Source organism: Eubacterium sp. AF16-48 (genome assembly GCF_003479405.1).
GTDB lineage: Bacteria > Bacillota > Clostridia > Lachnospirales > Lachnospiraceae > Eubacterium_G > Eubacterium_G segne.
In genome coordinates this window covers 28,470-69,930 of the sequence record NZ_QUHB01000012.1, presented here as the reverse complement: position 1 = coordinate 69,930, position 41,461 = coordinate 28,470, and the positions used below count along the sequence as shown (strand labels likewise).

Sequence of the window (41,461 nt, the reverse complement as noted above, 5' to 3'; positions counted from 1 at the left end):
CGCGACAGCCATATTACTATATCATAGTTATTTGGCTTTGTCAACAACTTTTTCTTTTATTTTTAAAAGTTTTTTGTTGACCGTTGTCGTTTTCTTGCGACAGCTTGCATATCATATCATACGTTTTGATGTTTGTCAACAACTTTTTTAAATTTTTTTAAAAAAGCTTTTTTGAGAAGTTTCTCAAACGGAGAAGGAGGGATTTGAACCCTCGCGCCGCTATTAACGACCTACTCCCTTTCCAGGGGAGCCCCTTCAGCCACTTGGGTACTTCTCCAAGCAGTTGACTTTTATCTTACGTGTTGTTACAGATTTCTCTGTAGCGGAGAAGGTGGGATTCGAACCCACGGTGGTACTACCCACACCGGTTTTCAAGACCGGCACCATAAACCACTCGGACACCTCTCCGTGTTGCACGCTCTCGTGACGTGCTTGATTATACTAACACTATTTTCTCAAAGTGTCAACACCAATTTTAAACTTTTTTCAATTTTTTTCTGCCTATTTTTTGCTCCTTAATTAGTTAGAACAACATATAAGCTTTTCTAATAGCTTCTATACTATATTTTGTGTCTGTTTCAAGAACATTTCTGCAATATAAATATCTTCCGGAGTAGTAATTTTTATATTTTTGTAATCTCCTTCTACTATTTTAACTTTAAAATTAGAATATTCTTCTACTACCATGGCATCATCTGTTATGTTTTTCTCCTGATCCTGCATCATTTTTTCGTATGCTTCCTTTACTAACGATGTAGAAAATGCCTGAGGTGTTTGTATACTCCATAATGTGTTTCTGTCAGGTGTACCGTCAATTATATTGTCTTTTGTACTTATCTTTATGGTATCTTTCACCCTGACTGCTGCAACACAGGCTTTATAGCTTTCTGCCCCCGCAATACATTCTTCAATAATTTTTCGATTAACCATTGGTCTTGCCCCATCATGAATCAAAACTATATCTCCTGTCGCCTCTTTTAATCCATTGTACACGGAATTATATCTTTCGGCTCCTCCCTCTACGATTTTCTTTACCTTTTTCAGATTGTATTTATCTACTATTTCATTTTGGCAATATTCAATATCATCTTTAGATGTTACTAATATAACTTCATCTGTTTTACTTTGTTCAAATGCAAAAAGGGAATACCACAAAACCGGTTTTCCCTTTATCATTATATATTGCTTTTTGGTTTTGCTGTTCATTCTCCGTCCATTTCCGGCAGCTAACACTATAGCAGAAATCTTACCAGACATAATAATTCCTCCACTAACTTTATCTTTCCCCTAGTTTAAGATTAGGTATTGCATTCAAATCCCATCCGTGACGTGTTCCGTTTATGTATTCATAATATGCAGCTGAGCCAATCATAACCGCATTATCTGTACACAAAACAGGCGATGGTCTGTAAAAGTCAATATTTCTTTTGCTGCATTCTTCCTGAAAGGCTTTTCTGACTGCTGTGTTAGAAGCCACTCCGCCCGCTATGGCAAACTTCTTCATTCCTGTCTCTTCTAATGCGTGCATAGCCCTTGTAACTAATGAGTCCACCACCGAATTTTGAAATGATGCAGCAATGTCTGCCTGATTGATTGTTTCTTTCTTCATTGTTGCAAGATTTATCTGATTAAGAACAGCCGACTTTAGTCCACTAAAGCTGAAATCGTACTCACTTCCTGTTATTTTAGCCCTAGGAAACTCATATGCATGAGGGTTTCCATTTTTGGATACTTTGTCAATTTTAGGGCCGCCGGGATATCCTAAGCCTATGGCTCTTGCTACCTTATCAAAAGCTTCTCCTGCTGCATCATCTCTTGTTTTTCCTAAAATCCTATATTTTCCGTAATCCTCAACTACCACAAGATGAGTATGTCCTCCTGATACTACAAGACATACAAATGGTGGTTTTAAATCTTTATTGTCTACATAATTTGCACAAATGTGTCCCTCAATATGATGCACTCCCACTAATGGAATATTTTTAGCAAAAGCAATGGCTTTAGCTTCAGCCACACCTACTAAAAGTGCCCCTACAAGTCCGGGGCCGTAAGTTACACCTATAGCGTCAATATCATCTAATGTACATTTAGAGTCCCTTAAAGCTTTTTCTATAACATAATTGATATTCTCTATGTGCTTTCTGGAGGCTATTTCAGGCACTACTCCACCATATAGTGTATGCAAATCTATCTGGGAAGATATAACATTAGACAAAGCCTCTCTGCCATTTACAACCACAGCAGTTGCTGTTTCATCGCACGAACTTTCTATTGCAAGTATTTTTATATCCTTCAATATTGTCACCTCTACTCTTCTTCAAATATTAAATCAACAGACATCCCATCTTTTCCTGGTTTTGCATTTTCAAATATTTCCGTTACCGTATCCATATACAATGCCGGTTTCACTAAAGACGGACTATAATGAGTAAGCCACATTTCTTTTGGATTGGCTTCTCTTGCAATTTCTGCAGCTTCCTTAAATGTCATATGCTTATACTCTTTTGCTTTTGCTCCCTTATCCGGTTCCCCATACATACCTTCACATATAAACAAATCTGCTCCAGTAGCTGCCTGAACAATATTAGGAACCGGTCTTGTATCTGTGGAATAAGTAACTTTAAGGCCTTTTCTAGGTTCACCCATAACCATATCAGGGGTATATTTACCCCCATTTATTTCTACACTTTCACCTTTTTGCAACACTCCCCACTTTTGAAGGGGAATGCCTAATTTTTTTGCCTTTTCAGGATTAAATTTTCCACTTCTGTCTATTTCTATGGAATATCCGTAACATGTGACCTTATGATTAACTTTAAACGCTTTTATCCTGTATTCTTCCATTTGTATTGTCTGAAGGTTTTCCGTTAATTCTATAAATTCAATATCAAAAGGAAGTTCCGGTGCTATTATTCTAAGAGAATTAACCACCTTTTCCAACCCTTTTGGCCCAATCATAAGAAGAGGTTCTGTTCGTTCTGCATTGCCCATAGTAAGTAAAAGTCCCGGTAGCCCGCTTATGTGATCTGCATGGTAATGAGTTATGCATAAAACATCTATAGGCTTAAAGCTCCAGCCTTTCTGTTTTATGGCAACCTGGGTTCCCTCCCCGCAATCTATTAAAATATTACTTCCGTTGTAGCGGCACATAAGCGAAGTAAGATAACGCCTTGGTAATGGCATCATCCCTCCGGTACCTAACAAACATACATCTAACATTATTTCACCTTTACCTTTTATACCAGTTCAGTATACCCCTCTTCTTCAACAGGATATATGAACTCTTCTGTAATTTCGTCATAGCATTTTTCACACAAATCAAAGGAATGTTTTTTTCCGTCTTTATCAGAAAAATATCCCCACTTATACTCTAATTCAAAGGCACCTTCCACAATAACGTGATTTTGAACCTTAATTTTCTTTCCACATTTATTGCAAAACACTGATTCTAACTGATTTTCTTTGTACACTCTCATATTCTTTTCTCCTATGATTTAAAATTCATAATTATTTTATTATTTTGTGTATAAAAATCATAGTGGAAAGTTATTCCGTTTATAGATTATGTTTCCACATTATAAGTGCGTTTTCCCTAGGTTTATCGTAAAAGTTTTTTCTTATTCCTTCTTCCTTAAAACCAATCTTTTCATATAATGCAATGGCAACACTGTTAGTCTCCCTTACTTCCAGAAAAACATCCCTGACACCTTTTTCGTATGCCCTATTTAAGATATCTCTTACAATCTTCTCTCCAATTCCCTTTCGCCTGCTTAATGGATTTACTGCAACATTAGTTATATTACCTTCTTCAAAGGATAAGTACATACCTGCGTACCCTGCCACATTGTTATTTTCCTTTGCCACAATATAAATGGTATTGTCACTCTCCATAGAATTCCTAAATGCCTTTTCTGACCAGGGAATAGAAAAAATCTGCCTTTCTATTTCTGCCACCTGAGAAATGTCATCTACAGTCATTGATTCAATTGTCACTTTTTGCCTCTTTCATTTTTGCCTTTAATTCTCTTTCTGCCTGGGATAGACGGAGATATTCAGGCTTATGCTCCTTAGCTGTTTCTGTTTTTCCATTTTTGTAATATATTTCTGCAATAGTGCCTAACGTTGAGGCTTTATGTCTGTTCATGGAAGCCGGAGCGTAATAGTGTTTAGTATCCATCATGTCATCTATAAGTTGCTTATGAACATCTACTCCATCCCCTAAAAACATAACCGATTCTTTTATTGTATCCAGTTCTTTTATCAACTCATCTATCATCATAATGCACTGAGGTTTAATGGTTTTCATTTCTGTTTCCTCAAACTTATATATTCCTGTGTATACCTGACCCCTTCTTGCATCCATTATAGGACATATTACATACTGGGATGAATATAAATTATATGCCAGTGCATCCATGGTTGGCACATTTATAATCGGCTTATTAAGGGCAAGCCCTATGCCTTTTGCAGTGGCACTGCCTATCCTTAAGCCTGTATATGAACCCGGACCACCTGTAATTGCTACTGCATCTATACTATCCATATCTATTTCTATCATTTTCACTATTTCCGCAATCATTGGTAACAGTGTCTGGGAATGAGTTTTCTTATGATTAATGGTATATTCTGCGTTTAAAATTCCATCTGTTGTTATGGCTACGGTAGCCACCATGGATGAACTGTCTATTGCTAAAATCCTCATTTTTTCTCCTAATCACTTACAGTTATTTTTCTATAATCAAGACCATTTTCAAGGTCTTTTTCAATCAAAACAATTTTTGCTTCATCAGGTATTAATTCCTCTATTAATTTTGCCCATTCTATAAGGCATACTCCCTGACCATAAAAATAGTCTTCATAACCTATTTCATACATTTCTTCAGGATCACCAATTCTATATACGTCAAAATGATATAACGGCAAACGCCCCTCATCATATTCCTGGATAATGGTAAATGTGGGACTGTTTACAGCCTCGTCAATTCCAAGTCCCTTGGCAAATCCCTGGGTAAACACCGTCTTTCCTACACCTAAGTCTCCGTCAAGACAGATTATCTCCCCAGCTTTTGCTTCGAGTCCTATTTTTTTACCTAATTCAAAAGTCTCCTTTGGAGACATTGTCTCATAAATCATATTTGCTCCTAAAAAAATATTGTTTACAATCATAAGGCTATATTATAAACCCAAATATGATTATAAACAATATTCTTATTATTTTCAAATTATATATTTATTTGTGTCCAATGCTTTTAATAAAAGTGCTTATGCGTTTATACAGCAAAAATGTAATTATACTGTCAATTACACCTTTTATAATATTAAATGGTGCCACACACACAATTGTAAATGAAAGCTTGCTTCCTACTAAAGGGTTAATGCTTTTCCCTGCGGCAAGTATTCCATCAAGAGGTGTTCCAAAGGCTTTTACATAAAATGGTATCATAATGAAGTAGTTAAGCACTACGCCGGCTACTGCCATAAATACGGTTCCTGCACATACGCCTATCAATGCGCCCTTCTTTGTTTTGATTTTCTTATAAATAATACTTGCAGGTACTATGAAACAGCATCCTATACAGAAATTTGCGAAATCACCAACATATGCCGTAGATGTGCCTTTAATCATTATCTTAATGATAATTTTGACCGCTTCCATTATAACTCCTGCCACAGGGCCGGCAATAAAGGAGCCTATAAGTACAGGCACTTCGCTTAAGTCCATTTCATAAAATCCCGGTGCTATAAATGGTATTGGAAATTCCCATAACATAAGAACTCCTCCTAATGCTGCAAACACCGCCATTAATACAAGATTTTTTGTGTTGAATAATTCTTTCATAAATATAATCTCCTTTCTTTTTCTCAGGAAATTCTTCTTTTTAATTCTGCATTAGTTGATTATTTCTACTAATATCAGAAAAGCCCTGAGTATAACTCAGGGCTTAAAAATTTCATAACACAATAACATTTAGTACAAAATTGCGTACTAAAAATCATATTACTAAATCTTCTACCATCCAGACTATACTGTCGGTTATGGATTTTCACCATATCCTGACTTGAACCAAATCAAGTCCTGCGTAAAACGCTCGCGGACTGTAACCGCCGATCGGGAATTGCACCCTGCCCCGAAGAATTTTCTGTATTAAATTATTCAATAGTTATGATAATACTATGTTATTTTTTTGTCAATGTTATTTTTTTACTTTAATAAATGCGTTATAAATTGCGCGCATTGCAACCTCAAAATCCTGATCATCAACACCGATTATTATATTAAGTTCCGATGAACCCTGATCAATCATTTTGATATTTACACGGGCTTCAGCTAATGCTGTAAATAATATTGCTGCTGTTCCCCTGGCACTCTTCATTCCACGACCTACAACTGCAATAAGAGCCAGATCATTTTCTATAAACAACTGATCAGGATGAACTCTTGAACGGATTTCATCTAAAATAGTTGTCTCTTTTCCTGTTAGGGCATCTGTCTGAATAACCACACTCATGGTATCTACACCTGATGGCATATGTTCAAAGCTTACATTGCTCTTTTCAAGGGCACGAAGTACGTTTCTTCCAAATCCCACTTCGCTATTCATCTTATCCTTTTCAATATTGATTACGGACATTCCCTTCTTTCCTGCAATACCTGTAATAATATGCTCACAAGGCTCTGCCGTTTCAGATACAATCATTGTTCCCTTATCCTGTGGGCAGTTGGTGTTCTTAATATTTACAGGTATACCTGCTGCACGTACAGGGAAAATTGCATCTTCATGTAATACAGTAGCACCCATGTATGCCAATTCTCTAAGTTCAGCATAGGTTATTGTGTTAATAGGTTCCGGATTATTAATGATTCTAGGATCACAAATAAGGAATCCACTAACATCTGTCCAGTTTTCATATATCTTAGCAGAAGCTGCTCTTGCAACAATTGAACCTGTTACATCTGAGCCACCTCTTGAAAATGTCTTTATGGTACCATTAGGCATTGAGCCATAAAATCCCGGTATAACTGCATATTCTGTTGAAGCAAGCTTTGGCACAAGCTTTTCAGCTGTTTTTTCCCAGTCAAAGCTTCCTGACTCATCAAAGAACACATATTTTGCAGCATCTATGAAATCAAAATCAAGATATTTTGCCAAAACCATGCTGTTTAAATATTCTCCACGGCTTGCAGCATAATCCCTACCTGCCATATGAGAAAAAGCACCTTTAATTGCCTCGAATTCTTTCTCTAAGGAGAAATCTTCTATACCTAACTCACTTATAATTCCGTTAAATCTGTCTTTTATTGCCTGAAATTCTTCATCAAAGTTTTCACCTTCTGATGCCAACTCATAGCATTTATACAACATATCTGTTACTTTTATATCTTCAACAAAACGTTTTCCTGGTGCAGATGCTACAACAAAACGTCTGGTAGGGTCTGCAAGAATGATATCTGCTACCTTCTTAAACTGCTTTGCATCAGCTAATGAGCTTCCACCAAATTTAACAACTTTTGTTTCTTTCATGATTTTTGTTTCCCTTCGCTTATATATTTTAGTATATGAATTTTTATTATTATTTTGACAAAAGATAATCCATCATTTCATAACCATTTGCCATAAAAAGTCCGCTTTCTTTTCCACACTTTTCATTGTAGTCATGCTTTTCATCCTTTAAATCCGTGCTATCATAAAGCATATATGGAACCGGATCACTTGTATGGGTTCTAACGCAAATAGGTGTAGGATGATCAGGCATAACTAACAATCTGTAATCCTCTCCTGACTTATCCATAGCTTCAGTTATAACCTTAATCACCCTTTTATCAAGATTTTCAATAGCCTTTACTTTTCTTTCAACGCTACCCTGATGTCCCATTTCATCCGGTGCTTCTACGTGAACATATGCCAAATCATAGCCTTCATTTAAAAGTACATCTACTGCTGCTGAAGCCTTTCCCTCATAGTTAGTTTCAAGTCCTCCTGTGGCACCTTCAACTTCTATAACTTTCATGCCTGCACCAACAGCAATTCCCTTTAACAAATCCACTGCTGATATCATAGCTCCTTTTTTATTATTCTTTTCTTCAAAAGAAGTTACACAAGGTCTTGTTCCTGCTCCCCAAAACCATAATGAGTTAGCAGGGTTAAGTCCTTTCTTCATTCTATCAATGTTTATTGGATGATTAGCTAAAATATCATAGCTCTTCTTCTGCATTTCCTTTAAAACTTCGTCTTTTGGTAAATACTGACCAATTTTTTGTCCTAAAACATCATGAGGTGGTGTTAAGTCAACTACCTCTCCATTATCCCATATTGTGAGATGTCTGTAACTTGTTCCCACATAAAATTTATAAGTATCCGTTTCAAGTTCTTTTCTAACAGCCTCTAACAAAACAGCTGCATCTTCTGTGCTTATTTCACTGGCGCTGTGATCTATTATAGTCTTTTCTTCGTATGGCAGGTCGTCTGTGGAAACTGTAACAATATTGCATCTTAAAGCAACATCCGTAGTTTTCATATCAACACCTATACTTAATGCTTCAAGAGGTGAACGCCCTGTGTAATACTTTTTAGGGTCATATCCTAATACTGAAAGGTTCGCGGTATCACTCCCCGGTTTCATCCCCTTAGGTATGGTATGTACCAATCCCACCTCTGATACCTTTGACAATCTGTCCATGGTAGGTGTGTCAGCATACTCTAATGGTGTTTTGTTTCCCAACTCTTCAATAGGCTTGTCAGCCATCCCATCTCCTAATACAACTATATACTTCATCGCTTCTCCTCACATATAGAATAAGTCTATTATATTTATGATTTATAGGTCTTATCCCTCAATTCTTATTCTTGAGATAATGCCTAATTTATCTGCCTTTTCACTAAACTTTTCTTCGCTTATTTTCTCCGTAATAAAGCCTGTTTCTCCTGATATTCCCGCATCAACGTACTCTACATTTCCAAATATGCTTTCAATATCCTTTTTATCTGCCTTTGTTCTTACAAAGAAATGTTTCTTTGATTTAGAAAAATCTTCTAATTCCAATTTTTCCTCATCCCACATAACTGTTGTTGACACATTTAAGTGTCTTACAGCGTCTACCACATCAGATACAACTGCGCTGGCTGTAGGGAGTTTTCCTGCTCCGCTTCCAATAAACACTAAATCTCCAACCATGTTTCCACGTACCAATATACCATTTACAACACCATTAACATTGTAAAGAGGATGCTCCTGGGATAATAACCTAGGTGCCACTGAAGCTACGACACCATCATCTTCATTCTTGCATTTTCCAAGAAGCTTTATTGATTTGTTCATTGTTTTTGCATATTTAAAGTCTATATCTGTTATATTTGAAATTCCCTCTGTGTAAATTTCTTCAAAATCAACAGTCTTACCTTTAGCTAATGATGCTAAAATAGCAATTTTTCTTACAGCATCAAAACCTTCTATATCTGCCTCAGGATTTCTTTCAGCGTATCCTAAATTCTGTGCCTGTTTAAGTGTACTTGCAAAATCTGCTCCTTCTTTATCCATCTTTGTAAGGATATAGTTAGTTGTTCCATTTAATATTCCTGTTATTTCGCAGATTTTGTCAGCTGTAATGTGCATGTTAATCGGTCTGATAATAGGGATTCCGCCACCTACAGATGCCTCAAAAAGGAAATTTCTGTTATGGCTCTTTGCAATTCTTATTAATTCAGCTCCATGCTTTGCCACCAGTTCCTTATTTGATGTACATACACTCTTTCCTGCGTCAAGGGCTGCCTTTACAAAATCATATGCCGGCTTTAATCCACCCATTACTTCGATTACGATTTCAACCTCAGGGTCTTCTAAAATAATATTATAATCATGAACTAAAACATTTTCACAAGGGTCTCCCGGAAAATCTCTTAAGTCTAATACATATTTTACTTCAATTTCTTCACCTGCATTTGCAGCAATTAAATCTTTATTTTCTCTAATAATTTCAAAAACTCCGGAACCTACTGTTCCATATCCTAAGATTGCAACTTTAATCATATTTACTCCTCGCTTGTCATTATAATTTTGGATATTTGCAACTGCAGATGTTGCCACGTGCCATAACTACAGGATTCTAAAGAAACTTTAGTAATCACACACTCGTAGATTTTAGCACGGATATAAACAATTATCAATATTATTGTTTATCTTTGTCTATATTAAGCCATTTTAAGTAGGAATTTATGAATGGATCAATGTATCCGTCCATTACCTTACCTACATCTGTAACTTCTTCGCCGGTTCTATGATCTTTTACCATAGTATAAGGTTGCATTACATAGGAGCGGATTTGATTTCCCCATCCTATTTCTTTAACTTCGCCTCTTATGCCTGAGCGCTTTTCCTCTTCTTCCTGCTTTTTAAGTATATATAGTTTTGCCTTTAACATTTTCATTGCCTTGTCTTTATTTTGAAGCTGGGAACGTTCATTCTGACACTGTACAACTATTCCTGTTGGAAGGTGGGTTATTCTTATTGCCGATGATGTTTTATTAATATGCTGTCCTCCTGCTCCGCTTGAACGATATGTATCAATTCTTATATCGTCATCATTTATTTCCACATCCAGATCTTCTTCAATATCAGGCATTACATCACAGGAAGCAAAAGATGTCTGTCTTTTTCCTGCTGCATTAAAAGGCGAAATCCTAACCAGTCTGTGTACTCCTTTTTCTGATTTTAAATAACCAAAAGCATTTTCACCTTTTACCTGAAAGGTTATTGATTTTATGCCGGCTTCATCTCCATCTAAATAATCAATAACTTCTGTCTCAAAGCCCTTGCTCTCCGCCCATCTGGTGTACATTCTATAAAGCATTCCTGCCCAGTCGCAGGATTCCGTGCCACCTGCACCTGCGTTAATTTTTAATATTGCATCGTATTTGTCATAATCTCCTGAAAGCAGGGTCTGAATCTTCACTTTTTCAAAATTTTCAATAAAATCTTTTAATTCATTTTCAACTTCATCTACTATACTTAAATCTTCCTCTTCTTCCCCCATTTCAATTAAAACTCCTATTTCGTTATACTGCTCCACAAGACCATTAATTGTATCAAGGCTGTTTTTTAACTGCTTCATTTCTTTTGTAAGTTTTTGGGATTTTTCCACATTCTCCCAAAAATCCTGTTCCTCCATTGAAGCCTCTATTTCTTCTAACCGTTCTTTTTTTACCTCAATGTTAAAGGATGCCTCTAATTCCTTAACACTGTCTTTATACTGGTTCCACTGATATTTATACTGATCTAATTCAACCACGAAAACTCCTTAACTTCACCGCCCATATTTAAGGCTGATTAATTACATTGATATAATATTGCAAAAGACGGGCATTGCCCGTCTCTTTTACAATAAATCATAGATTTCTATGCTTTTCTTCCGCAACAGTTCTTATATTTCTTTCCACTTCCACAAGGGCAAGGATCATTAGGATATATCTTTGCTTCTGCTCTCTGCTTTGGTTTCTTAACGCCTCCGTTGTCATCCTTGTTAGTTCCTGTAACTTCAGCAACCTCTTCACGTTCAACTTTCTGTTCAACCTGAATATGATATAAGGTTTTAACAGTATCTATCTTGATATTGTCAATCATTATATTAAACATTTCAAAGCCCTGTATCTTGTACTCTACAGCCGGATCTCTCTGTCCGTATGCCATAAGACCGATACCCTGTTTTAACTGTTCTAAGTCATCTAAGTGATCCATCCACTTTCTGTCAATAACCTTAAGAAGAACAATTCTTTCTAATTCTCTGATATGCTCAGGTTCAGGGAACTCAGCTTCCTTCATTTCATATAATTTAACGGCTTCTTCCTTTAACATCTGCTTAAATTCTGATTTTGATAACTTTTCAATATCTGCCTCAGTAAGGTTAAGCTTAAACGGAATGATTCCCAGCATTGACTGTGAAAGTCCTGCCATATCCCAATCCTTTGGTGCCTGATCATCTCTAATAAACATATCAACCTGAGATTCAATAATATCATAAATCATCTTTATGATGGCATCTCTCATGTTTTCACCATTTAACACTCTTGCTCTTTCTGCGTAAATGATTTCTCTCTGATCGTTATTAACCTTATCGTATTCCATAAGGTTCTTTCTAATACCAAAGTTGTTTCCTTCAATCTTCTTCTGTGCTTTTTCAATTGTCTTCGTAAGAGCCTTGTGATGTAACTCTTCATCTTCAGGAACTCCCAATGCATTAAACACTGACATAAGTTTCTCAGATGCAAACAATCTCATAATATCATCTTCAAGAGAAATGAAGAATTTAGACTCACCTACATCTCCCTGACGACCGGAACGTCCACGTAACTGATTATCGATACGACGTGATTCATGTCTTTCTGTTCCTACTATCTTAAGTCCACCGGCAGCTCTTGCATCATCATCAAGTTTAATATCGGTACCACGACCTGCCATGTTAGTGGCAATAGTTACAGCTCCATGCTGTCCTGCCTGAGCAACAATTTCAGCCTCTAACTCATGATATTTAGCATTCAATACTTTATGAGGTATTCCTCTTTTCTTAAGTAATGAACTGATTTCTTCTGATGAATCAATATTAATGGTACCAACCAAAACAGGCTGTCCCTTCTTATATGATTCTTCTATTTCATTTATAACTGCATGTAATTTCCCACGCTTTGTTTTAAATACAGCATCTTCATGGTCAATTCTTGCAATCGGCCTGTTAGTTGGAATTTCAACTACGTCCATGCTGTAAATATCTCTAAATTCCTTTTCTTCAGTAAGGGCAGTACCTGTCATACCTGCCTTCTTTTCATACTTGTTAAAGAAGTTCTGGAAGGTGATAGTTGCAAGAGTCTTACTTTCTCTGTTTACCTTTACATGTTCCTTTGCTTCAATTGCCTGATGAAGTCCGTCGGAATATCTTCTACCCGGCATAATACGTCCTGTAAATTCATCAACGATTAAAACTTCGTCATCCTTTACTACATAATCCTGATCTCTATGCATAAGATTATGAGCTCTAAGGGCAAGTATTACGTTATGCTGAAGTTCAAGGTTTTCAGCATCTGCATAGTTGTCAATATGGAAGAACTTTTCAACCTTTGCAATACCGTCTGCAGTAAGGGTAACTATCTTGTCCTTCTCATTTACGAGGAAATCACCATCTTCTTCAATATCAACTCCCATAATGGCATCCATCTTGCTAAGTTCAGGATTAGCTGTTCCTCTTTCCATCTGTCTTGCAAGAATATCACACATTTCATATAACTTAGTTGATTTGCCACTTTGTCCTGAAATAATAAGAGGTGTTCTTGCCTCATCAATAAGAACAGAGTCAACCTCATCGATAATACAGTATGAAAGACCACGCTGTACCAACTGTTCCTTATATACAACCATGTTATCTCTAAGATAATCAAAGCCTAATTCATTGTTAGTAATATATGTTATATCGCACTCATATGCTGCCTTCTTAGCATCATGATCCATATCTGCTAATACGCAACCTACCGTAAGTCCTAAAAATCTGTGAACCTGACCCATCCATTCAGCATCTCGGGTTGCCAGATATTCGTTTACTGTAACAATATGAACGCCTTTTCCTGTAAGTGCATTAAGATATGCCGGAAGTAAGCAGGTCTGTGTTTTTCCTTCACCTGTCTTCATTTCAGCAATACGTCCTTCATGGAGAATAATACCGCCTAAAATCTGGCAAGGATAATGTTCTGTTCCAAGAGTTCTTTTAGTTGCTTCACGAACTAATGCATATGCCTCCGGAAGTATGTCATCTAAAGTTTCTCCTGCACTAAGTCTTTCCTTAAATTCAGAAGTCTTTGCTCTCATTTCCTCATCGCTTAACTTCTGCATCTCCGGTCTCAATTCCAATATTTTATTTAATGTTGGCTTATGTCTTTTTAATTCACGCTCGCTATACGTTCCTATTATTTTGCTAAGTACGCCCATAATAATCTCCTCTACTTTTTTACCGATATATTCGGCACACTAGTGAATATATTACCATTTTAATATGTTTAATTCAATATGTCATATTTTATTTTATTGTAAACATTGTAAAATATCTGTTAAATTTCCATCTCACGGACAGTTTTAATCAATAATTTTTCCAGCAGATTTTATGGGCAAATATGCCCTATCAATAAGGTATTGTGGCAATTTGTCATTACGTTTTCGTTTATCTCACACAAAAAAGCAGTGACAAAACCTGCCACTGCTTTTTTAGTCATTTCTTAGTCAAACATCGGTTCAATAAGACCGTATGTATTTCCTTTTCTCTTGTAAACAACGTTTACTTCATCAGTATCTGCATTAAGGAATACAAAGAAATTATGTCCTAACAGTTCCATCTGAACGCAAGCTTCTTCCGGATCCATAGGTTTAATTCCAAAACTCTTTGTTCTGACAATCTTTACAGCAGCCTCTTCGTCATCATCGTAGTCTGCTTCCAAATAATCAGCTGAAAAATCCTCCCTAAATGCTTTTTTCTTATCAACAAGTTTATTTTTATACTTTACAAGCTGACGCTCTATAGTTTCTTCAACCATATCTATAGATGCGTACATATCCTCGCTGACTTCTTCCGCTCTGATAATGTTTCCTTTTACAGGAATTGTTACCTCCACTTTCTGATCGTTTCGATTAACACTAAGGGTAACATCTGCTCTAGTCTCCTCTGCAAAGTACTTGTCTAACTTTCCGAGCTTCTCCTGGACTGCACTTTTGATGCCATCTGTTACCTCAATATTCTTTCCGAAAATATTAATTTTCATGGTACCACTTCCTTTCATTAACTAGTAATTAAATTATACCATAATATGCCGATATTTCAAAAGGATTTTTATTGTTTTTTGCTATTTTTTCCCGGTAATTTTTTCCTAAAGACCATTTTGTATATTTTGCACAATAAAACCATCATTTTGGTACTTTCGACCTTTTTTGACCTGAAAGTTATTAACATTAGTTATTAACATATTTTTTGCCATCTTTTTATCGACAAAATAGGTTATCAACCGAGTTATTAACATTATTAACCTTTTTTGTGGTCTTTTTATGTAAATCTTTGTCGAATTATAAAAGAACGAACGTTTTGTTAACATGTAATAAACTTGTGCATTTTCCACATAACCTCTTGACTTTTCAAAGATTTTCATTACACAATCATTTATCCTTGTTTTTTCATGAGATTTGGTGCCATACATCATTTAGAAATACAACACAAAATTAATTTCAGGCAAAAAAATAACCATGCGGACAACAATCTGTCTGCATGGTTATTTTTAATATTAATTAATAATTCTCCTTGCTGCACAAGGTGAACCCATTCCGCTAATTATAATACCTGTGCTTTCTGTTGATGCATGGATAATCTGTCCACCACCTATGTAGATAGCCACATGGCTAATAGTTGAGCCGCCGTACTTATAGAATAATAAATCTCCCGGCTGTAATGCTCCTAATGAAACTGCTGTTCCGTTGTATACCTGAGTATATGATGAACGGTTAAGTGAATAACCAAAGTGTGCATATACTGACATTGTAAATCCCGAGCAGTCTGTTCCGTTAGTTAAACTTGAACCACCCCATACATATGGATTTCCAAGGAACTGCTTAGCGTATGCAACTACTGCTGAAGCTCCGCCTCCTGATGCCTCTCCATATGAAGGCTGTGTGTTTGTACTCTGTGAAGGAGTACTATTGTTATTGCTACTATTATTACTCTTGTTACTGTTATTATTTGATGTATTGTTGCCAGCTGTGTTAGAAGAGTTGTCTGACTGTAAATTATTGTTGCTTTCAGCCTTCTTCTGAGCATCTAACTGTGCCTGACGCTCTCTTGCCTCTTCTTCTTTCTGCTTTCTAATCTGTTCCTTTTCTTCCTTGATGGTAATGGCTGTATCCATATCAATACTTATCTTAACAAAGTCTGATGATACCCAGCCACTAACTCCGGCTTTAATTTTGATTTTAACCCAATTGCCATCATTGCTGAACTTCTTTATAACGTATGTTTCCTTATTGTAAACGTTAGTTACTACATCTGACTTAGTAGTAGGGGACTGTCTTACGTGGATACCTGTATCCTTAATGTTAGCAAATACATATCCGTCATCTAATGCGTAATCCTGTGCCTTATTTCCTGTTACGAAATATTCTGCTTTTATATAGCCTGTACAATTTCCGGATACAATCTTGTACCATCCGTTGTTTGTCTTTTCAAGAATTCTTGCACCACAGTTGTTGTAAATCTTACCAACCATTTTTCCCCTTGTGCTTGGTATTCTTCTGACTCTTACGTAACCTTCTGCACCACCGTTAACTCTGGCGATTGCTATATCACTAAATAATTCTTCTTCGCTTGATGTTTTCTTCTTTGTAGTCTTCGTAGTAGTTTTGTTTGTTTCTACTGATGAATCCTTTTCCGGAAGTAATGATGCCAAATCGTTTTCACTACCTGTACTTGCAATATAGTTTTCTATGGCAAGTGCAGCTCCTGCGCTAGGTTCTTCGATATTTAATTCCTCACCAAACATCGGCTGAACTAGCGTAACAGCCATAACAGCTGCTAAAACACTTCCGGCAAATCTTTTTGAATAATTATATCTCATTTAAAATCAGACCTCCAATATTTTGCCTTATTTAAAATTTTACATATTAAAATATTACATTTTTGTTACAATTATAGCATTAGTCTCACAACTTGTCAACAAATTGCTCTTTATGCCATACATTTTATAACAAAAATGTACCATCCTCTAATATGTCTGTTAAGATTATTTTTCTTCCTATAGATTATAAGATATGTTATACTTAAAATCAACATTAATTTGTAAAAAGAGGTTTGCAATATGAAAAAAACAGTATTACTAACCGGTGCTTCCGGTGGAATCGGTGTTGAAATTACACGTTTTCTCATTAATAAAGGATTTAAGGTTATAGGAACTTATTATTCTAATGAAGATGCACTATCTTTCATTGCCCAAGAAGCAAATGGGAGTTTCTTCTATTATAAATGTGATTTATCGGATTTTAATAATATAAATAAATTAATGAAACAATTAGAACTAGACGGCCATTATCCTGATATTCTAATTAACAATGCAGGGATTTCCGTTATTGGACTTCTTCAGGATTTAACAGAAAAAGATTGGAATAATTTATGGAACTCCAACGTAACATCAGCAGTTGGCATGTCAAAGGAAATCATTCCTGTTTTTCTAAAAAAAGGAGCCGGAAAAATTATAAACATATCCTCTGTGTGGGGTAACTGTGGTGCCTCCTGTGAAGTAGCCTACTCTGCCACAAAAGGTGCAATAAATTCCTTTACTAAGGCTTTAGCTAAGGAGCTTGCTCCTTCAAGCATCCAGGTTAATGCCATTTCCTGTGGCATAATCGATACTAAAATGAACGCTCACTTAACTAAAGAAGATATAAATGCCCTATGTGATGAAATTCCCTGTGGAAGAATCGGAACCCCTTATGACGTGGCAAAAGCCGTATTTTCACTAATAAAAACAAGTGATTACCTGACTGGACAGATAATCACTCTTGATGGAGGATGGACTGTTTAGCAATCCATCCTTTTATTTTTCTATTTCACCATTTTCATACGATTTAATATGAGCTGTATTTCCTCCCTCTGTTACAGAATCCCCCTGATTATTAATAACATGGGTTATCTGACCTTTTCCCGTTAGTTTTACGGTAACTACATTATGAAGGCTGACGCCTTCCTTATCCGGAACCTCAGCCCCTGATAATATTTCAATATCTGCATCCCTGTTATAACAATATATGCCAATACCATATCCTTCAAAATTTTCTGCATCATCACTTATTTTAAGGGATGCGTAACCTTTAACCGTTCCATTATGACTCATGTATGCCTTTTGTTTTGGTACATCATAAGGCATTTCGCTTTGATAGAAATAAAGTCTTCCATTATTTCCATTCCATATAGTCTGATACTTTTGAAAATGCTCTACAAACAGTCCATACATAGTTACATCATCACCATTAATAATAATTCCATTAGGTGCCGTATTAACATTCCATCCCACATTATCACTGTGGTCGGCACGCCAAACCCAAAGATTATCTCCTAAAACGTTATTGCTGTTTATTGTGATACAGTTGTCTGTTTTTCCTGCATATTTTCCGCCACCTACCCTGAAATACACGTCACTTAGGCATATAGGGTCATCTTCATGAAACACATCACTTTTTTCACTTCCTACCTTAAGCATAGTTTCTGATTTTTTCTCTCCTGCATCAAACAAAAGTCCACAAATTTTTATGCCTGAAACATCCTTTGTTTCCATACATATATTTCCGTCAACTGCTTCTAACGTGGCAAGCCCCATTCCATAAATAATAGTATTTTCTTTTGTTACATTTATGGTTTTATCAATTTTATACACACCAGGTGTAAATAAGATATTTTTACCCTGTGCTAATGCCTTATTAATAGTATCTGCGTTATCCTTATCAGGGCTAGCTATGTAAAAAGTATTAAGGCTATAGCATATACCTTCCACTCCATTTTTCCACGAAATACCGTCACAATCTTTTCGCATTTTAGGTACCATTACCCCAAAGCCCTCTTCATCATCGTAACATAAATATGGCTTTTCCTGAATTTCAGGCGTTTTTTCCACCCTTGTGTATGGAACATAAGGCCATGGTCCCTGAGGAATTATAGATGTTCTAACCCCTGTAAACACCATGTTCCAAACACCGCCTTCCCAGTAATTCCATTCATCATTTCTACATAAATATTGCTGCTGGGAGCCTGAAGACACGTTGCCATTAAATTTAGAATCTGCCATGAAGCCGCCACTGGACCATCCTTCTCCGTCGCTTAAAACTATACCATCTTCAGAATTAATTCTTCTAAGAGACACTGCCTGGGAGTTAGCCCACATACAGTATTCATTGATGCTGAAATTTTCTGCTCCCCGCCAAAAATTACAGGTAGCATTATGATTCATCCATGAAGCATCCACCCACAATTTGTTTATGTTAGTATCTGTAGGTAATACTCCCAAACCTAACACCTGAGTATAATATCCCACATTTACCTGGAGAGATTTCCCGTAGTCTCCCGGCATAAAAGCTATGGCATATCTTTCGTCTCCAAATTGATTTCTTTCCTGAATATTGTATATTTCGTCTAGCTTCTTTTGAATATCCGATGCATCATCCTTTGGAGAAAATATAAGCACATTATCACCTAACACAGATTTATCCTTTACCGCCTTGCCGTTGCTTTTGTATTCAATAACATTTTGGATTCCTGTCTTTAGCTGTTTCTCAGTACTTTTCTCTTTTTGATTATTTGTAGTACATCCCACTAAAATAATGGTTGTAGCTGCAACTAATAATGTAAGCAGATACTTTTTCATTTCTGTCTCCTTATTTTAAACTTCCCTCACAATATAAACCGAATGCCTTGTGGTTACAAAAAGTGTTTTCCTTTTTTCTCCACCAAAATCAAAAGTCGTCGGCCTCTCCTGTATTCTTATTGTATATACGTGTTTTCCTTTATCATATATTTTTATGTTGTCATCACCAACATAAATTTTGTCATCAAATTTCTTTACCTTAAAATCCCCCTCCTCAATTATAGGAACAGGATTTTCCAAAAGTCCTTCCTTGGTTATGTCACACTGCCATACTCTCTTGTATAACTCGTCCACGGAATAAAGCTTCCTGCCCGGCTTTGACCTTGCCAAATTATTAGCCCTTATTAAATCATAATGACACGGAACAATTGTAGCACCGTCAAGACCTAAAAACGCTGTTTTAGGATTATAGGTAACTGCTTCTGCGAAATCCGTGCTGTCTCTCCAACGGTTTCCCGGGTACAATACCCTTTCTGGTTCTATATCTCCTATGTTAATTTTGTGAAGTTTAACAATTTCCCGGTTAGCATCAACAGAGAAAGCCACAACCTGTGCCCTTCTGTCATACCAGAAGCCATAGGAAGTTCCATTAGCATCCTTAGGCAGTGTATTTACAATTTCTTTTCCATTAATGGTTGCCTCCATAGGAATGCTATATTCGCCTACCACAATAATGTTATCCCTTGTGTCAAAACCAATGGAATTAATTTTATATGGTGATTCAAAGAATAGGGAAAGTTTAAGAGTCTTTCCGTCAATTCTATATACTTTTTTATCTAAACTGTCTACAAAATAGAAGTTGCCCTTTCCGTCACAGCATCCTCCATCAGCGAATCTGAACCCGTCAAACAAACGGGTAGATATGTACTTTTCCTTTCTGTTTCTGTCATCCTTAATTATAGTTTCATTGTTGGTAATAACCTCTTTTTGTTCATTTCCCGTAACTTCAACAACTGCTGCCTGCCATGGTCTAAGTTCAATTCCCGTATTTACATCTAACAGAAAATTGTCAATTGTATATTTCATTTGAGAATAATTATGAACATTTAAAAACTTTATGTTTTTACAGTTCCAGGTTTTTACGCAATAAGGAAATGCCTTATTTACAAACACTGTTCTAAAGCAATATGTTGTTGCAAAGGTTATGTTGTTACAATTATGTAATTCTATAGGAATGGCAAACTCCCCTTCTGCCTTTTCCTCCTCGCTTTGGAATCCATATATTTTTATGTTTCCGGCATTTATCATTCTAAGCTCACATCTGCCATGATGCTCTAGGGACAGGCAGTAAAATCTAGATGGAGTATCTGTATTTTCAATGTGAAGTCCTGCCGTAACATATGGACTTGCAGACCATATATCCTTAAAAATACCGCCTCCACCATTACATATAAACAGGCTTGGATACTGATAATCCCACACTCTTTTAACATCCACATCTCTTGCTCTTCCCTCATCATATGGCATTTCAAATTCTCCGGTACCCTTTACAAGGTTTCCGTGACCTCCGAAGAATTTCACATCATTAATGTAAGAATCACCTTTTGCCTGCCATTTCACACCACAGGCTCTTGGATTTCTTGCACTGGTATTTATACCTATTCCAAACAATATATTTTTCTTATTTGAGCTTTCTATTAAAGGCTTCATTTTACCAAAGCCTGTAAATTTTTCCGTATTATCTCTTAAAATCAGCTGTGTAGATACCGGATTCATACCTATAAATACAGTATTTTCAGCTAATTTAATGGTATCGGATAAAATGTATTCTCCCTGAGGGAAATAAATAACCTGATATTTTTCTATTGCTTTTTTCAGGCTTTCCGTATCATCTGTTATGCCGTCCCCTGAAAGTCCCGCTTCCTTTGCATTAACCCACAAGTCCATATCCGGAAGCTTTGGAATATCAGTTTTTAAGTCATTGTAATTAATCTCCCTTGCATATCTGTATATCTCATCATGAAACTGCTTGTCGGGAAATACATCGGATACCACCACACCGTGAATATATTTTTTTAGTCTGCATTGATAATCTTCATTGGCAATATTTTTTTCCGTGTCCTTAAATCTGATTATATTTTCCACAGCCTTCAGCTGACAGTTATATACATTTATCTGGGTAAGTGAGTTTAACTCCTGGGCAGCACTGATAATACAACTCATATCCTCAAAAATACTATCCTCTATTATGATTTTTTCAAAATAGCCCTCATCAACATCAATAAACTTGGATGTATTTACACTATGAGTTCTTATAATATTAAATCCCGCCTCGTGAGTTTTTATTGCCGCAGATGTTTGCCCATAAAACCTTGTATCCACCATTACAAAAGGCCATCCCGGAGAGCATTTTGTGGTTATGATTCCGTACTTTCCACCACTAATAAACACATCCTCCATTTCATTTCCCACATCATATATACCTGCCATTCCTGATTCTACATGTATATCAATGTGATTAACAAAACAGTGCTGGGCGTAATGAGTCCTTAAGGCAATAGCATATCCATTTCCCTTTCCAAGATGTATGTTTACATTAGACATGGCACTGTAAAAGGTTCCCGGATTGGCATCAGCTATTTTGCTTTCATCCTCTGCCATCATATTTACAAACCAGAAAAGATACTTGTATCCTCCTTTTTGCTCAGGATGCGGTTCATTAAAGCCTTCTGCATTATCCTTTAATATAAACTCCGGTCTTTCTTCTCCATATCCTATAATTCTTACAGCCTTTGGTATATAAATTGTTTTACTTATAAGATATTTTCCCTCTGGCACAAAAAGGACGCCATACCCCTGCCTTTTTACAACAGAGTATACTGCGTCCTGTAACTGACTGCTAACATCCATGGTTCCGTCATTTCGGATGTCAAAATTTTCCTTTGTAAAATAAACTGCGTTGTGGTCATGCAGCATTTTTTTATAAAATGATTCGCCGTTCATATACATACCTCTTTACATATGTGATATGTTTCGATTTTATCAAATATGTGAATATTATGCAAATTAAAACTATTTCAAATATTCATATAAAAAACATACAAAATTTATTTTTCGTGATTTGGTACAACAGCAAAAATCACTAAATCTTCATCGCCTTTATTTTCCATTCCATGAGTATGTCCCATAGGGCAATAATGACACATTCCCGGCTTTAATATTTCCGTCTTTCCATCCATGATAATAGTAGCCTCTCCTGATATGCAATAAACTGTCTCGCTGTTTTTTTCATGGGTGTGAAGACCAATAGATGAGCCCGGCTCCAATGTCCCATAAAGTATCTTTACGTTTTCATCAATAAACATTTTTGCCTTTGTGTCATTCTTTCCACCATTAAAGTTGTGAAGAATTGTTTCTTCCATGTCATCAAAATTAAACAACATATTTACACCTGCTTTCTTATTTTATTTAGCTTTTGTTAAATTCTTGATACTTTCCATTTTATCGTCTAAGCTGGCACTTAATTCTGCACATTCCGTGAGTTTCTCAGATAATACTGTCAACAAATCCTCATCTACATCCTTTTTATATCTCATTTTATGTTCAAGACTTGCCCAAAAATCCATGGCTATGGTTCTAAACTGCACTTCAACTTTCATTGCTCTTTTTTCATCTTCCAGAAAAATAGGTACTTCCACAATTAAATGCAGACTTCTGTAACCGCTTTCCTTAGGATTTTTTATGTAATCCTTCTTTTCAATTAATGTTATATCATCCTGCTGAAGAAGGCATTTTGCCAGTTTATAAATATCCTCCTTAAAGGAACAGATAACCCTGATTCCTGCAATATCCGTAATATTTTTTTCAATATCATCGGTAGTCATTTTAAGACCTTTTTTCTGAACCTTTTTCATTATGCTTTCAGGGGATTTCAGCCTTGATTTTATGGTTTCTATAGGATTATCGTCGTATCTTAAAGAAAACTGTTCATCTAAAACCCTGAACTTTGTTTCTATTTCCATAATGGCACATTTATAATACGACATTAATTTCATATAGGATAACTGTCCCTCTTTAATTTTCTCCACCACGGGACTTTTTACCACTTCATTAATAATAATATTTCTTATTTGATCTTTTATCATCGTTTTATACCTCTCCCTCTTAATTCCGCGCACATAACTGTGATTATTATACCACACTAAATAAAAAAAAGAAATTGCCATCTGTCCGACAGCAATCTCCTTTATTTTTATAACTATTATTTTTTACAAATGAAGTACCCTATCCTTTATTTCCTGAGTTCTTCCCTGATTCCAGAACTGGGTTCCAATGTATCCGCATGTTCTTCTGGCAACACTCATTTTATCCTGATTTCTGTTTCCACAGCTTGGGCATTCCCAAATTAACTTTCCTGACTCTTCGTCTGATACAATCTGAATTTCTCCATTGTATCCGCAGCACTCACAATAATCAGATTTAGTATTTAATTCAGCATACATAATGTTGTCATAAATAAATTTCATTACTTCAATTACTGCTTCGATATTGTCCTGAAGATTAGGAACTTCTACGTAGCTTATGGCACCACCCGGTGAAAGTTTCTGAAATTCTGATTCAAACTTAAGCTTACTGAAAGCATCTATTTCTTCTGTCACATGAACATGATAACTGTTGGTAATGTAATTTTTATCTGTAACACCCTTTATAATGCCAAATCTCTTCTGGAGACACTTAGCAAACTTATAGGTAGTAGATTCCATAGGTGTTCCATATACGGAATAGCTGATGTTTTCAGCTGCCTTCCACTCAGCACATTTATCATTTAACTTCTGCATAACCTTAATGGCAAACTCTTTTCCTTCAGGAGTAGTGTGAGATTTACCTGTCATTCTTACACACATTTCATAAAGACCTGCATAGCCCAATGAAATGGTTGAATATCCGTTAAATAATAATTTATCAATAGTTTCACCCTTTTTAAGACGTGCCAAAGCACCGTTTTGCCATAAAATAGGTGCCACATCTGAAGGTGTTCCAAGAAGTCTCTCATGTCTGCATCTAAGTGCCCTGTGGCATAACTCCAGTCTTTCTTCCAAAATTTTCCAGAACAGTTCCATATCACCGTTAGATGAGCAAGCCACATCAACTAAGTTAATGGTTACAACACCCTGATTGAAACGTCCATAGAATTTGTGGGTTCCGTCTGCGTTTCTCTGGCTGTCCTCAACTGTAAGGAAGCTTCTGCAGCCCATACATGGATAAACGCATCCCTGCTTCATTTCTTTCATAACCTTAGCTGAAATATAATCAGGAACCATTCTCTTGGCAGTACATTTTGCTGCAAGCTCCGTAAGTGCCCAGTATTTTGAATCCGGTGTAACATTATCTTCATCTAAAACATATATAATTTTAGGAAATGCCGGTGTAATCCAGACACCTTTTTCATTTTTAACACCTTGAATACGCTGTTTTAAAACCTCTTCTATAAGGGTAGCCAAATCATCCCTGGTCTGACCTTCCGGTACCTCATCAAGATACATAAACATTGTTACAAAAGGTGCCTGCCCATTACATGTCATAAGAGTAATCAGCTGATACTGAATAGTCTGGATACCACGGTTTATCTCATCCTTTAATCTTCTCTCGGCAATTTGTTTTACCTGCTCATCACTGTAATTCAAGTTGAGTTCATTTCTTTCAGCTAAAACTTCTTTGGTAATTTTTTCTCTGCTCACCTGAACAAAAGGTGCCAAATGTCCTAATGAAAATGACTGACCGCCGTACTGATTGCTGGCAACCTGTGCCACAATCTGTGTAGTAACATTGCAGGCTGTATAAAAGCTGTGAGGTGTATCTATTTTAGTTTCGGATATGCATGTTCCATTTTGAAGCATATCCTCTAAATTAATTAAGTCACAGTTGTGCTCCTTCTGTGCAAAATAGTCGGAATCATGGAAATGTATAATTCCCTGCTCATGAGCCTGAACAATATCCTCCGGCAATAAAATACGTTTAGTTAAATCCTTGCTGACTTCACCTGCCATATAATCTCTCTGGGTGGAGTTAATTGTAGGATTCTTGTTGGAATTTTCCTGTTTAACTTCTTCATTAATCTGATCAATAAGAGACAAAATTCCATCATCTGTTGTGTTGGCTTTTCTGGCTAATTCACGTGTATATCTGTATCTTACGTACTTCTGGGCTACCTCATATCCACGCATCTCCATGATGCCTCTCTCTACCATGTCCTGAATATCTTCAACTGCTACTGCATGGTTTGATTTTTCAATCTGGTCAACAACAAGATTTCCCACTGCCGCAATCTGATACTCGTTTAACTTATGTATAGGGGCAATCTCGTTATTTGCCTTCCTTATAGCATTAAGAATCTTGTTAACGTCGAACGAAACTTCCTGACCGTTTCGTTTAATTACCTTTCTCAATAAAACTTCCATCTTTTCTCCCTCTCAAGCTCGAATACTATATCTTGTATATGCTTAAAGCATTATAGCACAACATATTCCATTTTGTACAGTGGCAATTGCAACATTTCTGAAATATTTCTTCTTTTTTTTACAAAATCTCCAATTATAGTTTTCCCTCATACAAAATGTTCTAAACTAACTTTTTAAACACCTTTTTAATTACAATTAACGACAGTACTGCTGCTAAAAAGTCGGATATCGGTGCAACATACATCATACCATCTATGCCTAAATAGCCAAAGTTGTGGAAAATATATGGTAACACAATCATAAGTGGTATAAAGCATATAACCTGTCTTGTAAGAGACAAAAATGTTCCCTTGTTTGGTTCCCCTATAACAGTACAAAATGTTGATGTTATTGGCTGTATTCCGTCTAAGAAAGTCATAAATAAAAATATTCTGAAAAAGTTAATGGAAAACCTAAAATATTCAGGGCTTCCTGAACCGAATATGCTTATTATCTGTCTTGGGAACAGTTGGAATATTATAAATGCAATAGTTGAAATAATTGTATTGCAGGAAACGGCAAGCTTATAGGTCTTTTTAACTCTGTCATTTTTACCTGCTCCCCTGTTAAAACTGGCAATAGGCTGTATTCCCTGTGCCACACCTATACATATGGAGAAATACACCTGATTAACCTTCATTACAATTCCCGTACAGGCAAGGGGAATGTCCGCACCATAAGGGCTAAGGGCACCGTAATATGTCAGTGATTTATTCATTACAACCTGAACAAACATAATTGCCAGCTGATTTAAGCACTGTGCCATTCCAAGATGTACAGTTCTTCCTACTATCTTAAGTTGTGGTACAAAATGCTTTCCGTGAAGCTTAATGGTTTTAAAATGAATCAAGTACCATATAACCATAATTGAAGCTAAAATTTGTCCTATTACAGTAGCTATTGCTGCTCCTGCCATTTTCCAGTTAAATACCATGACAAAAAGGTAATCTAAAATTACATTTACAATGGCGCCTACAAGGTTACAGGCCATGGAAAACTTCGGACTTCCGTCTGCTCTTACTAAATGTGAACCACCAGATGAAATAATGGCAAAAGGAAATCCCAATGCCAGATATTTTGTATATTCCATGGCATACGGTAATACCGTATCTGTTGAACCAAAGAATAAAAGTAGGGGTTTTAATGCCGTAAGTCCCACAACAGACAGAACAACACCGATAATAAACATCATTGAAGCACTTACGCCTATAAAATATGGTGCTTTTTCCTTTTCTCCTGCACCTAAGTTTAAATTAAATCCTGAAGCTCCACCTATTCCAAAAGCCAGTGCCGTAGCAATACATAAGGTGGTAAAGGGAAAGGCAACATTAGTGGCAGCATTTCCTAACTCTCCTACACACTGTCCTATAAAGATCTGATCTACTATATTGTACAAAGACATTACAAGCATTGATATAATACTTGGAACTGCAAATTTTCTAAGCAGCTTCCCCACTGGTTCCGTTCCTAAGGGATTTTCAATTTTCTCATTCATATTTGTCATTTCTTTTTTCCTTTATAATTTCATTTTCTTCTATTCTCATTATCGCCACAACATATAATACAACTCTATAAAGGAAAATTTCAACCACAAATTCGAAATTAAATATTTTTCTAAAAAAATACCCTAATGTTTCATAATTTGCACCGGCACCTTCCGATTTAGGTTTTATATTGTTAAAAAATTAACTATATTTTACTTGTGCTTATTTTGTATGCTATGTTATAATTAATAATAGTTTTTATGACTGTTTTTTATTTGAATTATATGAAATGGAGAAATACATGAGAGGAATTTATTCAAACAAGACGGAGATACGTCATAAGGTATTTACGGAAGTTGCAAGAATGGCGTTTGAAGGCGGAGATTTCACACGAATTGAAGAACTGCCTTACAAAATCATTCCCGGTGAAATTGGAAAATATTACAATAACATTTTTATTGAACGTGCCATTGTAGGAGAACGTCTTCGTGCTACCATTGGACTTCCTATTAGGAAAGTGTCTGAGCATGCACCACTTTCAGATGGAATAGATGCCAGTGCCATTGATGAAAAGTATTATGACCCTCCTCTTATTAACATTATAAAATTTGCATGTCATGCATGCCCTGAAAAAAAGATTTTCGTAACCAACGGATGTCAGGGATGTATTGAGCATCCATGCGTTGAGGTTTGTCCAAAGAAAGCTATCCATATGGAAAATGGTCATTCCGTTATTGACCAGGATAAATGTATAAAATGTGGCAAGTGTTTAAATGCATGCCCTTACAATGCAATTATTAAACAGGAACGTCCCTGTGCAGCTGCCTGTGGCATGAATGCCATTAAATCTGATGAATACGGCAGAGCTGACATCGATTATGACCAGTGTGTGTCCTGTGGTATGTGTCTTGTAAGTTGTCCTTTTAGTGCTATTGTGGATAAAAGCCAGATTTTCCAGACAGTGCTGGCACTGAAAAGTGATACTCCTATATATGCAGCCATTGCCCCTTCCTTTGTAAAGCAATTCGGTGACAAGGTTACTCCTGCCATGGTAAGGGCTGCCCTTAAAGCTGTAGGTTTTGAAGAAATGGAAGAGGTAGCAATCGGTGCCGACCTTTGTGCTATTCAGGAAGCAGCTGATTTCATAAAAGAGGTTCCTGAACATTTGTCATGGCTTGGTACTTCATGTTGTCCTGCATGGTCTGTTATGGCTAAAAAGACTTTACCTGAATATGCTAACCATATTTCCATGACCCTTACTCCTATGGTTTTAACAGGACGTATGATTAAGAAACGCCATCCTGACTGTAAGGTAGTATTCATTGGTCCATGTGCTGCGAAAAAGCTTGAAGCAAGCCGTCGCTCAGTACGAAGCGATATTGACTTTGTTTTAACCTTTGAGGAAATGATGGGGATTTTTGATGCTAAGGGAATTGATTTTAACAATCTTGAACTAGAAGAATTCAGACAAACTTCCAGCTCCTATGGTAAGGGATTTGCTGCCAGTGGCGGTGTTGCCAATGCCGTTGTAAATGTTTTAAACAGTATTGACCCTGACCGTGAGGTAAAAACAGTTAAGGCGGAGGGATTAGCGGAATGCAAAAAAATGCTTATGTTAGCCAAAGCCGGAAAATATGACGGATATCTGTTAGAGGGAATGGCATGTCCCGGCGGATGTCTTGGTGGTGCAGGAGTTTTGGCTGATGTCAGAAAAGCAGGCATTGCTCTTGAACAGGACAAATCAAAATCTGAATTAACAAAACCGTCTCAGTCAGAATACTTAAAATATCTTCATTTAATAACAAAGGAGGAATTGTATGAAAATGAGGACTAGAACCATTACCGTTACAGCAGTAATGATTGCACTTTGCATAGCAGTACAGTTTTTTAAAGTTCCAACCTTTGCATATTCAATTTATGTTATTGGTGGATTAATTAACCTGATACTTATTATTGATACATTATATTGCGGAATTGTTAGCGGTATTATAGTTTCAGCTGTTGCCCCTATTACATCTTTTATTATAACCGGGTCACCTGTTATTGCCGCTGTACCTATGATTCTTCCGTGTATTATGATAGGAAACATGGTTCTTGTGCTTTTTGCCTGGTTTGTCAGGTGCAAAAAGCTGGAACTTAATCTTTTGCCAATAAGCCTTATAGCAGGCTCTGTTGCCAAATGGGGTGTAATGACACTTCTTATTATCAGATGGGTTCTTCCATCCTTTGGAAAGGGATTAAGTCACGTAGCCTACAAGGCTGCAACAGTTACATATTCCACAACCCAGTTAATTGCGGCATTGTTTGGAACTGCATTAGCCTGTGTTATCTGGCCTATTGTGCGATTAAGTGTAAAACGTTCAAAATAAAAATTGTTTATGGATAGATATAAAATCAGTCTACAATTAATGCTTTCGGGTATACCCGGTTCATTAAATTGTCATCGTATTTTGTGTCTATCCATTTTTCTATGTTATTATTTGCATTCTTTCCCTTGCTTCTTTCCTGATATCTTGCAAGGGCAATACTTGATATGGAAACATTCACTAACATAAATGCCAGTAACATCCATGTAGCTATTATTCCCGGTTTCTTTGGGATTTTTTCAATAAGGGCAGACAGTAGCGGATATGCAACCTTAAACCAAACTATAGCCGCTATTCCCCAAAAAGAACAGTACAATAAATTAATTCGTCCTCCAAGGTTAAATGGCATATCGCTGTAATCCCAGAAAACAGTGCCAAAGGCTATTTCCGTAAAAACGCTGCATATGTACTCATATGCTCCCCCTAATATAGTTCCCGTAAAAAATAAAAACAAGACATTTTTATCTTTGTACTTATATAACAGTACCGTTATGGCAGCTACTCCTACCCCCCACACAATACTAAACTGTCCGTAAATAACACTGCTTCTGCTCATCCAGCTTCCCATAACTATACGACAGAAAACCGTCTCCACAATGTCTCCAAGGAACGCTCCTATGAAAAACAACATAACCACCTTATAGAAACTACATCCTGTGGCAAACTTTGTTTTATCCTTTTGTTCCCCTGTCCCCGGCTTGCTTCTTGTATATGCCTTTCCTAATCGGCTGTCAATAACACCATAAATTCTGTCACTTAAGTTTTTAGTTACAGTATCTAATATATCTTCTGCCTTTTTGCAATATTTTTCGCTTTTATGGTGTCCTGATAAAATAAGCATAGTGGCAAGGCCGTCAATAAATATAACCGCCAAAAGAATCCACACTATGATTTCAATTATATATACCGGGATAATTTTATAAATATTAATAAAGAGATCGTTGACCCATGTTTTTACAACAAAGCCCATTATCGCCCAGATAACCGAAGCACCAAGGCAGATATAACCGTCAAAGTTAAATTTGAAATTAGAATAGTCCCACCAGCGTTCATGGTACATCTTTTCAATAATATGTCCGCCGGTCCACTCAATAAGAGTGGCTACTATCATACTTCCAAATAGTAGCCAGAATCCGTTTAAGTCCCTAAGAATAACTGTAATGGCAACAGCTGAAATACCGTAAATCACACAGAAGGGTCCGTTAATGATTCCTCTGTTAACAAACCTTTTTCTTTTTATTGCAGCAATTGTTGTCTCAAATACCCATCCTAAAAATGAGTAAACTATAAATAAGTATATCAGTATATTCATTAGTACTTCCTTTGTTTTTTATTATAAATGTAATATGTTAATAAGGAAAACCCATGCAAGTCCGTAATATGTTACCGCAGCAACTAAATCGTTTACGGTAGAAATAAGAGGACCTGATGCAACTGCCGGGTCAAATCCGATTTTGTCAAGAATAATGGGAATAATAGCTCCTACAAAGCTTGATATTAACATAGCCAGTGCCAGTGCAATGCCGATACATCCTGAAATAGCAAAGGCATCCATAAACTGCTGTCCTCTGACAAGCCATATAAATATCCCTGTAAATATAAAGGAAATAGAACCTACTATAAGTCCGTTAAAGAAACCTACACGCATTTCCTTAAATACAAATCCCAGCATCTGCTTAAATTCCAGTTCTTCGTCCATTAAAACCCTGATAGTCACCGCAAGGGACTGGGTTCCAACATTACCGGACATACCAAGAATAACTGACTGGAATGTAACAATAATCGGAAGTCCCACTATAACCTTTTCAAACATACTTATAACTGTAGATACAATCATGCCAAGCATAAGCAATATAATAAGCCATGGAACTCTTTTTTTAAGGCTCTGGGATAATGGTTCTTCTAATTCCTCCTCTGCAGCAAGACCTGCTAACTTAGCATAGTCCTCACCCATTTCTTCATCTACCACTTCTACCAAATCCTGAGAAGTAATAACACCTAAAATGTGATTGTCTTTATCCAATACCGGAATGGAATCCTCTGAGTAATCCTTTAATTCTTCAATACAGTCATCTACTGTTTCATGGTCATACACAAAAGGATATGAAGTGATAACTAATGATTCTAGTTCTACATATTCCCTTGCAACAATTAAGTCTTTTAAATCAATGGCTCCATAAAAGGTTCCATCTTCTTTTTTAACATATAACGTAGAAATGTTGTCATTGTCAGCAGCCTGTTCTACTAAACGTTTCATTGCCTGCTTTATGGTAAGGTCTAAGGATAAGCTAACATAATTGGTAGTCATCTTACTACCGATTTCATCTTCGTCATAGGACTGAATAAGATCAATATCCTTTTGTGCCTCTTTATCCATTAACTGGAGAAGCTCCTCACTTTTTTCTTCCTCTAATTCATCTAAGATATCAACGGCATCATCCGGCTCCATGGCCTCAAGAATATCTGCCGCTGTTTCATTATCTAATTCTTCAATGAACTCTTCCGGATCATCTAAATAAGCAAAAATTTCAGATACCCTGTCAAGACCTAAAAGGGCATATAATCTTCTACGCTCATTTACATCTAAGTCTTCTAAAACCGATGCTATATCATTTTCATGATAATCGTTTAACTTCTCTTTCTTAACATAAGCCGGTTCGTTGCCTCGTATTATATCTATAATTTCAGCTTCATAATCGGCTTTTTCAGGAATTTCATATTCCTGTGTTTCTATATTATTCTCTGTGTTTGACTCTTCTGTATCCTGTGGCTTTTTTTCTTCAAATTCTTTATTTTCTTCCATCATATACCTCCTTTCACATAAACAGAAAGTAAAGAATCCGCTACATCAAAATATAGCGGACTGTATATGTAAGAAGCTTGTATATGAATTTATGCACTTTAAGGACGAAACAGATGATGTGCATCAGTTTCGTCTATAGTATATTCATTATGCAAACTTCGCCCACAACTGTCACAACTATCCATCTGGTTCTCCTTCCATTTTATTATAAAAAATCGAAATAAAAACTTATGGCCAAAATAACCATAAGTTCTTATTAATTTATATATTTACTTTATCATTTTTTTTAGACAAATTCAACTGAAATATAAAATTATTCCACAGTGTGAACCTTTATCATATTAGTGGTTCCTGACTTTCCAAGAGGCACTCCTGATGTAATAACCACAATGTCATCCTTTTCCACTAAATGCTTTTCCTTTGCCACTTCCACAGCATAGTCAAACAATTCCAGCACATCACCTTTTTCCTTAATAAGCACTGGTGTAACTCCCCAGGACATATTAAGCTGGCGGCATACTTTTTCACTTGTGCTTCCTGCGGTAATCATACAGTCCGGTCTGAATCTTGATAACATTCTTGCAGACCTTCCTGATTTAGTTACCGTAAGAATTGACTTTGCCCCAAGGTCATAAGCTGTAGTACATGTAGCATGACATACTGCCTGGGTAATATCACTTCCTTCACTTCTTTTCATATCAAAGAAACGCTGTTTATAGTTTATGTCCATTTCAGTACGTTCAGCGATTTTCGCCATGGTTTCAACGGCTTCCACCGGATATTTCCCTGCTGCTGTCTCTCCTGAAAGCATAATGGCACTGGTTCCATCGTAAATTGCATTTGCCACATCTGTGGTTTCTGCTCTTGTAGGACGAGGATTATTCATCATGGAATCCAGCATCTGAGTTGCAGTAATAACCTGTTTTCCTGCCTCATATACCTTTTTTATAATCATTTTCTGAATAATAGGAACTTCTTCCTCCGGAAGTTCAACTCCCATGTCTCCTCTGGCTACCATAATGGCATCTGCCTCATCTATAATGGAGTCTACATTTAAAATACCTTCACTATTTTCTATTTTTGCTATAATGTTGATGTTTTCCCCACCGTTTTCATCAAGAATTTTTCTTACGGCTTTTACATCTTCAGCTGTTCTTACAAAGGATGCGGCAATATAATCAACATCCTGCTGTATTCCAAATATAATGTCACTTTTATCCTGTTTACTCATGTACTCCATGTTAATATGAATATCAGGAACATTAACCCCTTTTCTGTTAGAAATTTTACCATCATTTTTTACTTCACAGACAATATCCGTTCCACTAATTTCCTTAACCTCTAACTTTACAAGACCATCATCAATAAGAATAATTGAGCCTATATTTACGTCTTTATATAAATCAGGAAATGTAATATTGACATGGTTTTCATCTCCCTTAACCTGTCTGTCTCCCACAAGGGTAAATTTCTGACCTGTATGAACAAAAATGGAATCATTTTCAAATATTCCTGTTCTTATTTCCGGTCCCTTTGTATCTAACAAAATGGCAACAGGCATATCACATTTCTTTCTGATTTCCTTTACCTTATCCATTCTTTTCTTATGTTCTTCGTGAGAACCATGGGAAAAGTTACATCTTGCCACATTCATTCCTACATTAATTAACTTTTCAAGTACACCATCAACGTCTGTTGACGGACCAAGAGTACATACTATCTTTGTCTTTCTCATTCTAATTTTCTCCTTTTACTTACCTACTACCATATTTCTATCAAACCACACTTATAATAACAATATATGAAATTATATACAAGTTAATTTTTGTTAAAGATTTTTAATATACATTTAACACTTTTAGGGGTATAATAACATTTAGATGTTTTGAAAGGATGTTACTAGTATAATGCAAAATTCAAATATTATTAGTACAGATAATTTAAGGGAGGATTTCACCTTGAAAATCACTCCCATAATAAAAAATGAAAAATTAAAACGAATGGATAAATATATACAACATGGCAACACCAGCACCCTAGAGCACTGTATTGCAGTTTCTTACATAAGTTACTGCATTGCAAGAAAATTCCATATCCGCTGTGATTACAACAGTCTTTTAAGAGGTTCTCTTTTACATGATTACTTTTTGTATGACTGGCATGACAAGGATGCTGCACACAAATGGCACGGTTTCCACCACGCAGCTGTAGCCCTGAAAAATGCCTCTAAGGATTTTGAACTCACTGACATTGAAATGGACATTATAGCAAAGCACATGTTTCCCCTTAATATTAAACTTCCAAGATATAAGGAAAGTTACATTGTAAGCCTTGCCGACAAAATATGTTCATCCTATGAGGTAATATGTAAGCGTGCATGCTACCGTTTTGAGTAAATTACTCATATTCCGTACCGCTATATATGCTGTGGGTAGGGTCTATGTTGCTGTTTATAAGGCTGTACATTAGATCTTCGTCTTCATCTGCATCAGATATGCTTGTTACATATCCACTTAAACCACTACACATATCTTCTAAATCCTCCTTTTCCCCTGTAAGGGCTAATGCATAGTATTTAGTTTCACCTTTATCCACCATATTTTTAATTTTTTTATAAAATTCCTCATATTCCGGATGTCCCAAAAAATTCAACACTTCAGGATGCTTTATCATAAAATCTAACCTTTCGGAAAAGCTGTCCTTTACGGTTTTCACATCTAATTCAGGACCTTCATCATAAACATAGCCATTTGCACTTCTATATATGAAGAAATTCTTTCCATTGTAAAAATATCCGTTACCTTTAAGAGTTAATCCGTCAACAGAATACATATTTGTATATCCCAAAGTCATTTCCTTTATGCTTCCCATACTTGACTGATCAATTCCTAAATATATACCTATTGGTGGGTACTTGTCATTAATTTCATAAGGATAAACCCCCACCCATTTTATACATGTATTATCCTGATAATAATTTTCTTCAAGAAGTTTTTTAAGCTGCGTATCCCCTATCAGCTTATTAAGAGAGATAAAAATATTATAAATCTTATTCTTTTTCATTTTCTTCAAGGTTGCCTTAAGATTGCCGTAATCTTCAGCATCTTCTTCATCATCCTCGTTTATGGACATAATCTCTCCATCATCTAAATAACTCCGAAATTCCGGTTTTTCAACTGTAAGAGCTTTTTCTAAGGTAATCCCCACATAAGGCTGAATATTTTTCGTTATACGATAATAATACTGGCCCTTTTTATTATCAATTTCTCCTAAATTTTCAAAATAAGGAATGTACTGTCCTTTATTGTGAAACTGAAAAAGAGTCTCATATCCTAACTGGGCATCTGTTTTTTCTGAATACAGGGTCTTGCTGTCAATATTCCATTTGCTGTAAGGATAGTTTTCCTGAGCCTTTTCCTTTTTTACATATTTAACCATAGGGTCAATTTTTATAACATATACTGCTATTGTCGTAACAATCATAGCTGCCATTATACAAGACAAAACCACAAAGGGAACATTAATTTTCTTATGTTCCCCTGTGGTTTCATCTATATTCTCATTATTTGATTTCTTACTTTCCGGCTCCTCCCGACTGTCATTTATTGTAACAACATCATCTTCAATAGACTTTTTATTCTCTGATTCATAGCCTTCATGGATGTTTTCCTTTGCTTCTTTACGTCTTTTTAACTCACTTTCCACAAATTCCTGTTCTTCTTTTGTTACCTGTCCCCAGTTATACTTTTCATAAAGCTCCTTAAAATCCATATGTCCCTCTCTTTTATCCTTTAGTCCCTAGACAACAATATTCTGTCATTATCAAATTCCTTCTGTTTCTTTGCAGAATACATTTTTATCATATCATCTATGGTCATATTTTCTCTCTCTTTGCCGGATAAATCAAGTATAATTTCCCCTGAGTCAAGCATTATGGTTCTTGAGCCTGTATTTAATGACTGATTTAAATTGTGGGTAATCATCATAGTGGTAATATTATTTTCTGACACAATCTGCTTTGTTATTTCCATTACCCTTTTAGCCGTTGCCGGGTCAAGGGCTGCGGTATGCTCATCTAAAAGCAAAAGTTTTGGAATTGAAAGGGTACACATTAAAAGAGTAACCACCTGTCTCTGACCACCTGACAAAAGCCCGATTTTAGTTTTCATTCTGTCTTCTATGCCCATATTGTATCTTGCCAGATTTTCCCTGAAAAACTCAGCCTTTTTCTTTGTTAATGCTCTTGAAAAAGGTGATGAATGTTTTTGTGATCTTGTATAGGCTAACGCGAGATTTTCTTCAATAGTCATGTTAGGTGCCGTTCCTCTCATGGGGTCCTGAAAAACACGACCTATCATTTTTGCCCTGGCATGCTCACTTTTATATGTAATTTCTTCATTATCCAAAAATATATGTCCTGAATCCACAAGGAAGCTACCGCAAATTGCATTAAAAAGTGTACTTTTTCCTGCTCCGTTTGAGCCTACAACTGTAACAAATTCCCCATCCTCCAATGAAAGGGACATATTTTTTATGGCAACGTGTTCATTAACTGTTCCTTTGGCAAAAACCTTTGAAATATTCTTTACTTCTAACATTACATCTCCGCCTTTCTGCTTCTCTTTTCCGCAATTTTTTCCTTTATTGCAGGAATTGCAAGAGTAATGGCAACAATAAGTGCACATGTAAGCTTCATAAGATTTGCGCTTTTATCACCAAATAAATTCTGTCTTATAACAAATGCCACTATAAGCTTGTATATAACAGAACCTGTAACTGCTGAAATAACTCCTATGGCAGCGCCTCTTTTTCCAAATATTGCCTCACCAATAATTACTGCTGCTAACCCATAAATAAGAGTACCGTTAGCAGTATTTATGTCTGAATATCCAACGCTTTGTGATGCCATGGCTCCTGATAAACCAATTAATGCATTGGCAATCATAAGACCTATGATTTTGGTTCTGTCAACATTTATTGATGATGCTCTTACCATATCAGGATTATCTCCTGTGGCTCTTATGCAAAGTCCCATATGGGTTTTAAAGAACCAGATAATTACAGCTATAACCAACACAACAATAATAAAACTTACCACAGCTTTTAACATACTTGTGTTAAACTGACCTGTTATTCCAAGCAATTCCTTTATTTTATCAAATATTGTTATTTTGCCGTAACTTAAGTTAGTTGTGGCTCCCTTGTCTGTTAATGAATAGCATACAAGATTAATTGAATATAATGCACTCATGGTTATTATTCCTGCTAATACCGGATGAACACTAAGCTTTGTCTGTAAACACCCCGTAATAAATCCTGCCAATGCACCGGCAACTATTCCTGCTAAAAGTGCCAGTGCCGGGTGTCCGTTTAAAGACACCAGCACCGATATAACTGCTCCAAAGCCGAAACTTCCTTCAGTTGTTAAATCCGGAATATCCAATATTCTAAGTGAAATATATATACCCATTGCCAGCAATCCATATATAAAGCAATCCGGCAGATTGGTTAAATAATATTGTAATTCTATCATTACTAAATCTCCTCATCCATTACTGAATTTCGTTAATATCATACTTTGTTTTAATCTGGTCTTTTGTAATACCAAGAGCTTTCATGGCATTGGTGTTTACTGAGCAATAATCAATTCCAACTACCTGTGAAGGAATATCTTTAACTTTCTTTCCGTCAAAGTAATCCATTGCCATATCTACTGTTTTTTTACCAATTCCCTTATCGTCAATGGCAAGGGTTGCAAAACATCCTGAGGCAACTGTTGTAGCTGATGAACAATATGTTGGAATTTTCTTTTCATTGCAAATTTCTGCTAACTTTGTAACTCCGTCCTGAATAATTGAATCATTTGGTACGAAAATGGCATCTACACCTTCATTTATAAGAGCATTGGCTGCTGTTTCAATATCACTTGATGTAGGTGCTGTTTTTTCAACATATTCAATGTTCTTTGATTTTAAATATTCCTCAACCTGCTTAATTGTGTTTGTTGCATTGTCTTCATTGCCACTGTAAATAAGTCCGTATTTTTTAGCCGGTGTTGTATTTTGTGCTAAATCAATAATGTCTGATACCGGAATGGCATTTGATGTACCTGTGGCGTTTTTATCAGGACTATCCATATCTGATAAAACTCCTGCTGCAACCGGTGCTGAAACTGCACAGAAGAAAACCGGTGTGTCTGATTCTAAATTAACAAATGCCTGGGTAGGTGGTGTTGCAATGGTAAATACCATGTCATATGTTCCGTCTGTCATGTTATTGGCAATAGTTGAAAGGGTTGTAGCATCACCTGATGCACACTGATAATCAATTGTAGCTGTATCACTTGTGTATCCCTTGCTTGCTAACTCTTCTATGATTCCCTCTTTCATATCAGTAAAGGCACCATTTTCCACCATGGTTACGATACCGATTTTTTTCTTGTCTGCCTTTTGTGAGGCATCAGCTGATTTGTCATTGCTTCCGCAGCCTGTAAAAATTGTTGCTGCCATAGCGGTTGTTAATAAAATACTTAATACTCTTCCTTTTCTCATGTTCTTATCTCCTTATAAAAAAATATTTATTAACAGATAACCACCTATGCCATAAAGCTTAAGGAATTTTATACAATAAAAAAGTCCCTGACAGTAGGATTACTCTACTATCAAGGACGGATATTCATAAAATCATATTCCGCGGTGCCACCTTGATTCGCAATAAAAAATGCGCTCTCAACGGGTACTAACATACCCTGTGCAACTAACGTATGCCTTCACGTCACAAAATACTAACATAAATGCTTTGTTCTATGCCCTCTGCGGTCCATTTAGCAAGCTGCGTTCTGCAGGTTCTCAGCCTCCCTGCTCTCTGTAAGTGCACGATTTACTTTTATCTCCGCATCAACGGTTTCAATGGTCATCTTTAATTATGCGGCAATTATATCTCACATAATATTTCTCGTCAATATAAAATTTTATAGTTTTATAATAAACTTAAATTTATAAACCTAAAATACAAACTTTTCTACCACTTTGGCAATTCCATCTTCATTATTTGAATCTGTCACATAATCTGCCACCTGTTTTACTTCATCTACGGCATTTTCCATTGCCACACCTATGCCGGCATATTTAACCATGGAAATATCATTATAACCGTCACCACAGGCTATGGTATTCTCCTTCTTTATTTTAAGTTTATTTATAAGAACCTCTATGGATGCCGCCTTATCAATTCCTTTAGGCATAATTTCAATAAAATAATCTGCCGAACGGCTGATGCTTAATTGATTTTTGTACTTCCCGGCTAAAATCTGTTCATGTTTTGCGGCAATTTCCGGTGGTGCAGTCATTAACAGCTTATTGGGATTATATGTTACATATTCCTCTATATCCGTTTCATAAACAGGTATTTTATTTATAAAGGATTCCGTTTCAATGTATTTGTCCATTCTTGTTCCAACAATAATCCGTTTATCATCGTAGGTTATAAGCCCAATATCATTTTCTTTGGCATATTTTAACAATGGACTTATATACTTTCTGTCTAACACCTGTTCAAACACAACCTCGTTGGTTTTTGTATTTATAATTTTTCCACCGTTAAATGCCATAATATAGCCTCCGAATTTTTCCAGTTCCACAGCTTTTGCCACAGGCAAAATTCCGGGAGTTGGTCTTCCCGATGCCAAAACAACTATATGCCCTGCCTTTTGCATTTCTAAAAGTGCCTTTTGGGTAAGGGGCGTAACCTTCTTTTCATCGTTAGTTAATGTTCCATCTAAATCTAAAAAAATTATCTTTTTATCCATAAATTCCTCTTTAGTGTAGTTTTATTTTAATGCTTCAAGCTTTCTCATGGCTTCTGACAGCATTTCCCCAGTAATAACATATGGATTATGCTCAATGTCCTTCATTACAACTGCTCCTTTTGCCAAATCATCTATCTGACTTTTGTCAAATTCCAAGTCCTCTAAACATGTAGGAAGTCCAACGGATTTATTGAAATTATATACTCTTTCAAAATCTTCCGTGTTTTGGTCTACCAGTAAAAGATTTAGCACTCCGTAACTTACCACCTCCCCATGAAGATGTTTTTTTTCAATATGAGGATATGATGTCATGGAATAAAATATTGCATGTGCCAATCCTGAATTGTAATGTACCGTATGCTCTGCAGTAAGATAAATAGATGCCAATGCAGTTGATACAATTATAGCCAAAACTACCTGCTCGTAGGCTTTTGACAACTGATTATTACGGTTTGATTCCATTGCCTCTTTTCCGTACTCCATAATAGGCTCGTAACACATTTTGCTGTTATTTACCCCCATGGCAAAATAATGAGGAAGTACTTCTCCCTTTGAAGACATAACTGCCTCAAAATATTTGGCATAGGTATCTCCCATACCTGCCCATAAATATTTTTCCGGAGAATTAACGGTTATTTCCGTGTTAATAAATGCATGTACCGGCGGTGCAGGATAAAAGAAAGGCTCCTTAAAACGTCCGTCAGGATAATACATTATGGATACGCTGGTGCAGGCAGAGCAGTTAGAAGCAATAGTTGGAAAAGAAAATACCGGCTTGTTAATTTTTACTCCAAGGCACTTTCCTGTATCCGTGGATTTTCCTCCTCCAATGGCAAAAATCATATCTGCCTTTATAACTGCCGGATTTTCCATTAGCTTTTCTACATTCTCGTATGTTGCCTCTCCTCCATACCATAAAAAATCAATTATTTCCATGGACGAATCTTTTATGGCTTCTAATATTTTGTCTTTAGCGGCAGCTAAGGCTTTATGTCCTCCTATTGCAACTATTTTATTTCCATATTTACCACATATCTCAGGTATTTCTTTATAAACGTCCTTTCCAATAGAATAACTTGGAAGATGTATGCTGTAATTTTCCATTTGGTTTTCTCCTAATTAATATGTATTGCCCCCTCCCTC

General features: G+C 36.2%; 34 protein-coding genes, 2 tRNA genes and 1 riboswitch. Of the genes, 4 read left to right on the top strand and 32 right to left on the bottom strand.

Going from position 1 to position 41,461, the window contains the following annotated elements; all coding sequences use genetic code 11:
• Positions 1–188: 188 nt before the first annotated feature.
• The 17 genes from DWW68_RS11690 to DWW68_RS11605 form a co-directional block, all read right to left on the bottom strand.
• Positions 189–277, bottom strand: a tRNA-Ser gene (locus DWW68_RS11690).
• Positions 278–323: 46 nt separating this feature from the next.
• Positions 324–408 (bottom strand) — tRNA-Ser (locus DWW68_RS11685).
• A 147-nt stretch (positions 409–555) separates the two neighbouring features.
• A complete protein-coding gene (ispD, locus tag DWW68_RS11680; protein ID WP_021953636.1) occupies positions 556–1,257 on the bottom strand; it encodes a 2-C-methyl-D-erythritol 4-phosphate cytidylyltransferase in 702 nt (233 codons plus the stop codon).
• A 19-nt stretch (positions 1,258–1,276) separates the two neighbouring features.
• Positions 1,277–2,305 carry a tRNA (adenosine(37)-N6)-threonylcarbamoyltransferase complex transferase subunit TsaD gene (gene tsaD / locus DWW68_RS11675; RefSeq protein WP_118589524.1) on the bottom strand — a complete coding sequence of 343 codons (1,029 nt, stop codon included), beginning with the start codon at positions 2,303–2,305 and terminating at the stop codon, positions 1,277–1,279.
• Positions 2,306–2,307: 2 nt separating this feature from the next.
• On the bottom strand, positions 2,308–3,219 hold the full coding sequence (locus tag DWW68_RS11670; RefSeq protein WP_118589525.1) for a ribonuclease Z: 912 nt from the start codon (positions 3,217–3,219) through the stop codon (positions 2,308–2,310).
• Positions 3,220–3,236: 17 nt separating this feature from the next.
• Positions 3,237–3,476: a hypothetical protein gene (locus tag DWW68_RS11665; RefSeq protein WP_118589526.1), complete on the bottom strand. Its 240-nt coding sequence runs from the start codon at positions 3,474–3,476 to the stop codon at positions 3,237–3,239.
• 79 nt (positions 3,477–3,555) lie between these two features.
• Positions 3,556–3,993: a ribosomal protein S18-alanine N-acetyltransferase gene (rimI, locus tag DWW68_RS11660; protein ID WP_243053086.1), complete on the bottom strand. Its 438-nt coding sequence runs from the start codon at positions 3,991–3,993 to the stop codon at positions 3,556–3,558.
• Positions 3,983–4,702, bottom strand: coding sequence for a tRNA (adenosine(37)-N6)-threonylcarbamoyltransferase complex dimerization subunit type 1 TsaB (gene tsaB, locus DWW68_RS11655; RefSeq protein ID WP_118589527.1), 720 nt, complete (start codon positions 4,700–4,702; stop codon positions 3,983–3,985). The genes rimI and tsaB overlap by 11 nt, the downstream gene beginning before the upstream one ends.
• Before the next feature lie 8 nt (positions 4,703–4,710).
• A complete protein-coding gene (gene tsaE, locus DWW68_RS11650) occupies positions 4,711–5,133 on the bottom strand; it encodes a tRNA (adenosine(37)-N6)-threonylcarbamoyltransferase complex ATPase subunit type 1 TsaE (RefSeq protein WP_118589528.1) in 423 nt (140 codons plus the stop codon).
• Between the two features lie 97 nt (positions 5,134–5,230).
• Positions 5,231–5,839 (bottom strand): ECF transporter S component, encoded by a 609-nt coding sequence (locus tag DWW68_RS11645; RefSeq protein ID WP_118589529.1) that lies wholly within the window; start codon positions 5,837–5,839, stop codon positions 5,231–5,233.
• Between the two features lie 162 nt (positions 5,840–6,001).
• Positions 6,002–6,140: riboswitch (FMN riboswitch) on the bottom strand.
• Between the two features lie 54 nt (positions 6,141–6,194).
• Positions 6,195–7,523: an aspartate kinase gene (locus tag DWW68_RS11640; protein ID WP_118589530.1), complete on the bottom strand. Its 1,329-nt coding sequence runs from the start codon at positions 7,521–7,523 to the stop codon at positions 6,195–6,197.
• A gap of 49 nt (positions 7,524–7,572) precedes the next feature.
• Entirely contained in the window at positions 7,573–8,775 is a 1,203-nt protein-coding gene (locus DWW68_RS11635; protein WP_118589531.1) for a cofactor-independent phosphoglycerate mutase, read from the bottom strand.
• 51 nt (positions 8,776–8,826) lie between these two features.
• Complete coding sequence (locus DWW68_RS11630) at positions 8,827–10,026, bottom strand: homoserine dehydrogenase (RefSeq protein WP_118589532.1); 1,200 nt, start codon at positions 10,024–10,026, stop codon at positions 8,827–8,829.
• A gap of 139 nt (positions 10,027–10,165) precedes the next feature.
• Positions 10,166–11,284, bottom strand: coding sequence for a peptide chain release factor 2 (gene prfB, locus DWW68_RS11625; RefSeq protein ID WP_118589533.1), 1,119 nt, complete (start codon positions 11,282–11,284; stop codon positions 10,166–10,168).
• 107 nt (positions 11,285–11,391) lie between these two features.
• A complete protein-coding gene (secA, locus tag DWW68_RS11620; RefSeq protein ID WP_118589534.1) occupies positions 11,392–13,965 on the bottom strand; it encodes a preprotein translocase subunit SecA in 2,574 nt (857 codons plus the stop codon).
• Between the two features lie 284 nt (positions 13,966–14,249).
• Positions 14,250–14,789 (bottom strand): ribosome-associated translation inhibitor RaiA, encoded by a 540-nt coding sequence (gene raiA, locus DWW68_RS11615; RefSeq protein ID WP_118589535.1) that lies wholly within the window; start codon positions 14,787–14,789, stop codon positions 14,250–14,252.
• A 513-nt stretch (positions 14,790–15,302) separates the two neighbouring features.
• Positions 15,303–16,625 (bottom strand): NlpC/P60 family protein, encoded by a 1,323-nt coding sequence (locus DWW68_RS11605; protein WP_118589537.1) that lies wholly within the window; start codon positions 16,623–16,625, stop codon positions 15,303–15,305.
• A 240-nt stretch (positions 16,626–16,865) separates the two neighbouring features.
• On the opposite strand from DWW68_RS11605, the gene DWW68_RS11600 reads away from it, so the two are divergent.
• On the top strand, positions 16,866–17,588 hold the full coding sequence (locus tag DWW68_RS11600) for an SDR family NAD(P)-dependent oxidoreductase (protein ID WP_118589538.1): 723 nt from the start codon (positions 16,866–16,868) through the stop codon (positions 17,586–17,588).
• A gap of 12 nt (positions 17,589–17,600) precedes the next feature.
• On the opposite strand, the gene DWW68_RS11595 is transcribed toward DWW68_RS11600, so the two are convergent.
• From DWW68_RS11595 to DWW68_RS11570, 6 genes are all read right to left on the bottom strand, one after another.
• Complete coding sequence (locus DWW68_RS11595) at positions 17,601–19,421, bottom strand: hypothetical protein (protein ID WP_118589539.1); 1,821 nt, start codon at positions 19,419–19,421, stop codon at positions 17,601–17,603.
• A gap of 15 nt (positions 19,422–19,436) precedes the next feature.
• Positions 19,437–22,364, bottom strand: coding sequence for a glycosyl hydrolase family 28-related protein (locus DWW68_RS11590; protein ID WP_158576896.1), 2,928 nt, complete (start codon positions 22,362–22,364; stop codon positions 19,437–19,439).
• A gap of 104 nt (positions 22,365–22,468) precedes the next feature.
• Positions 22,469–22,804, bottom strand: coding sequence for a cupin domain-containing protein (locus DWW68_RS11585; protein WP_021951921.1), 336 nt, complete (start codon positions 22,802–22,804; stop codon positions 22,469–22,471).
• A 21-nt stretch (positions 22,805–22,825) separates the two neighbouring features.
• Complete coding sequence (locus DWW68_RS11580) at positions 22,826–23,506, bottom strand: GTP pyrophosphokinase family protein (protein WP_118589636.1); 681 nt, start codon at positions 23,504–23,506, stop codon at positions 22,826–22,828.
• 123 nt (positions 23,507–23,629) lie between these two features.
• Positions 23,630–25,819 (bottom strand): anaerobic ribonucleoside-triphosphate reductase, encoded by a 2,190-nt coding sequence (gene nrdD, locus DWW68_RS11575; RefSeq protein ID WP_118589541.1) that lies wholly within the window; start codon positions 25,817–25,819, stop codon positions 23,630–23,632.
• Between the two features lie 160 nt (positions 25,820–25,979).
• Positions 25,980–27,362, bottom strand: a complete 1,383-nt coding sequence (locus tag DWW68_RS11570) for an MATE family efflux transporter (RefSeq protein WP_021951918.1) — start codon at positions 27,360–27,362, stop codon at positions 25,980–25,982.
• 281 nt (positions 27,363–27,643) lie between these two features.
• Between DWW68_RS11570 and DWW68_RS11565 the strand changes: the two genes are divergently transcribed.
• Positions 27,644–29,176, top strand: coding sequence for a 4Fe-4S dicluster domain-containing protein (locus tag DWW68_RS11565; RefSeq protein ID WP_118589542.1), 1,533 nt, complete (start codon positions 27,644–27,646; stop codon positions 29,174–29,176).
• Positions 29,160–29,711, top strand: a complete 552-nt coding sequence (locus tag DWW68_RS11560; protein WP_118589543.1) for an ECF transporter S component — start codon at positions 29,160–29,162, stop codon at positions 29,709–29,711. The genes DWW68_RS11565 and DWW68_RS11560 overlap by 17 nt, the downstream gene beginning before the upstream one ends.
• A gap of 25 nt (positions 29,712–29,736) precedes the next feature.
• Here the strand turns inward: DWW68_RS11560 and DWW68_RS11555 are convergent, their stop codons facing one another.
• From DWW68_RS11555 to pyk, 3 genes are all read right to left on the bottom strand, one after another.
• Positions 29,737–31,020, bottom strand: a complete 1,284-nt coding sequence (locus tag DWW68_RS11555) for a putative ABC transporter permease (RefSeq protein WP_118589544.1) — start codon at positions 31,018–31,020, stop codon at positions 29,737–29,739.
• Positions 31,021–31,041: 21 nt separating this feature from the next.
• Positions 31,042–32,511, bottom strand: coding sequence for a magnesium transporter (gene mgtE, locus DWW68_RS11550; protein ID WP_118589545.1), 1,470 nt, complete (start codon positions 32,509–32,511; stop codon positions 31,042–31,044).
• A gap of 313 nt (positions 32,512–32,824) precedes the next feature.
• Positions 32,825–34,246, bottom strand: a complete 1,422-nt coding sequence (gene pyk, locus DWW68_RS11545) for a pyruvate kinase (RefSeq protein WP_118589546.1) — start codon at positions 34,244–34,246, stop codon at positions 32,825–32,827.
• Positions 34,247–34,418: 172 nt separating this feature from the next.
• On the opposite strand from pyk, the gene DWW68_RS11540 reads away from it, so the two are divergent.
• Positions 34,419–34,907: an HD domain-containing protein gene (locus DWW68_RS11540; RefSeq protein WP_021951912.1), complete on the top strand. Its 489-nt coding sequence runs from the start codon at positions 34,419–34,421 to the stop codon at positions 34,905–34,907.
• Between the two features lies 1 nt (position 34,908).
• Here DWW68_RS11540 and DWW68_RS11535 read toward each other — a convergent pair whose 3' ends face one another.
• The 6 genes from DWW68_RS11535 to DWW68_RS11510 all read right to left on the bottom strand — a co-directional run bounded on the left by DWW68_RS11535 (position 34,909) and on the right by DWW68_RS11510 (position 41,422).
• Positions 34,909–36,282 carry an anti sigma factor C-terminal domain-containing protein gene (locus DWW68_RS11535; protein WP_118589547.1) on the bottom strand — a complete coding sequence of 458 codons (1,374 nt, stop codon included), beginning with the start codon at positions 36,280–36,282 and terminating at the stop codon, positions 34,909–34,911.
• Between the two features lie 20 nt (positions 36,283–36,302).
• The gene (locus tag DWW68_RS11530; protein WP_021951910.1) at positions 36,303–37,109 is read right to left on the bottom strand and encodes an ATP-binding cassette domain-containing protein; all 807 of its coding nucleotides are present in this window, start codon (positions 37,107–37,109) and stop codon (positions 36,303–36,305) included.
• A complete protein-coding gene (locus DWW68_RS11525) occupies positions 37,109–38,044 on the bottom strand; it encodes an ABC transporter permease (RefSeq protein WP_118589548.1) in 936 nt (311 codons plus the stop codon). The genes DWW68_RS11530 and DWW68_RS11525 overlap by 1 nt, the downstream gene beginning before the upstream one ends.
• A 19-nt stretch (positions 38,045–38,063) precedes the next feature.
• Entirely contained in the window at positions 38,064–39,062 is a 999-nt protein-coding gene (locus DWW68_RS11520; RefSeq protein ID WP_118589549.1) for an ABC transporter substrate-binding protein, read from the bottom strand.
• Positions 39,063–39,514: 452 nt separating this feature from the next.
• The gene (locus DWW68_RS11515; protein ID WP_118589550.1) at positions 39,515–40,318 is read right to left on the bottom strand and encodes a Cof-type HAD-IIB family hydrolase; all 804 of its coding nucleotides are present in this window, start codon (positions 40,316–40,318) and stop codon (positions 39,515–39,517) included.
• A gap of 21 nt (positions 40,319–40,339) precedes the next feature.
• Positions 40,340–41,422 (bottom strand): iron-containing alcohol dehydrogenase family protein, encoded by a 1,083-nt coding sequence (locus DWW68_RS11510; protein WP_118589551.1) that lies wholly within the window; start codon positions 41,420–41,422, stop codon positions 40,340–40,342.
• Positions 41,423–41,461 lie beyond the last annotated feature (39 nt).

Excerpts from the sequence above, each read along its gene's own strand:
- DWW68_RS11630 (WP_118589532.1), bottom strand. The coding sequence starts at position 10,026 with ATGATTAAAGTTGCAATCTTAGGATATGGAACAGTAGGTTCCGGAGTT.
- DWW68_RS11515 (WP_118589550.1), bottom strand. The coding sequence starts at position 40,318 with ATGGATAAAAAGATAATTTTTTTAGATTTAGATGGAACATTAACTAAC.
- secA (WP_118589534.1), bottom strand. The coding sequence starts at position 13,965 with ATGGGCGTACTTAGCAAAATAATAGGAACGTATAGCGAGCGTGAATTA.
- DWW68_RS11605 (WP_118589537.1), bottom strand. The coding sequence starts at position 16,625 with ATGAGATATAATTATTCAAAAAGATTTGCCGGAAGTGTTTTAGCAGCT.
- raiA (WP_118589535.1), bottom strand. The coding sequence starts at position 14,789 with ATGAAAATTAATATTTTCGGAAAGAATATTGAGGTAACAGATGGCATC.
- tsaB (WP_118589527.1), bottom strand. The coding sequence starts at position 4,702 with ATGAGGATTTTAGCAATAGACAGTTCATCCATGGTGGCTACCGTAGCC.
- DWW68_RS11580 (WP_118589636.1), bottom strand. The coding sequence starts at position 23,506 with ATGATAAAAGATCAAATAAGAAATATTATTATTAATGAAGTGGTAAAA.
- mgtE (WP_118589545.1), bottom strand. The coding sequence starts at position 32,511 with ATGGAAGAAAATAAAGAATTTGAAGAAAAAAAGCCACAGGATACAGAA.
- DWW68_RS11525 (WP_118589548.1), bottom strand. The coding sequence starts at position 38,044 with ATGATAGAATTACAATATTATTTAACCAATCTGCCGGATTGCTTTATA.
- DWW68_RS11560 (WP_118589543.1), top strand. The coding sequence starts at position 29,160 with ATGAAAATGAGGACTAGAACCATTACCGTTACAGCAGTAATGATTGCA.
- tsaE (WP_118589528.1), bottom strand. The coding sequence starts at position 5,133 with ATGATTTATGAGACAATGTCTCCAAAGGAGACTTTTGAATTAGGTAAA.
- nrdD (WP_118589541.1), bottom strand. The coding sequence starts at position 25,819 with ATGGAAGTTTTATTGAGAAAGGTAATTAAACGAAACGGTCAGGAAGTT.
- DWW68_RS11590 (WP_158576896.1), bottom strand. The coding sequence starts at position 22,364 with ATGAACGGCGAATCATTTTATAAAAAAATGCTGCATGACCACAACGCA.
- DWW68_RS11585 (WP_021951921.1), bottom strand. The coding sequence starts at position 22,804 with ATGTTGTTTAATTTTGATGACATGGAAGAAACAATTCTTCACAACTTT.
- DWW68_RS11540 (WP_021951912.1), top strand. The coding sequence starts at position 34,419 with ATGCAAAATTCAAATATTATTAGTACAGATAATTTAAGGGAGGATTTC.
- DWW68_RS11595 (WP_118589539.1), bottom strand. The coding sequence starts at position 19,421 with ATGAAAAAGTATCTGCTTACATTATTAGTTGCAGCTACAACCATTATT.
- DWW68_RS11535 (WP_118589547.1), bottom strand. The coding sequence starts at position 36,282 with ATGGATTTTAAGGAGCTTTATGAAAAGTATAACTGGGGACAGGTAACA.
- DWW68_RS11640 (WP_118589530.1), bottom strand. The coding sequence starts at position 7,523 with ATGAAAGAAACAAAAGTTGTTAAATTTGGTGGAAGCTCATTAGCTGAT.
- DWW68_RS11565 (WP_118589542.1), top strand. The coding sequence starts at position 27,644 with ATGAGAGGAATTTATTCAAACAAGACGGAGATACGTCATAAGGTATTT.
- ispD (WP_021953636.1), bottom strand. The coding sequence starts at position 1,257 with ATGTCTGGTAAGATTTCTGCTATAGTGTTAGCTGCCGGAAATGGACGG.
- DWW68_RS11530 (WP_021951910.1), bottom strand. The coding sequence starts at position 37,109 with ATGTTAGAAGTAAAGAATATTTCAAAGGTTTTTGCCAAAGGAACAGTT.
- DWW68_RS11665 (WP_118589526.1), bottom strand. The coding sequence starts at position 3,476 with ATGAGAGTGTACAAAGAAAATCAGTTAGAATCAGTGTTTTGCAATAAA.
- DWW68_RS11600 (WP_118589538.1), top strand. The coding sequence starts at position 16,866 with ATGAAAAAAACAGTATTACTAACCGGTGCTTCCGGTGGAATCGGTGTT.
- DWW68_RS11510 (WP_118589551.1), bottom strand. The coding sequence starts at position 41,422 with ATGGAAAATTACAGCATACATCTTCCAAGTTATTCTATTGGAAAGGAC.
- pyk (WP_118589546.1), bottom strand. The coding sequence starts at position 34,246 with ATGAGAAAGACAAAGATAGTATGTACTCTTGGTCCGTCAACAGACGTT.
- DWW68_RS11670 (WP_118589525.1), bottom strand. The coding sequence starts at position 3,219 with ATGTTAGATGTATGTTTGTTAGGTACCGGAGGGATGATGCCATTACCA.
- DWW68_RS11520 (WP_118589549.1), bottom strand. The coding sequence starts at position 39,062 with ATGAGAAAAGGAAGAGTATTAAGTATTTTATTAACAACCGCTATGGCA.
- DWW68_RS11635 (WP_118589531.1), bottom strand. The coding sequence starts at position 8,775 with ATGAAGTATATAGTTGTATTAGGAGATGGGATGGCTGACAAGCCTATT.
- DWW68_RS11570 (WP_021951918.1), bottom strand. The coding sequence starts at position 27,362 with ATGACAAATATGAATGAGAAAATTGAAAATCCCTTAGGAACGGAACCA.
- DWW68_RS11645 (WP_118589529.1), bottom strand. The coding sequence starts at position 5,839 with ATGAAAGAATTATTCAACACAAAAAATCTTGTATTAATGGCGGTGTTT.
- DWW68_RS11555 (WP_118589544.1), bottom strand. The coding sequence starts at position 31,020 with ATGAATATACTGATATACTTATTTATAGTTTACTCATTTTTAGGATGG.